A 57,671-nucleotide genomic window follows, 5' to 3' on the forward strand; every position below is an offset into this window, starting at 1 on the left:
TCGCGGCGTTCGCCGGGGTGGCGGCCCAGGCGACGAACGTGGTGAGAGCCGCGGCCGCCGAGACGGCGACAGCGGTGGCGAGCAGACGGCTACGCATATTCATGGCGCGCGTTCCTCCTGTACAGGGCAGCGTGCAACGAACCGGTCGGCGTCCGGTTTTGACGCAAGTCGATGGGGCTCAGTATTGGGTGACCTCGGCGACGGTGTCAAAGCTTTCGAAACCCCAGCTCAGCCCCGAGCTCTGGTACTGACGCCGGCCGGCCATTTCGATGACGGCGCGGGTGCCGGCGAGGGGTTACGCGGGCAACCGCTAGGGGTGGGCCGCCACATGGATGAGGGTTGTGATCGATATACGGCTATGGGACGGTGACCTTCTCAGGGGTAGGAGTCGGGAGGCGAGATGCATCGGGTCGGATTGGTGGGTGCGGCCGTCGTCATCGTTGCGCTTGTCGGCGCGTCGCCGGCTGCCGCGGCGCCACCGGGCGTTGATTCGTCGCGGCTGGAGCGGCTGGTGACGGTGGATGGCATCACCGATCATCAGCGGGCGCTGCAGCGCATCGCCGACCGCAACGGTGGCACCCGCGCCACGCGGACGCCGGGCTACACCGCGTCGGCGGCCTACGTGAGGGCCACGCTGGAGAAGGCCGGCTACAACGTCCACTACGAGATGTTCAACATGCCGGAGTGGCGTGAGAACGCGGCGCCCGTGCTGCGGCAGGTCTCGCCGACCGGCAGGACCTATGTCGCGGGCGCCGCCGGGGACGACGACTCGCCGTCGGTCGACTTCATCGCGTTCGAGCACACACCGACCAGGGCGCTGACGAACGTCAAGGTCGTGCCGACCGATGACGTCGTGATCCCGAGCCCCGGTGGATCGACTTCCGGCTGTGAGCTGTCGGATTTCCCAGCGGCCGCCATCGGCGCCGTCTCGCTGATCCAGCGGGGCACCTGCGCGTTCACGCAGAAGCTGGAGAACGCCGTGCAGGCGGGCGCCATCGGGGTAATCCTGTTCAACGAGGGTGACACGGCGGCCCGCAGCAACGCCGTGTTCCGCGCGGCCCCGTTCGACTACCCGCTGCCGGCGGTGGCGTCGAGCTTCGCCGTCGGTCAGGAGCTCTACAACGCGTACAGGGCGGGCCAGAACCCGACCGTCGACCTGACGACCAACGGCGTCGACGAGCAGAGGCTGTATCCGAACGTGGTGGCCGAGACCAGGCGCGGTGACCCGAACCATGTGGTGCTGCTCGGCGCCCATCTGGATTCGGTGACGTCGGGTCCGGGCATCAACGACGACGGGTCGGGCACGGCATTCCAGCTCGAGCTCGCCGAGCAGCTCGCCAAGGTGGGCCCACCGCGCAACAAGATTCGCTTCCTGTGGTTCGGTGGCGAGGAGGACGGCCTGGTCGGCTCGCAGTATTACGCGGCCCACCTGTCCGACCGCGAGGTCGCGCGCACGGACATGATGCTCGACACCGACATGATCGCGTCGCCGAACTTCGCGCGGCTCGTCTACGACGGCGACGGCTCGACGTTCGGCTCGGAGAACTCCGGGCCCGAGGGTTCCGGCACGATCGAGCGGGTGCTCACCGGCTACTGGGCCAAGCGCGGGATGGTCAGCGAGCCGATCCCGTTCGACGGCCGCTCGGACTACGTCGGCTTCATCAACCGTGGCATTCCGGCGGGCGGCGTGTTCGCCGGGGCCGAAGCGCCCAAGACCGCCGAGCAGGTCGCCAAGTACGGTGGCGTCCTGGGCGAGCAGCTCGACCCGTGTTACCACGAGGACTGCGACACGTACACCACCGTCACCAAGCAGCCGCCGGCCTCGACGATGGAGACGTACGCCACGAACCCGGCGCTCGCACAACAACAGGCCGACAGCCTCCGCGGCAACGCGCTGCGTTCGCTGCAACAGTTCAAGAACACGCTCGTGCACGCCGCCTGGTACTTCGCGTGCGCCAAGAACGCCTTCCCGCCGAAGGCGAACGCAGCGGACGCCAAGATGGACGCAACCAGCCACCGGTTCAAGCATCAGGGCCACGCGCGCCCGGGCGACCGCTGAGAGATTCGAAACGATCGCTGCCTCGGCCTGGACGCCGGGGCAGCGGCGCGCCCTGCCACAAAGCGAACACGGTTCAAACTTGTGGTGTTCACGGACGACGTTGCGGACGCTGCACCGGCTGGCGGGAGCAGCCGTTGCGGCCGGACAACGTCACGGACCGGTTCAACCAGCCAGCGGTCGCTGCGGGCCGTCGACGCAGATCCGTGCCGCAGCGTCGAGTCCGGCTCGGTGTTGCAGTGATGCGGCGGACAGGCTTTCGGCGAACAGGTCACCAATCACCGCGTTCTCGCCACGCTTGTCCGGGACCTGCCGGTTCACTGTCCCACGGGAGCGACCCGGCGACGTGCTCCAGAACGTTCTGCCAGGCCGCTGAGGTGGAACCGGGACACCGTCGTGGCCGGTGTCGTGGGCCCGTCCCCGGGGTAGTGTCGGTTCAGGCGACACATTGCCAGCTAGGAGGCCCGATCGTGACCGGACCGGCCTACCTCAGCGGATATCTCGCGCCGGTAGCCGACGAGATGGACGCGTACGATCTGCCCGTCACCGGGGCGCTGCCTCCTGAGCTGACCGGGCGGTACTTCCGCAACGGCCCGAATCCGCTGCCCGGCCAGGACCCCGGGCACTGGTTCCTGGGGCCGGGCATGATCCACGGGATCCGGCTGCGTGGCGGGCGGGCCGAGTGGTACCGCAACCGCTGGGTGCGCACCGCGGAGCTCGAGGGTGCGTCGTACGTCCGCCCGGACCTCTCCATCGACCGCACCGCCGTGCCGGCCAACACCCACGTCGTGCCGCACGGCGACCGGATTCTGGCGCTGGTCGAGAGCGGCCTGCCGTACGAGGTGACAGCGGAGCTGGACACCGTGGGGCCGTGCGACTTCGGCGGCCGGCTCACCACCGCGATGACGGCACACCCCAAGCAGGATCCGCAGACAGGGGAACTGCACTTCTTCGGATACGGTGCCCTGCCGCCGTACCTCACGTACCACGTCCTGGACGCGGCCGGCGAGTTGGTCCGCAGCCGCGAGATCGCCGTCACCGGGCCGACGATGATGCACGACTTCGCCATCACTGCCGGTCACGTCGTCTGGCTGGACCTGCCCGTGGTGTTCGACCCGGCGCTGATCGGCAGGGAACGCATCCCCTACCGATGGGACGACGCGCACGGCGCGCGGCTCGGGGTGATGCCCCGCGCCGAGCTCGCCACGGTGCGCTGGTTCGACGTCGATCCCTGTTTCGTCTTCCACGTCGGCAACGCGTACGAGGACGCCGCCGGCGCGGTGGTGCTCGACGCCGTCCGTTACGACGTCGCGGGCTTCGGGTCCGTGTGGTCGAGACTCGGCGGCGGAGCCAACCTGGACCGGTCCCGGGCCCAGCTGTACCGCTGGCGGCTCGACCCGGCGACAGGCACCCGGCGGGAGGAGTTGCTGGACGACCGCGGCGTCGAGTTCCCCACCCACGACAACGACCGCACCGGGCGACCCAACCGGCATCTGTACGCCGTGGGCGAGCACACGATCGTCAAGTACGACACCGGCACCGGCAGCGCCACCGTGTACCGCTTCGATGCCGAGCAGCGCCCCGGCGAGGCGGTCTTCGTGCCCACGGACGGCGCGCGTGCCGAGGACGAGGGCTGGCTGCTCAGCATCGTCACCGGTCCGGCCGGCTCCGTCCTGCTCGTCCTGGACGCCGCCGACCTTGCCCCGGTGGCCACGGTCGGCCTGCCACGTCGCGTACCGGCCGGGTTCCACGGGTCGTGGATCGCCGACCGCATATGACTCCCCGGCCTGGCCCGGGCGCCCATGAGACGGCGTAACACAACGCGCACCGGTCGCCGCCGCGTGAGATCGTGCCGGCAACGGACGATCTCACTGGTACCGAACTCGCTGACCTCCACCGATCCGCGCTCGGCGTGGCCGCCGAACTGGCCGGCGCGGTCGAGCGCGAGCGAGGTCCGGGAGCCGTCAAAGTCGCACAACGGGACCCGCACGCTGCTGCTCGACCCGGCGACCCCGACGACCCCGGCGATGCTGACATCTGTGAGGAGGACGCGGTGGGGCCGGTGGGGTTGGGGGAACATGTTCACCGGTCGTACCGGTCGGCCGTTGCGGCCGGACAACGTCACGGATCGGTTCAGCAAGCTTGTGGTCGGCGCGGGCGTGCGCCCGATCGGGCCGCATCAGGTCCGGCACCTGATCGCCTCGACGTTGCTCGACGACGGGTACGGCATCCATGAAGTGGCCGAACGTCTCGGTCATGACGCCGGCACGCTGATGCGCTGCTACGCCCCGCGTGATCGCCACCCGACGCCGTGAAGCCACCCAGCACCAGGCCGAACTCATTGCGTGCTGACCGGACCCATGCGGTCCGGGGCAGATGCGGCCCGGCGTCCGAGACCAATCCGTGGACCCCTTTACTCGGCCGGTTTATGCTTGTGGTGACCTGGGAGAACGTGCTTGAGCACGTCGCTGAGGCCTTCAACGACTGGGGGATAAGGGCTCCGCGAACCGGGCCAAGGCCCGGCTGAAGGTCGCCCGTGTGCACGCCCGGATCGCGGACCGGCGCAGGGATCACCTGCACAAGCTGAGCACTCGGCTCGTTCGTGAGAACCAAACGATCGTGATCGAGGACCTGACCGTCCGCAACATGGTCAAAAACCACAACCTGGCCCGCGCCGTCAGCGACGCGGCCTGGCGGCAGTTCCGCACCATGCTCGAATACAAGGCCGACTGGCACGGCCGAACTCTGGTCGTGGTGGACCGCTGGTTCCCGTCGTCCAAACTGTGCTCGACGTGCGGTGCGCTCGCTGAGCGGATGCCGCTGCACGTGCGGGAGTGGGCGTGCCGGTGCGGCGCCGTGCATGACCGGGATGTCAACGCGGCCCGCAACATTCTCGCGGAGGGGCTCTCCGTGATCGCCTGTGGAGGCGGTGTGAGACCCCAACGGACGAACGTTCGGACGGGGCAGTCGTCGGTGAAGCAGGAAAGCCCTGGGGTGACCCAGGCAATCCCCCGCCTCAGGCGTGGGGAGGATGTCAAGTGCTCAGCTCTACCCCCCGGGACCGCGGCGGGTCGTCGTCCGGTCGGGGTGAAGGCCGGCGGGTGCCGGCGGGGTGCGGGCCGGTCCGGGCCTCGTCGATGTGCTCGTCGATGTGCTCGTCGCCGAGTTCGAAGTCGTGCAGGACCGTGTCGGACATCGGCTGGGTGTACTCGCGGACGTCCCGCGGCGCGCCGCGCGCGATGAGCAGCCGCGACCGGATGATCCGGATCGCCTCCGCCTTGCGGTGCCGGGCGCGGCGGTCGTAGGGGAGGCCCGCCCCGATCCCGGTCGGCAGGTGTCTGATGTGGAGCGTCGACCTGGTTTCGCCGGCGCGGCTCGGACCGCGGACGCAGTACAGGTCGACGCGGAGGTCCTCGTCGGCGAGCTCGACCGGGTCGTCGTCCTGCGCGTGGGGGGACACCTCGACGACGGCGTGGCCGGTCCGCATCCGTCCGTGGTCGAACGGGTCGGCGGCGGTCATCGTGTGCCGGCCGTCCTCGCCGCGCAGCAGGCCGTACGCGTACGGCGCGGCGACCACCAGCGTCGCCTCCCGCAGCCCCGCGACGGACGCGTGGTGCTCCGTCACGACCTCGGTGCGCAGGCCGTGCCGGTCCGCCCACTGCCGGTACATCCGCAGCAGCGCCTCGGCGAGGGCGGTCGAGGCCGGGTCGTCGGGTGCCGCGGCGCGGACGAGCACGACGGCGCCGTGCGTGTCGTAGGCGCCGTCGAGCCGCATGCGGACCTGCACGGCGGCGACGGCATCCTCGAGGGTGGCCAGCTCGCCGGCGAGGTCCGCGAGCACCGCCGTGTCGTCCTCCGCCAGGGCCATCGCCAGCAGCGCGGCGGCGTCGGCGAGCCGGTCCCGCACGGCGGAGGCCCGCCGCAGCTCACCGGCGACGAACGCGAGCCGGGTCGTGACGCTCCGGCCCCGGCCGGGATCCCTTCACAGGTCGGGCGCGGCGGCCTCGTCCTGCAGGTCGCGCTCGAGCCGGCGGAGGCGGTCGAGGCCGGGCTCGGCCGAGGCGAGGGCCGCGTCGAGGCGGCGCACCTGCCCGGCCAGGTCATCGGCGGTCATGGCGTCCAGCGTACGGCGCGGCCGCACAATTCGGTTGCCGCCCGGCACCCGGCTTGTGATGTTGAGGCGTGACCACCGACCCGGAAGACGCCGGCCCAGATGCCGTCCCTGATGCCATCCCGATGCCGGACCGGCGGCTCGTCGACGCGGACCTCGTGCGGCGGCTGGTCGCCGCGCAGTTCCCGCAGTGGGCCGGCCTGCCCGTGCGGCCCGTCGCGGTCAGCGGCTGGGACAACCAGACGTTCCACCTCGGCGACCGCATGTCGGTGCGGCTGCCGACCGCGGCGGAGTACGCGCTGGCGGTACAGAAGGAACACCGCTGGCTGCGAAGGCTCGCTCCGCACCTGCCCCTGCCCGTCCCCGCGCCGCTGGCGATGGGCGCACCAGGCGAGGGGTTCCGCTTCCACTGGTCGGTGTACGAGTGGATCGACGGCGACCCGGTCAGCGCCGACAGCGTCGCCGACCTGACCGGGTTCGCGGCCGACCTGGGCGCCTTCCTGGTCGCGCTGCGGCACGCCGACCCGGCCGGAGGCCCCGAACCCGGGCTGCACAACTGGTTCCGCGGGGGTCCGCTGCGGGTGTACGACGCGCAGACCCGTCGCGCGGTCGAGACGCTCGGCGACCTGGTGCCCCGCGCCGCCGTCACCGCGATCTGGCAGGAGGCGCTGCGGGCCCGGTGGGACGGCGTCCCGGTGTGGTTCCACGGCGACATCGCCCCCGGCAACCTGCTGGTGCGCGATGGTGCGCTGGCCGCCGTCATCGACTTCGGCACCTGCGGCGTCGGCGACCCCGCCTGCGACACGGCGATCGCCTGGACGGTGCTGTCCGGCGCGAGCCGTTCGGCGTTCCGTGCGGCGCTCGGCATCGACGACGGCACGTGGGCCCGCGGCCGGGGCTGGGCGCTGTGGAAGGCGCTGATCGTCTACGCCGGCGCGCTCGACGCCGACCCGGCGACCGCCGCCGAGGCCGGTCGCGTCATCGGCGAGGTGGTCACCGAGCACGCGGAGTCCGGCCGCTGACCGTCGCGCCGAGACCTTAGTGATCTCCCTACCGGATCTGCCGGAGTGTTTCCGGTGATCTCCGGCGGCGCGCGGCGCACCGGCCGGCGCGCGGAAGGACGGGTCCGATGACGACGCACAGCATGCGCCTGCCCGACGGCAGGACGGTCTGGAGCCTCAACCGGAGCGAGACCGAGTACCTGTACCGGGAGATCTTCGTCGACCGGGTGTACCTACACCCGGACGGTCTCGACCTGCCGGACTCGCCGGTGATCGTGGACGCCGGCGCGAACATCGGGCTGTTCAGCCTGTTCGCCGCGGGGCGGTGGCCGGGTGCGACCGTGCACGCGTTCGAGCCGGTGCCGGAGGTGTTCGACGTGCTGTGCCGCAACGCGTCCGGGACCCCCGGCATCCAGGCCCACCAGCTCGCGCTCGGCGAGCACCCGCGGCACGCCAGGATCCGCCACTACCCGCAGTACACCATGATGTCCGGCATCGACGCCGAGCCCGAGGCCGACCGGGCCCTGGTCCGCGCCTACATCGAGAACACGGCCGCGGACCTGGACGAGGAGCTGCGCCAGGTGGTCCTGGGCCGCCTCGACGAGATGCTCGACGGCCGGTTCGAGCAGCGGCTCGTCGACTGCCGGGTCGACACGCTGCCCAACGTCGCCGCGCGGGCCGGCCTCACCCGCATCGACCTGCTGAAGATCGACGTGGAGGGCGCCGAGCTGGCCGTGCTGCGCGGCCTGGACGAGGCGACCTGGGACCTGGTGCGCCACGCCGTCGTCGAGGTCGCGTCGCCCGGCGGTGAGCTGGCGGAGGCGGAGAAGCTGTTCGCCGCGCACGGCCTGCGGACCAGCACGGTGCAGCTGCCCGAGTACCGGGGGACCGCGCTGTACTTCCTGTACGCGTGCCGCTGAGGTCAGCTCTTGCAGCCCGAGGAGCCGGTCGGCTCGCCGTACTTGACGACCTCCATGACGACCTGGGTGCCCTTCGCGGCGGCCGTGCCCGGCTTGGGGGACTGCGCCACGACCAGCCAGTTGCGGTCCAGGACCTGCCGCCGCCCCTCGGTGGTGTGGTCCTTGGAGGTGGTGCGGTAGCCGGCGTCGCGGAGCTTGTCCTGCGCCTCCTGGAGGTTCATGCACATGACGTCGGGCACGGCGCCGGCGGCGCCGGAGCCGCCCTCACCGTCGGAGGGCTTGCGCACGCGCAGGGTGAGCTCGGTGTTGGCGTGCACGGTCGTGCCCTCGGCCGGGGACTGCGCGGCGACCACCCAGTTCTTCGGGTCCAGCACCGTGCGGTCCTGGCCGGTGTCGTCGACGAGGTGGACGTTGCGCAGGCCGAGCTGGTTGAGCGTGCGCTGGGCGTCCGGCAGGCGGTCGCCCTTCAGCTTCGGCATCTTCGCGTCGAACGCCGAGGCCTTCGGCGCGGCCTTGTTGCCCCAGTCGTGCTCCAGCGGGTGCAGGGCGCAGGACGCGAACGTGCTCAGGGTCAGGCAGCCGTTCGAGTCGAACTTGACCACGCCCCAGGTGATCGCGGCGATCGCCGCCCACTCGAAGATCCCGCCGAGGAGCTGGGCGCCGACGAGCCGGCCGCCGGCGCCGAGCATGAAGGGCGGGTCGGCGACGACGGGGTACGCGACGCCGGCCGCCCGGTGCTCCACGACCAGGCGGACGGTGTTGCCGTGCACCTCGTAATGCGACGGCACCAGCTTGCCGTTGGCGTCGTACGCCCACGACGGGGGGATCGCGCCGACGGTCGCGTCCTTGGACTTCAGCACGACGCCGGCCCCGGCGGGCACCGGGGTGGCCCCCGACACGGCGGTGTCGAACGACACCGGCGCGGCGGCGCTCTTGACGACGTAGAAGATGCGGGCCGCCTCCGGGGCGAGCACCTGCTCGGCGACGTCGGTGCCGTCGACGGCGTCGCGGAAGACGACGACACCCTTGGCGGCGGAGCCGCCGCTGCCCTTGCCGGCGCTGCGCGCGGTGAGCTCGACGGCGCCGTCGCGCAGGACGATGCCCTGGCCGAGGTCATCGGTGACGCGCGAGGACGCGGCGCTGCGCGAGACGGACAGGCTGTGCTGGTCGGCCTTCACCGGCCGGTCGCCGGACTGGTCGAGCACGTCGGCGAAACTGCGAGGCGGCTTCGCGTAGGCGGGCACCGATTTCGCGCCGTCCCGGCCCTGCTCGGGTGTGCAGGCGCTGGTGGTGACGAGCGCCAGGCACACGGCGACGATCAGGAATCGACGTCGTTCGCTACGACCCATGGACGCAGTGTGCCTGACGCCCGCCACGCGAAGCTACCGCCCGCGCACGGACGGGTGTGAATGACTGGTGAATGCACCAGTCAGGGGAGGTCGACCACCAGCGCCGCGTAGGACAGACCGGCGCCGAACCCGGTCAGCAGCGCCGGTCCGCTCGGCGCCGGGCCGCCGCCGGTGAGCATGGTGTGCAGCGCGAGCGGGATCGACGCCGCCGACGTGTTGCCGGTGTCCACGACGTCCCGGGAGACCCGCACCGTGTCCGGCAGCCGCAGCGCCGCCGCGAGCTTGTCGATGATGCGCAGGTTCGCCTGGTGCGGCACGAACGCGGCCAGGTCGGCCACGTCGAGCCCGGCCGCGCCCACGGCGGCGAGGGCGGTCGGCGCGATCTGCTGGATCGCCCAGCGGAACACCTCCTGCCCGGCCATCCGCATGGTCGGCCAGAACTCGGGCTTGTCGCGGACCGCGAGCCAGGAGTCGCTGTGTGCGATGAGATCGCTGCGGGCGCCGTCGGAGCCCCACACCACCGGCCCGATCCCCGGCCGCGCCGCGGGGCCGACCAGCACGGCACCGGCGCCGTCACCGAACAGGAAGGCGGTGGAGCGGTCCTTGGGGTCGATGATGTCGGTCATCCGCTCGGCGCCGATGACCAGGGTGTACCCGGCGGTCCCGGCCCGCACGAGCGCGTCGGCGACGGCGAGGCCGTGGCAGAACCCGGAGCAGGCGGCGCCGACGTCCAGCGCCGCGGCGGACCCGGCGCCGGCACGGTGCGCGATCTCCGGCGCGATCGGCGGCGACTGCTGCAGGTTGGACATGGACGCGACGATCACCGTGTCGACCCGCTCGGCCGGCACCCCCGCGAACGCGAGCGCGTCGCGGGCGGCGGCGGCCGCCATGCTCGCGACGGTCTCGTCGGGCCGTGCGTGGCGGCGCGTCACGATTCCCGACCGTTGCCGGATCCACTCGTCGGAGGAGTCGATCGGCCCGCAGACCTCGTCGTTGGTCACGATCCGGTCGGGCCGGTACGCGCCGACGCCGAGGAGACGGGTGCCACCTGGCGGGCGGCTGGTCAGGACGGCAGGCATGTAGCTCCTCGGTCGAATGCGGCCGTCCGGGTGGCGGATCGGCCGACGGTCAGGCCCGCGCGGTCGCGCGGTTACCCGGCGTGCGGCGTCGCGGGCGCGCGGCGAGTGCGCCGTCCGGTGACGGTGGCGCCTCGTCGACGTCTGCAGGTGGGAATGGCAGCAGGTCGGTGTCGTGCACGCCCATCCCGTCCTCGATACGGTCGGCGATCTCCACGCACCAGTCGGCTTCACATTCGAACCAACGCAGGGCCCGCTCCAGCTGCCATTCTACGTGCTCCGGCCGATCGGCGGTGCGATCGTCGAGGTCCCGGCGTTGCTGCTCGGCGAAGGACCACAGAATGCCTGCTCGGGTGCGCAGCGCAGTCACCGCCTCGGCCCGTGACAGCGACGGCAGGAAGGACAGCGCGGACAGGAACGGGTCGCTCGGCAGCTGGTACTGCCACCAGTACCGCCGCAGCAGCACCCGGAACTCGCGGACGCCCGCGGGTGTGGTCCGGTAGGTGGTGCGCTCGGGCCGGGCGCCGCTGCGCTCCGTCTCCACCGGCTCCAGCAGGCCCTCGGCGGTGAGCTTGCGCAGCGCGTGGTAGACCGAACCAGCGGGGACGCTCATCGCCGGTCTTCCGTCGTACGCCAACAGACCGCGGCGGATGTCATGGCCGTGCACGGGCTGGAGCGACGATACCAGCCCGAGCACCATCAGTCGCATGGTTGACACCGGCGGAGCATAGCCAGCGCGGTGTGACGTGAGAGCAGATCACGAAAGGTGTGGCGTTACGCCAGACCCGATCATCGACTCGCCGCGGCCCGCAGCGGGGTGAGCAGCCCGGCGGCGACGATCGCCAGGAACGATACTCCTACCGCGATCAGCGGCCCGTGCACCCCCGCGTGCGCCACCGCCGACGTCAGCACCAGCGCGCCGACCGGCCCGAACGCGTGATGCACCATCCAGAACCCGGCCGTGACCCGGCCCAGCAGGTGGTCGGGGGTCACCGTCTGGCGCAGGGAGGCGGAGCTGATCCCCGCCATCGTCTCGCCGAACGCGAACACCACCGCCGCGACCAGCACCACCACCAGGTGGTACACCAGGCCGGCGGCGGCGATCGCCACCCCGCAGGCGAGGTACGCCGCCAGCCACGCCGGCCCGAACCCGATCCGGCGGCGGACCGCTGGGGTGATCACCGCGGCCACGATCGAGCCGACGCTGGCGGCGCCGAGCAGGGCGCCGACGACCCGGTCCCCCTGACCGAGGTCGTGCCGCACGTAGTAGATGAAGACGTCCACCAGGCCGAGGCTGAGGAACGTGACCGGGGTGTACAGCAGGGTGATCGCCCTCAGCACCGGCGTCCGCCACAGGAACCGGACCCCGACGGCGAGGTCCCGCCACACGGCCTTCGGCCGCCCGGCGATCGGGTCCGCGGCGGGCCCGCCGGTGGCCGGGCGGAGCCGGATCAGCAGCAGCCCCACCACCGAGACGCCGAACGTCACCGCGTCCACGGCGACCGCGGTCACCGGGCCGGCCAGCGCGGCGACCAACCCGGCGGCCATCGGCCCGAGCACGAACCCCGCGCCGTAGGTGGCCTGCAGCCGGCTGTTGGCGGCGGTGATCTGCTCCCGCGCGACGATGTTCGGCACGGCCGCGGAACAGGCGACGTCGAACACCATCTGGAACACGGCGGCGACACCGATGACCGGGTACAGCAGCCACACGTGCTCGCCGGCGGTCCACCAGACCGCCGGGACCGCGGCGTAGAGCAGCAGCCGGGCCAGGTCGCACCAGATCATCAGCAGCCGCCGGTCGGCCCGGTCGACGAGGACGCCGGCGAACAGCCCGCTCGCGACGGTGCCGGCCCCGGCGATGCCGGTGATGAGACCCATCTGCGCCACCGAACCGGTCGCGTGCAGCACCAGCAGCGGGATCGCGACGAGCGAGAACGAGCTGCCCAGCGTCGACAGCGCCTGCACGGCCCAGAAGATGCCGAAGTCGCGGTTGTGCCGCAACGGCACCGGCGTGTGCGTGTCGCTTCCAGACAGCGTCATCACCCCTGTTCCGTTCGGTGACCGTTCGGTGGCCGACGATACCGGCGCGGTGCGGCGGGCGGGCTAGCGATTCGCCCAGTGTTGCCGCCGGCGACTTGAGCGGGGTCGGCGGCTGGGGTCTGATGACGGCATCGCGACCCGCCGGGCCAGGGTGACGCCTCGGCGGGCGCGAGGTGCCAGGCCGGTCACCTGCCACGAGCGGTGGCCGGCCGAGCCAATCGCCCCTCCGCTGCGGAGGCCACCCACGGAGAGGTCCGGACACTGTGGACGATCGCCAGCCGCAGACGGCGCAGACCGACCCGGTCCTGCGGATGCTCGAGGTCCACTCGCGGGTGATGAGCCAGGCCCACGCGCTGCTCACCGGCGCCTACCCGGTGCCCGCTCCAGCGCATGTACCGCCGGCGCCAGCGCTTGTGCCGCCGGTGCCCCGGCCCGTGCCTGTACCGGTGCCGGCACCGCCCGTGCCCGCGCCGGCCGGCGGGCCGTATGCGCTCAGTGCGGCGCAGCGGGACATCTGGTTCCTCGACCAGATGGGCGCGGACCACTCGCGCGCCTACAACGAGTCCGTGATGATCGTGATGCGCGGCCCGCTGGACGTGGCCGCGCTGCGCCGCGCGCTCACCGACGTCGTCGCCCGCCACGACAGCCTCCGCACGGTCTTCGCCACCGACGGCGGCAGCCAGCGCGCCCTGCCGCCGGCCGGCACCGACCTGCCGCTGGTCGACCTCACCGCCGACCCGCAGGGCATCGACGCGTGGCTGCACGAGCGGGCCGGCGACGCCTACGACCTCGCCGCGGGCCCACTGCTGAGGGCGCACCTGCTGCGCCTCGCCCCGCAGCTGCACCACCTGCACCTCGCCGTGCACCACAGCGTCATCGACGGCTGGTCCTTCGGCGTGCTCATCGACGAGCTGCTCGCCCTGTACCGCGACGGCACCGGCGCCGCCCTGCCCGCCGCCCCCAGGTTCCGCGACTACGTCGAGCACCTGGAGCACCGCCCGGCCGACACCGCGTACTGGGACGAGCGGTTCGCCGGCGGGTTCCCGGTGCTGCGGCTGCCGTCCGACCGGCCCCGCACCGCGCGGACCGCCCGCGCCGGCGGCCGGGTCGAGCACACCGTGTCCGCGGAGGTGTCGCAGCTCGTCGCGACGGTCGGGCCGAAGCTCGGCTGCACCCCGTTCACCGTGCTCTTCGCCGCCTACGCCGGGCTGCTGCACCAGCTCAGCGGCCAGGACGCCCTCGTCGTCGGGGTCCCGCTGGCGCAGCGGGACCTGCCCGGCGGCACCCACCTCGTCGGCAACTGCAGCACCGTCCTGCCGGTGCTCAGCCGGGTGCCGCAGGACGGCACCGTGCAGGCGCACCTGCGGGCCGTGCAGCGGGCCCTCGCCGAGGACTACCAGCACCCGGGCTTCTCCGTGCAGGCCGTCCGGGACCGGCTGCCGGTCACCCTCGCGCCGGGGGAGCGGATCTTCGGCTCGTTCTTCAACCTGGACCGGCCGCTGCGGATCCCGACGGTCCCCGGCCTGGACCTGGCGCTGCTGCGCACCACCCGCCGGTTCGCCAAGGCGGACTTCGAGGTCGACATCCTCGCGATGCCCCGCTCGTACATCATCACCTGCGAATACGACGCGGAACTGTTCGACGAGGGGACGGTCCGCGACCACCTGCGGCGCTACGAGGACCTCCTCCGGGACCTGCTGCGGAACCCCGCGGCGCCGGTCCGCCCGCTGCTGATCCCCTGCGACAACGCCGCGCCCGCCGCCGAACCGGAGACGCTGCCCGGGCTGTTCGAGGCGCAGGCCCGCCGGACGCCGGACGCCATGGCGCTGATGTCCGGCGACGAGGTCCTCACCTACGCCGAGCTCGGCGCCCGCGCCGACCGGCTGGCCCGGCTGCTGCGCGACCTCGGCGCCGGCCCGGAACGCGTCGTCGCGCTCGCCGTGCCCCGCTCGACCGAGCTCGTCGTCGGCGCGCTCGCCGCCGGCAAGGCCGGTGCCGCGTTCCTGCCGGTGGACACCGAGCACGCCGCGGACCGGGTCGCCGCGCTGCTGGACGACGCCCGGCCGGTCGTGGTCCTGACCGTCGCCGCGGCCGCCGACGTCGTGCCGGCGGCCCCCGGGCGGCACGTCGTCGTGCTGGACGACCCGGCGGTCCGGGCCGGCCTCGACGCCGGCGCCGGACGCGTCGACGAGGCGGAGCGCGGCCTGCTGCCGGCGCACCCCGCCTACGTCATCTACACGTCCGGGTCCACCGGCCGGCCCAAGGGCGTCGTCGTGCCGCACGCCGGGATCGTCAACACCCTGCGGTGGTGGCAGGGCGAGCAGCCGCTCGACGGCCGCGACCGCACCATGCTGAAGACCCCGCTGACCTTCGACCCGTCGGTGCACGAGCTGTTCTGGCCGCTGTCGGTCGGCGCCGTCCTCGTCGTCGCCGCCGCCGACGGGCACCACGACCCGCGGTACCTGGTGTCGCTGATCCAGCGGGCCGGGGTCACCTCCGTCCAGTTCGTGCCCAGCACCCTGCGGGAGTTCCTCGACGAGCCCGGCGCCGGTGCGTGCGCGACGCTGCGGCACGTGCTGTGCGGCGGCGAGACCCTGCCGATCGGCCTCGTGCGGCGGTACTTCACGGTGCTGGACGCGCCGCTGTACAACCTGTACGGACCGACGGAGTCGTCGATCGAGTCGACGTTCTGGCCGTGCCGCCCCGACCCGGGCACCGCGACCGCCCCCATCGGCCGGCCGGTCACCGGCGCGCGCCTGTACGTCCTGGACCGCGACCTGCGCGACGTCGGCCCCGGCGCGGTCGGCGAGCTGTACATCGCCGGGGCCGGGCTCGCGCGCGGCTACCTGAACCGGCCCGACCTGACCGCCGCCGCGTTCGGGCCCGACCCGTTCGGCCCGCCCGGCACCCGCATGTACCGCACCGGCGACCTGGTGCGCCGCGACGCCGCCGGCGACCTCGAGTTCATCGGCCGCGCCGACTCGCAGGTGAAGGTCCGCGGTGTCCGCGTCGAGCTCGGCGAGGTCGAGGCGGCGCTGCGGACGCTGCCGGAGGTCACCGACGCGGCCGTGCTCATCCGCACCGTCGGCGCCGAAGAAGGCGGGGACCGGCAGCTGGTCGCCTACCTCGCCGCCGACCCGGCCGTCGCCGAGGACCCCGCGGCGCTGCTGCGGCGGCTCAGCGCCCTGCTGCCCCCGGCGATGCTGCCGGCCCGGTTCGTCGCGCTGCCCGGCCTGCCGCAGCTCACCAGCGGCAAGACCGACCGGCAGGCGCTCGCCGCCATGCCGCTGGAGGCGGGTGCCCGCAAGGTCGGGCGCGCTGCCGGTACACCGGCGGAACAGCGGATCCTGAACCTGTGGAGCGAACTGTTCGGCCGCGACGACATCGGCGTGGACGACGACTTCTTCGCCCTCGGCGGCCACTCGCTGCTCGCCACGCGGCTCGTCGGCCGGGTGCGGTCCGCGTTCGGCGTGGAGATGTCGGTGCGGGCGCTGTTCGAGGCCCCGACGGTCGCCGGCGTGGCCCGCACGGTCTCGGGCGTGGCGCACACAGCCGGTCCTGACGCCGCAGTGGCCGCCTCCGACCGGCCGCCGCTCGTCGCCGGCGAACGGCCGGCCGCGGTGCCGCTGTCCTACGGGCAGCAGCGGCTGTGGTTCCTGCACCGGCTGTTCGGCGCCAGCTCGACCTACAACATGGCCATGTCGCTGCGGCTCACCGGCCCGCTCGACGTCGCCGCGCTGCACCGCGCGTTCGGCGACCTCATGGCCCGCCACGAGACGCTGCGCACGACCGTCGAGGACGCCGACGGCGGCGCCCGGCAGCGGATCGCGCCGCCCGGCACGCACCCGGCCGAGGTGACCGTCGTCCCCGTCGCACCCGACGGCATCGCCGCGGCGGTCGCGGCCGCCGGCGAGTACGCCTTCGACCTCGCCGCCGAGGCGCCGATCAGGGTGTGGGTGTTCGCGGCCGCCGCCGACGAGCACGTCGTCACCGTGGTCGTGCACCACGTCGCCGGCGACGCCTGGTCGATGGAGCCCCTGGCCCGGGACCTCGCCGTCGCGTACACGGCCCGCCGCGACGGCCGCGAACCCGGCTGGGCGCCGCTGCCGGTGCAGTACGCCGACTTCGCCGTGTGGCAGCGCCGCCTGCTCGACAGCGAGGCGCCGCGACAGCTGGCGTTCTGGCGCAAGGCGCTCGCCGGGCTGCCCGGCGATCTGACCCTGCCCGCGGACCGCCCCCGCCCGCCGGAGCCCAGCTACGACGGCGCCGTCGTCACGTTCGAGGTCCCGGCCGTCCTGCACGCCCGCCTGGAGACGCTCGCCCGGACCGGCGACGCCAGCATGTTCATGCTGCTGCAGGCGGCGCTCGCGGCGCTGCTCACCCGGCTCGGCGCCGGCACCGACATCCCCGTCGGCAGCCCCGTCGCCGGGCGGATGGACCCCGCCCTCGACGACCTCGTCGGGTTCTTCGTCAACACCCTGGTGCTGCGCACCGACACGTCCGGCGACCCCACGTTCACGGAGCTGCTCGGCCGCGTCCGCGACTGGAACCTGGCCGCCTACGGCAACCAGGACCTGCCCTTCGAGCAGCTCGTCGAGGCGCTGAACCCGCCCCGGGTCGCGGCCCGGCACCCGCTGTTCCAGGTGATGATGTCGTTGGAGAACACCACGCCGGTCGACATCGCCCTGGACGGGCTGACCCTGCGCGAGGAGCCGCACCCGTCGACGACCGCGAAGTTCGACCTCACCTTCTCGATGCGGGAGCGCGGCCCGGCCGCCGGCATCGAGGGCGAACTGGAGTACAGCACCGACCTCTACGACGAGCGGACCGCCCGGCTGCTGGTCGAACGGTTCCAGGGCGTGCTCGCCGCCGTCGCCGCCGACCCGGCGCTGCGGGTCGCCGACGTGCCCGTCCTCGCCGCGGGCGAGGCCTCGCTCCTGCTGGCCGCCGGCCGCGGCGCCCGGGCCGGCGCCGACCGCGCCGGGTCCGTGCTGGCAGCCATCGCGGAGCAGGTGCGGCGGGCGCCCGACGCGCCGGCGGTCACCGACGGCGCCACGACCCTGAGCTACGCGCAGCTGTGGGAGCGCGCCGGCCGGGTCGCATCGGCGGTCCGGGCCGCCGGCGCCGGGCCCGACGACGTCGTGGCCGTGCTGCTGGACCGGTCCGCCGACACGGTCGCCGCCGTGCTCGGCGTGTGGCGCGCCGGTGCCGCGTTCACGGCCCTCGACGTCGACTGGCCCGCGACGCGGCGGGCCGACGTCGTCGCCGCCGCCGCGCCCGTCGCCGTGCTGACGTCCCGGGCCCGGCTCGCCGACGTCCCGCCGACCGCGGCGACCCTGCTCTGCCTCGACGACGCCGACTGGTCCACAGTGGACGACGCCGCCGACTTGTCCACAGTGGACGCCACTGCCACGGTGCCGGTGGACGCCCTCGCCTACGTGCTGTTCACCTCGGGCTCCTCCGGCCGGCCGAAGGGCGTCATGGTGCACCACCGCGGCCTGCGGGCCGTGTTCGACGGCTGGGTGGCGGCGTACCGGCTGCCGGAGCGGGTCACGTCGGTGCTGCAGATGGCGGCGTTCGGGTTCGACGTGTTCGCCGGGGACCTCGTGCGGGCCCTCGGCACCGGCGCGCGGCTGGTGCTGTGCCCGCGCGAGACCCTGCTCGACCCGCCGGCGCTGCTGTCGCTGATCCGCCGCGAACGCGTCGACTTCGCCGAGTTCGTGCCCGCGGTCGCCCGGGCGCTCGCCGCGCACGCCGAGGCCGTCGGCGCCCGCCTCGACGGGCTGCGCCTCATGGTGGTCGGCTCCGACACCGTCTACCGCAACGAGCTGGCCGCGATGCGCGACCTGCTCGGCCCCGACGCCGACGTGGTCAACTCCTACGGCCTCACCGAGGCGACGATCGACTCCACCTGGATGACGGTCGACGCCGCCGGGACCGGCGACCACCGCGCCCTCATCGGCGCCCCCTACCCCAACGCCACGGTGGTCGTGCTGGACGAGCGGCAGCGGCTCGTGCCGCCGGGCGTCCCCGGCGAGCTGCACGTCGGCGGCGCCGCCGTCGCCCGCGGCTACCTCGGCGCCGCCGGTCTTACCGCCGACCGGTTCGTGCCCGACCCGTTCGAGCCGGGGCAGCGGCTGTACCGCACCGGCGACGTCGTGCGGTGGCGGCGGGTCGGCGACGGGCCCGTCCTGGAGTACCTCGGACGCGCCGACAACCAGGTCAAGCTCCGCGGCTACCGGATCGAGACCGGCGAGGTCGCCGCCGCCGTCCGCGAGGTCGCGGGCGTCGACGCGGTGGCCGTCCTGGCCCGCCCGGGCCCCGGCGGCGGGGACCGGCTCGTGGTGTACCTGGCCTCCGGTCACACGCCCGCCGACGCGCCGGTGGCGCACTGGCACGCCGCGCTCGGCCGGCGGCTGCCGCGGTACATGGTCCCCGACGGCTTCGTCGTGCTGCCCCGACTCCCGCTGAGCGCCAACGGCAAGGTCGACGAGCAGGCGCTGCGGGCCCGGCCCGACGACGAGATCACCGTCGCCGCCGGCCCGTACGCCGCCCCGCGGACCCCGCTGGAGCAGCAGCTCGCCGACGTGTGGGCCGAGGTCCTCGGCGTCGAGCGGGTCGGCGCCGACGACGACTTCTTCGCCCTCGGTGGGCACTCGCTGCTGGCGATGCGCCTCGTCGCCCGCACCACCGAGAAGCTCGGCCTCGACCTGCCGCTCGCCACGCTCTTCCGCCACCCGACGATCGCCGCCCTCGCCGGTGAGCTGGCCGCCCCGTCGGCGCCGATGTCGGCGTTCGCCACCGCCGGGATCACCCCCGTGGCGCGCCACCGGGTCCCCGACGGCACCCGCCCGTGACCGCGACCGTGCCGGCGGCGGACGCCGGTGCGGCCTTCGCGTGCCGGGCGTCGCTCGCGCAGGACCGCATCTGGTTCTTCGAGCAGCTCGTGCCGGGGACCGCGACGTACAACCTGGGCGGCGCGGTCGACATCGACGGCACGCTGCACGTCGGTCACCTCACCGAGGCGCTGCGCGTCTGCGTGCGGCGGCACGAGGCGCTGCGGACCTGCTTCGAGGGCACCGACGCCGGCGCGCGGCAGATCGTCCACGAGACCGCCGAACCCGACCTGCGCCACGCCGACCTCACCGGCCTCGACCCCGCCGCCGCCGAGGCCGAGGCGGCCCGGATCGTCGCCGCCGAGGTCGCCCGCCCGTTCGACCTCGAACGGCTGCCGCTCGCGCGGTTCGTGCTGCTGCGGCTCGGCCCCCGCCGGCACGTGCTGACGCTCACCTTCCACCACATCGTCACCGACGACTGGTCGCTGGGCATCTTCACCCGGGAGCTCGGCACCGTGTACACCGCGCTCAGCGCGACCGTCCCGCACCGGCTGCCGGCGCTGCCCCTGCAGTACGCGGACTACGCCGCCTGGCAGCGGGAGCTCGTCGAGCAGGGCGCCGTGCGGGAGCAGCTGCGGTACTGGCAGGAGCGGCTCGACGGGGCGCCTACCCTCGCCCTGCCCACCGACCGGCGCCGCCCGGCGGAGGAGTCCCACCGCGGCGCCGGGGTGCGGCTGGAGCTCGACCCGGCCCTCGCCGACCGGCTGCGGGGGCTGAGCCGCGGCGAGGGCGTCACCCTGTTCATGACGCTGCTCGCCGGCTTCACCGTCATGCTCGGCCGCTGGGCCGGGCAGACCGACGTCGTCGTCGGCACCCCGATCGCCAACCGGCCCCGCCGGGAGCTGCACGACATCGTCGGCCTGTTCGTCAACATGCTGGCCCTGCGCACCGACCTCGGCGGCGCGCCGACGCTGCGGGAGGTGCTGCGCCGCACCGCCGCCACGTGCACCGCCGCCTTCGAGCACCAGGACGCCCCGTTCGACCACGTCGTCGCCGCCGTCGCCGGGGACCGGGCCGCCGGCCGGCACCCGCTGTTCCAGGTGCTGTTCCAGGTCCTCGAGGACGACCTGCGCGGCTTCAGCCTGCCCGGCGCGACCGTCCGCGCCCGCGACGGCGCCGGGCGGACCGTGAAGTTCGACCTGTCGTGCACCGTCGTGGACACGGGCCGCACGCTCGTCGCCGAGCTGCAGTACGCCACCGACCTGTGGGACGAGCAGTCGGTCCAGCGGATGCTGGACGCCTGGGTGCGCGTCCTGCGGGCGATGGCGGCCCGCCCCGACATCGGCGCCGACGAGGTGCCGCTCATGTCGGCGGCCGACCTCACCGACGCCGTCCAGCGGTGGAACCCGCCGGGGCGCACCGTCGAGGCGACCCTCGACGCCGGGTTCGCCGAGCAGGTCGCGCGGCGCCCGGACGCGGTCGCGCTCAGCGGCCCGGATCGTCGGTGGACCTACCGCGACCTCGACGCCGACTCGGACCGGGTCGCGGCGGCCCTGCACGCCGCCGGGGTCGGCGCCGACGACCGGGTCGGCCTGCACCTGGACCGGTCGCCGGAGCTCGTCGTGGCGATGCTCGGCGTCCTCAAGGCCGGCGCCGGCTACCTCGTGCTCGACCCCGCCCTGCCACCGGGCCGGCTGCGGCTCCTGGCCGCCGACGCCGGGATCCGCGCGGTGCTGGGCGCGCCCCTCTCGGAAGACGTCCCGCTGGTGACGCCGTCCGCCGCGCCGTGGCGGTCCCGCGGCGCCGGGCATCCGGACGGTCTCGCGAACGTCGTCCACACCTCCGGGTCGACCGGCGAGCCGAAGGGCGTCGCCGTCACCCACCGCGGGATCGTCAACCTGGTGTCCGGCGACCACGCCCCCGTCACCGCCGGCGACGTGGTGCTGCTGACCGCGAACCCGTCGTTCGACACCACCACGTTCATGGTGTGGGGGGCGCTGCTCAACGGCGCCCACCTCGCCGTCGTCCCCGCCGGCCGCCCCCTGGACGCCGGCACGCTCCGGGCCGCGATCGCCGAGCACGGCGCGAGCGTGGTGCGGCTGACCCCGGCGCTGTTCCACCTGGTCGCCGACGCCGACCCGGCCGCGTTCGGCGGTGTCAGGTGCCTGGTCGTCGGCGGCGACGTGCCCGACCCCGCCCGCATCCGCCGGGTGCTCGCTGCGGGTCCGCCGGGGTCGCTGGTCAACGCCTACGGACCCACCGAGATCACGGTCACCGCCACCGCCCACGTCGTCGGCGTCGACGACCTCGACGGCGACGTGCCGATGGGGCTGCCCGTCGCCGGGGCCACCGCGTACGTCGTGGACCGGCACCTGCGGCCCGTCCCCGCCGGCGTCGTCGGGGAGCTGCTCGTCGGCGGCGCCGGCGTCGCCAGGGGATACCTCGGCCGGCCCGACGCCACCGCCGACCGGTTCGTGCCCGACCCGTTCGGGGCCGAACCGGGCGGCAGGCTGTACCGCACGGGCGACCTCGTCCGCCGCCGCGCCGACGGCCGGCTGGTCTTCGTCGGCCGCGCCGACCGGCAGGTGAAGCTGCGCGGCCACCGCGTCGAGCCGGGCGAGGTCGAGGCCGCGCTGCGCCGCCTCGACGGGGTCGCCGAGTGCGCGGTCAGCCTCGTCGAGGTCGCCGCCGACCCGCGGCTCGTCGCCCACGTCGCCGGCTCCGCCGGTCTGGACGGTGCCGCGCTCCGGGAGGCGCTCGCCGGGCAGCTGCCGCCGTACCTGGTGCCCGCGCACATCATGGTGCTCGACCGGCTGCCGCTGACCCGTACCGGCAAGCTCGACCGCGCCGCCCTGACCGCCGTCACGCCGGCCGGCACCCCGCGGCGGCTCCCGCGCGACGACCGCGAACAGGTCCTGCTCGGCATCTGGACCGAGCTGCTCGGCGTCGCCGGCCTCGGCATCGACGACGACTTCTTCGCCAACGGCGGGCATTCGCTGCTCGCGGCCACCGCCGCCGCCGCGGTCCGGCGCGCGCTCGGCGTCGAGCTGAGCCTGCGGGAGCTGTTCCAGCACCCGACCGTCGCCGCCCTCGCCGCGCTCCTCGACGGGCGGCCGAACACCACCGTCGACACGCTGCCACAGGACGCCACCACCCGGCCGCCGCACGAGCGCGCCGAGCTGCGCCTGCGGGCCTGGCGGCGCGGCATCGCCGACCTCGGCGACCCGCCCGCCGACCCGGCGCCCGCGTCCGGCAGCCAGCGGGCCATGCTGTTCCTGGACCGTTTGGCCCCGAACGGCACCGCGTACCTGACGACCGCGCACACCCGCCTCACCGGCCCCCTCGACGTGACAAGGCTGCACGCCGCGCTCACGGCGGTGGTGCACCGCCACGAGGTGCTGCGGACCGTCCTGCGGCTGCACGACGGCCACCCCGTCCAGATCGTCCTGCCGCCGGGGCCGGTGCCGCTGCCGGTGTACGACCTGACCGCCCTCGACCCCGCCGCCGCCGAGGCGGAGCTGCACCGGCTCGCCGCCGCCGAGGACCCGTTCGACCTCGCCGCCGGCTCCCTCGTGCGGGCGCGTCTGGTCCGGCTCGGCGACGACGACGCGGCGCTGCTGCTGACGTTCCACCACGCCGTCGTCGACGGCTGGTCCATCGGCGTGTTCGCGGCCGAGGTCGCCGAGCACTACCGGACCGGCGCCGCCCCGCCACCGCCGGTGCCGCAGCACGGCGAGTACGCCCGCTGGCAGCACGAGTGGCTGCAGGGACCCGCCGCCCGGGAGAGCCTCGCCCACTGGCGGCGGGAGCTCGCCGGCGTGCCGGACGCCCCACTGCCCTACGACCGGCCCTACGACCGGCACAGCCCGGCCCCGCTGCCGCTGCGCGCCGGCACGCACCGGTTCACCATCCCCGCCGGGTGCCTCGACAACCACGACGCGACCCCGTTCATGGTGCTGGCGGCGGCGCTGCACGTGCTGCTCGCCGGCTGGACCGGCCGCTCCGATGTGTGCTTCGGCACGCAGGTCGCCAACCGGCCGCACGACGAGGTCCGGGACCTCATCGGCTTCCTCGCCAACGTCGTCGTGCTCCGCGGCGAGGTGACGCCGGACGAGACGTTCACGAGCCTCCTGGCGCGCACCGTTTCGCGGTCCCTGCAGGCGTACGAGCACCAGCAGGTGCCCTTCGACGCGGTCGTGCGCCACCTCGCCCCGGACCGGCCCCCGGGCGGCAACCCGCTCTTCCGGGTCGCGATGACGCTGCACAACACCCCGCCGCCGGTGCGGGAGGCGGGCCCGCTGCGGCTGGACCCGCTCGACGCCGGTGCGCCGGCGCAGGCCCGGCACGAGCTGGAGCTCGACATCCGGGCCGACGGCGGCGGGCTGCGCTGCGACGTCACCTACGCCGCGGACCTGTTCACGCCGGCCAGCATCGAGCGGCTCGCCGGCACGTACCAGCGGATCCTGCGAACCGTCGCGGCCGACGCCGCCGTGCGGGTCCGGGACCTCCTGCCCGCCGATCCCGTCCGCGAGACCGCGCGGCAGGTCGTCGCCGAGGTCCTCGGCCGGCCGGTGGACGAGACCGCGGACTTCTTCGCCCTCGGCGGCGACTCGCTCGGCGCGGTGCGGGTCCTCGACCTGCTCCGCGCCCGCTGCGGCGCCGACGTGCCCCTCGCCGCCTGGCTCACCGGCGGGCCGGCGAGCGTGCTGCGCCTGGCCCGGCTGGCTTAGCAATTTCCCAAGCTCAAAGCCGGTCCAATGGTCAGGGTCGGCGGTGCCGCACGCCAGGCGCACCACCCAACGACACGCACCGAGCGGCACGGCACAGGAGGCCTACGTGATCACAGCCGGGCTCAAATTCACGCAGAGCGGCGGCATCGCCCTGATCGACGGCGACCGTCTCGAGTTCCACATCGAGATGCAGAAGCTGGACAACAACTCCCGGTACAGCAACTTCGACGACCTGCAGCTGGTGCCGCGCATCCTCGCCGACCACGGCTACCAGGTGTCCGATGTGGACCACTGGGTCGTCGACGGCTGGGACGGTGCCCGCAACGGCCACATCAAGGTGCAGACGATCGCCGGCGCCGTCGACCTGACCGTCGCGCCCTACCGGGAGACGCCCGCCGTGCCCGACCCGGGCCGCCCCGCCCACCGCGGCGAGCTGAACATCGACGGCACCGTCCGGCCGTTCACCAGCTTCGTGCACGTCGCCAGCCACCTGTCCGTCGCCTACAGCACCAGCCCGTTCGCGGTCCGGCAGGAGCCGTCGATGGTGCTCGTCTGGGACGGCGGCTGCTTCCCGCGTCTGTACTGTGTGGACGGACGCGGCCGGATCGAGCCCGGCGGTGAGGTCTTCCCGCTGATCGGTCACACGTACTCGATGGCGTCGCAGCACTGGGGCCCGTACGCGCGGCGGGACAAGTCCCGCAACGTCGACGACCTGTCGGTGGCCGGCAAGCTGATGGCGTACATCGCCTACGGCAAGCCGAGCGACGCGGTGAAGGGCGTCCTCGCCGAGCGGTTCCACGAGCACTTCGAGGCCGACACCGACCGGGTCCGCAAGTACCGCGCGGCCATCATCGGCTGCGGCAGCAACGGCGAGCCGTCGCACGGCTACGTCCACGCGTTCCTCGACGACGTCGCCACCGACGTCGCCCGGCTCGGCGTCAGCGACGACGACGTCCTCGCCACCGTCCACGAGTTCCTCGAGGAACTGCTGATGGACCGGGTCACCGCGAAGATCCGGGCGTGGAAGGGCGACGAGCCCTGGAACCTGTGCTTCGCCGGCGGATGCGCCCTGAACATCAAGTGGAACAGCGCGCTGCGCGGCCACCCGATGATCAAGGCGATGTGGGTGCCGCCGTTCCCCGACGACTCGGGCTCGGCGATCGGGACCGCCTGCGCGCACCTCGGCGTCACCGGCGGCCTGCGCGCCATCGACTGGCACGTCCGCTCCGGCCCGCGCCTGCAGCCGACGCCGCAGATCCCGGCCGGCTGGTCCGCCGCCCCGTGCAGCCCGGCGGAGCTCGGCCGGCTGCTGCACACCACCGGCGAGCCGGTCGTCGTGCTCAACGGCCGGGCCGAGCTCGGCCCGCGGGCCCTCGGCGGCCGCAGCATCCTCGCCGCGCCCGTCGAGGCGGCGATGAAGGACCGGCTCAACGAGATCAAGCGGCGCGAGCCGTTCCGCCCGGTGGCCCCGATCTGCCTGGAGGAGCACGCTCCGGAGATCTTCTCGCCGGGCACCCCCGACCCGTACATGCTGTTCGAGCACGACGTGCGCCCGGCGTGGGTCGAGCGCATCCCGGCCGTACTGCACCTGGACGGCACCGCCCGGCTGCAGACCGTGAGCCCGGCGCAGGACCCCGACCTGACCGAGATCCTCCGGGCGTACCACGAGGTCAGCGGCGTCCCAGTGCTGTGCAACACGAGCGCGAACTTCAACGGCAGCGGCTTCTTCCCCGACGCCGCCACCGCGATCGGCTGGGACAAGGTCGACCTGGTGTGGGAAGAGGGCACGCTCTACCGGCGAGCCACGTGACCGCGCCGCCCACACTGCCGCCGGCGCTGCTGCCTTCGCTCGACGACGCCGCGCTGCGGCACGTCACGCAGCTGCTGGACGAGCTGCGGGGGACCGTCCAGGTCGCCCGGTGCACCGGCACCGCCGGGCGGGTCGACCGGATCGAGGACGCCCTCGCCCAGGCGCGGGCCGTGTCCGCGACGCTGCGCACCGCTTTGATCAGCGCCCGGGATCGGTCCGCCACCCCCTCGGACTGACCCCACCGGCGCACAGCAACGGGCCGGCACCCCGACTCCTCCCGTCGGTGGTGCCGGCCCGTTGGCCGTTCTACGGTGCGGTGCGGGCCGCGACTGACTCGCGCAGGCTGCGCGGCCGCAGGTCGGTCCACACCTCGCCGATGCGGGCGAGGCAGGCGGCGCGGGTGCCGGCGGTGCCCTCGTCCCGCCACCCGGGCGGGTTCGTCATGTCCGACGGCATGACGGAGTACTGCTCCTCGTCGTTGCGCACCACGCGGAAGGCGTCGTTCATCGGGCGGCTCCTGTTCTCGGAGGGCTTTCGGAGGGCTTCTCAGAGCGCTTCTCAGAGGGTGGCGGTTCTCAGAGGGTGGCTGGGGACAGCTCGGCGATCAGCGCCGCCTCGACGACCGCGGCGAACGCGCCCGCCGTCTGGTGGTCCAGGACCGCACGGACCGGCACGTCGATCTCCAGGGTCGCCTTCAACCGGGCGATGAGCTGGGTGATGAGCAGCGAGTGCCCACCGAGGTCGAAGAAGTTGTCGTCGAGGCCGACCTGGTCGACGCCGAGCAGCTCCGCCCACGTCGCGGCGATCGCCTTCTCCGCGGCCGTCGACGGCGCCACGTACGGCGGGCGAGCCGGCCCGTCGTCGCCGGGCTCCGGCAGTGCGCGGCGGTCCAGCTTGCCGTTGGCGGTCACCGGCAGCTCGTCCAGGGTCATGACGTGCGCCGGCACCATGTACGCGGGCAGCAGCGTGGCGACGTGCTCGCGGATGTCGCGCGGGTCCGGGTAGACGCCGGGCTCCGGCACGACGTAGGCGACGAGCTGCGCGTCCGCGCGGGCGCCGTGGACCGCGGCGACGGCGGTGGCGATCCCGGGCAGCGTCGCCAGGGCCGCCTCGACCTCGCCGAGCTCGATGCGGAAGCCGCGGACCTTCACCTGCTGGTCCTGCCGGCCGAGGAACTCGATGGTGCCGTCCGCCCAGTACCGGGCCCGGTCGCCGGTGCGGTACAGCCGCGCGCCCGGCCGGCCCGACAGGTGGTCGGGGACGAACTTCGCCGCGGTGAGCTCGGCGTCGCCGTGGTAGCCCAGGGCCAGGCAGTCGCCGCCGATGAACAGGTCGCCGGGGGCGCCGACCGGGGCCGGGCGCAGCGCGGCGTCCAGCACGTAGTAGTGCGCGTTGGCGATCGGGCGGCCGTACGGCACGCTCGTCCACGCCGGGTCGACGGCGCCGACGGGGAACGAGTTGGACCAGATCGCCGCCTCCGTGGCGCCGCCGAGCGCGACGACCTCGCAGCCGGGGAACGCGCCGCGCACGGCGTCCGGCAGCGTCAGCGGCACCCAGTCGCCGCTGAGGAACACCAGCCGCAGCCGGCTGGCGGTGGTCGCGGCGCGCAGCGCGAACAGCGGCTCCAGCTGCTGCAGCGCCGCGGGGGCGGAGTCCCAGAAGGTGATCGGCTCGCTGTCCAGGACGGTCAGCAGCCGCTGCGGGTCGCGGACCTCCGCGTCGGAGGCGACGCGGATGCTGCCGCCGGCGGCGAGGACGCCGAAGACGTCGTACACCGACAGGTCGAAGCCGAGCGAGGTGACGAACAGGACCCTGTCGGCGGGACCGACCGCGTGCGTCTCGTTGACCCAGTCGATGAGGTTGACCACTGGGGCGTGGGTCAGCACGACCCCCTTCGGCGTGCCGGTCGAGCCGGACGTGAAGATGACGTATGCGACGTCGGTGTCGACCGCCCGGCGCGGTGCCGGGGCGTCGGCGGTGGGCTCGGCGAGGGCCCAGGTGTCGTCGGGGCCGAGGCCGGGCGCGCCGAGCCACAGCACCTCCCGGACCGTCGGCACCGCCTCGGTGACGGCGTGCACGGTCGGCAGCGCCGCCGGGTCGGTGAGCACCACCGGCACCCGCAGCGTCCGCAGCAGCCCACGGATGCGCTCGACCGGCTGCGCCGCGTCGACGGGGGCGTAGGCGGCGCCGGCCTTGAGCACGCCGAGCAGCGCCACCACGGTCTGCACCGTCCGGGACAGGTGCAGCGCGACGAAGTCGCCGGGGCCGACCCCGGCCGCGGCGAGGCGGCGCGCGAGGCGGCCGGCGGCGGCGTCGAGCTGCGCGTAGGTCAGCCGGTCCGCGCCCTGCAGCACGGCGACCGCGTCGGGGGTCAGGGCGGCCTGCCGCTCGAACAGCTCGTGGATGCAGCGGCCGGGCTCCCGGCCGGTGATGGTCGCGTTCCACTGCCGCACCGCGCGGTGCCGCTCGAACCCGGACTGCGGGCCGACGTCGCGCAGCCGCGCGGTGACCGGCGCGGCGGCGACGGCGGCGAGGAGCTGGCTGGCGTGCACCAGCAGCAGCCGCACGTCGGCCTCGGTGAGCAGGTCGGCCGGCGCGCTCAGCCGCAGCCGCCCGCCCGGCCCCGCCAGGTCGGCCTGGAACAGCACCAGGTCCGCCGGGTCCGGCACCGGGCGGCCGCAGCGCACGAGCGACGTGCTGTGCGGCAGCTGCGAGGCGGGCACGCCGGCGTGCCGGACGTTGGCCGCGTACTGCTCGGCGGCGTCGCGCAGGTGCGCCGACAGCAGCCGCGCCGGCACGGGACGGACGCGGACCGGCACGGGCTCGGTGGTGTCGCCGTCGACGAGCGCGCCGTGCACGACGTCCTCGGCGCCGGCCTGGACGGCCAGCAGCAGCCCCCACGCGGCCACGACGAGGTCCTCGGCGCGCAGCCCGAGGCGCCCGGCGGCGGCGGTGAGCGCCGCGGTCTGCGCGGGATCCCATGCCACCGACGCCGCGTGCACGGTGCCGGGCCGCCGGACCTGCCGCTGCGGCGTGAGTGTCGTCGGCTCCTCGAAGCCGTGCAGGAGATCCCGCCAGTACTGCTGAGCGGTGGGTAACATCAGTCAGTCTCCTCGTCCGTGAGTTTCCTCAGGCCGGTGGCGATGCCGAGCAGAGGGTCGAGGACGACCGGACCCCCACCGTGCGCCCGCCGCCAGCGGGTGACCAGATGCATCTCGGTGCAGCCGGCGATGACGCCCTGGCAGTCGAAGCGGTCCGCGAGGCGCTCGAAGCGCTCGACCAGCTCCGCGCCGACCGGTTCGCGTTTCAGCCGGTAGAGCAGGTAGTGGATCTCGTCCTGGGCGTCCGGCGGCGGGACCACGACCCGGTGCGCGACCGCCGGCCAGTGGACCGACCGTTCGAACGTGCGGGCCTTGCGGGTGCCGGTCGTCGCGAGCATGAGGAAACGCCCCTCGCCCGCCACGTCCAGCTCGGCGAAGACCGCGTCGACGACGGAGATCAGCCTGGCCCGCAGGCCGGGGTCGAGCCGGTCGATCAGGTGGTGCGCGGTGACACACGTCATCACCACCCGGGTCGCGCCGAGCCGCACCAGCGCCTCGATGCGGTCGGAGACGAGCCGGGTCAGCTCCTCGGTGCGTCCGGACAGGATCGCCTCGGTGCGGTCCGGCATCGCCGGGTCGGAGTCGAGCAGGCAGCGGGGCAGCTGCTGCTCCGCCGCCGGCGCGACCTGCTCGACGGCGACCTCGTAGACGGTCTGCAGGAACGCCGCCGAGGCGAGCGGGCCCATGCCCCCGAGGACGCCGAGGACCGGTGCGGCTGTCACCACAGGGTGTGCAGGCACGCGAGGAGGCTGCGGGCCTCGACGTTGAGGCAGTTGCCGAAGCGCAGCAGCGTCATCAGCTGGTGCACGGTGAGCCACATGAAGTTCGGCGGCGGCGTCACCGGGAACGTGTCCTCGACCTCGATGACCTGGTAGCGGTTGAGGGCGTGCAGGAAGCGGCCGCCCTCCTCCGACAGCCACGTGTCGAAGCGGATCTGCCGCTGCGGCGCGTCCAGCACGTAGTCGAGGAACTGCGGCCGGTGCGCCGTCGGCAGCGTCCGGAAGGTCTGCGGCGTGCAGTGCAGCGTCGGCGCGGCCTCCACGATGTCCAGCGCGCCCGCGGCCGGCCGGGCCTGCAGCAGGACGTGCAGCACGCCGTCGATGCGCCGGACCAGGAACGCCAGCCGGCCCGGCGCCGCCGGTCGCAGCAGCGGCTGCATCCAGGCGCCGACCTCGCGGTCCTTGGCGCGCACGTCGACGCCGACGATGCTGAAGTACCCGCCGGACAGGTGGGCGATCTCGTCGGCGCCGCGGTGCCAGCCGGCGGTGTCCAGCAGCGGGATGCGGCGCTGGGTGAGCTCGAAGCGGGCCTTGTTCTCCGTCAGCCAGCTGATCGCGTCGGTCACCGTGTGCACCGCGGACGCCTCCGGGTCCAGCGACCGGATCAGCGCGGACCGGAACGGGTCGGCGCCGCCGGTGTCGGACTCCGGCCGGGCGAACGGCATGATGGACAGCACCGTGCGGGCGTCCATGTTGACGACGTCGTCGAGCGCCAGCAGCTGCTGCACCTGCCCGACGGTCATCCAGCAGAAGCCGGGCAGCACCTCGATGTCGTCGTCGGCGTCGGCCTCGACGACGATGTTGCGGTTGCGCTTGTGCAGGAACCAGCCGCCCTGCTCCGACTGCAGCGAGTCGGCGACGACCCGGCCGCGCCGGGGCGCGACGAAGTGCTCCAGGTAGGGGATCGCCCGGCCCTGGTGCACCCGCGTGTAGTTGCTGCGGGTCGCCTGCACCGTCGGGGACAGCTGCACCAGGTTCCGGTTGCCCGGCTCCATCTTGGCCTGCATCAGGCAGTGCAGGACGCCGTCGAACTCCTTGACGAGGATGCCGAGGATCCCGATCTCGCGCTGCACGATGATCGGCTGCGTCCACGACGGCACCCGGAACGGCTGCAGTCCGACGTGCAGCCCCTCGATGGTGAAGAACCGTCCACTGTGGTGCACCAGGTTGCCGGAGTCCTCGGTGAACCGCCAACCCTGCAGCTTGTCGAACGGGACGCGCTCCACGGCGTACGCCTGCAGCTCCCGCTGCTCGCCGAGCCAGCGCAGGCACTCGTCGGTGGACCGGAACCGGCCCTGCGCCGTCGCCGACGCGGTGAACCGCTCGGCGAGCGACCCGCGGCCGTCACCGGCTCCGGGCTGGTCTCGGCGCAGATCCAGCAGTGAAGATGCTCGAGTCACGTGCCACCTCCTCGGTGCTGCCGTCGCACGGCTGCAGGGCACGGCGTGGCGACGATCTCCACCACGCCGACCGCACGCTACGACGGCGCCGCGCGCGTGGCAGCGGATGCACAGCACGACTGGTCGTCTTCACAGTCTTGGCCGCCCGCGGCGGCCCGATCCGGGCCTGCTCTAAGGAATCCACCAGGACCGGCGCTGTTAGAAACGGACCCATGAGCGTTCGGGGCCGTGCCTCCAGGAAACCGGTGTCGGCCAGCGACCGCTGGTGGCTCGCGCACCCGGACACCATCTCGCCGGTCATCCAGACCGTCGTGGAGGGCACCGGGTCGATCGACGCCGACGCGCTGCGCGCCGCCGTCACCACGGTGGCCGCGGCCTGCCCCGACACGGCCCTGCGGTACACCCGCAAGGCCTGGCTCGCCGGCGGCACCCCGCCGCGGGTCCGGGCGGTCGGCGGCGCCGCCGACGGGGTCGCCGTCGCCGACGTGGCCGCCCTGCACGACCCGCTGCCGACGCCGGACGGCGCCTGGTGCGAGGTGCTGTACTGCCCGGGCGACCCGGCCGCCGTCGTGTTCCGCGCGTCCCACGCCGTCATGGACTGGCCGGGGATGGCGCTGTGGATCGCCGACGTGTTCCGGGCGCTGCGCGGCGAGAAGCCGCTCGGCGCCGCCGACGACCTCACCGAGGACGACGTCTTCGCCCGCTTCCCGGCGCCGGAGGAGAAGCCGCCGAACCCGAAGATCGAGTGGACGTCGCCGCTCGGCCAGCCCGCGGGCGAGCGGCGCACCGCCTGGGCCCGGCGGACCGTCGACGGCTACCACCGCGGCCTCGTCGCGCAGGTCGCCGCGGCGCTCACCGCCGCCTACGACCTGCCTTCCGCGCGGTTCGCGGTCGCGTTCGACCTGCGCCGGCACGTCCCCGGCGTCCGCAGCACCGGCAGCCTGTCGCAGGTGGAGCTGTTCGACTGCGCCGCCGGCGAGCCGTGGGAGGCGTTCCACGAGCGGGTCCTGACCGCGATGGCCGAGGGCCGCGAGGTCAGCGGCCGCATCGAGTCGGGCCTGCTGAAGCTGCCCCGGCCGATCCTGCGCACCCTGGTGAAGGCCATGGAGAAGAGCCCACTGGAGAAGCGCCGCTACGCCTCCGCCACGGTTCTGGCGCACCTCGGCCGGATCGAGCCCGAGCAGCTCTGCACGGACGGGTTCGAGGCCCGCACCCTGTACCCGGTGCCGCTGCTCACCGCGGCGAGCCCGCCCGACCTGAACCTCGTCGAGTGCGGCGGCCGCACCGAGCTGACCCTGACCTGGCGCGACGGCCCAGGCAGCACGGAGCGGATGCGGGCCGTCCTCGACGCCGTCGCCGAGGCCCTGTCACCGCAACAGGTCCGGCACTGGGACGGCAACGCGACGGACACGTCCGCCGACCCGGCGACCGTGGTCCAGCGGCTGCGTCAGGTCGTCGCGAGCAGGCCCGACGCCGAGGCGCTGCGCTGGCCCGGCGGCTGCCTCACCTTCGCCGAGCTGGACGCCCGCTCCGAGGTCGTCGCGGCCCGGCTGCTGGAGCTGGGAGTGCGGCGCGACGCGGTCGTCGGCCTGCTCGCCGACCGGTCGATGTGGGCGATCGTCGGCATGTGGGGCGTGCTGAAGGCCGGCGCCGCCTACCTGCCGCTGGACGTGCAGCACCCCGACGCCCGCCTGGCCGGCCTGCTCGCCGATGCCGGCGCGCGGGTCTGCCTGGTCCAGGTCGAGTACGCCGACCGGCCCGTCGCCGGCCCCGGCTGCACCGTCGTGCGGCTGGACGAGCTGGCCACCGGCGGGGTGCCGCCCGTCGACGTCACGCCGGCCCCCGGCGACCTCGCGTACGTCATCTACACGTCCGGCTCGACCGGCCGGCCGAAGGGCGTGGAGATCGAGCACGCCGCCCTCGCCAACTACGTCGACTGGACCACCGCCCGCTTCGGCTGCGGCCCCGGCACCGCGTTCGCCGTGTTCACGTCGCTCGCCTTCGACCTGTCCAACACGGCGCTGTTCACCCCGATGCTCGCCGGCGGCACGCTCGTGCTGGTCCCGGACGAGCCCAACCACCTCACGCTGCGGCACCTGCTGGAGCACTCGGGCGCCGACACGCTGTCGCTGACCCCGTCGCACCTGGACCTGATCGGCCAGCTCGACGTACGTCCGGCCGGTTTCAAGGTGCTCGTCGTCGTCGGTGAGCAGCTGCGCTCGGCGGTCGCCGCCCGGGCCCGGTCGATGTTCGGCCCCGGCTGCCGCGTCCTCAACATGTACGGGCCGACGGAGGCGACCGTCGGGCTGACGCTGCACGAGTGCGGCGAGGCCGACGACGCGGGCCCGGCGGTGCCGATCGGGCTGCCGATGGACAACTGCACCGTGCACCTGCTCGACCCGCAGCGGCGCTTCGTGGCGGCGGGGGAGACCGGGGAGATGTACCTCGGCGGCGCCCAGCTGGCCCGCGGCTACCGCAACCGGCCCGACCTCACCCGCGAACGGTTCGTGCACCTCGCCGACGGCACCCGCGTGTACCGCACCGGCGACCTGGCCCGGGTGCGCCCCGACGGCGAGCTGGAGTTCATCGGCCGCTCGGACGACCAGGTCAAGGTCAACGGCTACCGGATCGAGCCGGCCGAGATCGCCGAGGTGCTGCAGCGCCACCCGGCGGTGCGGGCCGCGGTCGTCGTCGCCCGGACCCGCCCCGGCGCCGAGCACAAGCAGCTGTACGGGTACGTGGTCCTCGAACCCGGCGCGGAGGCCGCCGACTGGGACGCGTTCCTCGGCGAGCACCTGCCGCGGTACATGGTGCCGACCGCGACGACCGTCATCGACGCCGTGCCGCACAACGCCAACGGCAAGGTCGACGTCGCCGCGCTGCCGGATCCGCTCCGTCAGGAGGCGGCGCGGGTGGCCGCGACGGACGACGAGGTGCAGTCGGCGGTCGCCCGCATCTGGGCCACGACGCTGAGCCTCGGCGACACCAGCCTCGACCCCGCGGCCGACTTCCACCACCTCGGCGGCAACTCGGTGCAGCTGCTCGCCATGCTCGCCGGGGTGTCCCGCGACGTCGTCGGCGCCGCCGCCGAGCGGGCGTTCATGGCCGAGCTCGGCCGCATCATCCGCGAACCCACGCTGGAGCGGGTCAGCGACATCGCCCGCCAGGCCCGCGACGGGGCACTGGTGCCCGCGGCCGGCTGACCGATCCACCCACCAGCACGACCGGGGAGGCACCATGACCGCACTGACACTCAGCCGTGACAACGCCAGGGGTGCCTACATACTCACCGGGCCCGACGGGACCGTGCTCGGCTCGCTCGCCGCCGACCGCCGCTTCCGCCACGGCGAGACCGTCTCCGCCGCGGGCAACCTCACGGTGCACAGCGGCGGGCTGCGCCGCCGCTCGGCGTGCGCCGGCGACGAGGACGCGCCCGTGCTGCGGCTCGACCCGGACGGCAGCGTCGTCCCCGGCCTGCCCGGGGCGCGCTGGGAGGTGACCCGCGACCGCAGCCGGTTCACCGGCACGCTGAGCGCCGCCGGGGCGAGTGTCGTGGTCACCGTCCCCGCCGGCGGCAACGGACCGCTGGACGCCGACGTGCGGGGCGAGGTCCCAGGCTGGGACCTGGTCGTGCTCACCGCGGCGTTCGCGCTGCTGGCCCGCCGCCGCGCCGACACCATGCTCACCGCCGCGCTGGTCAGCGTCGCCACCGGCGGAGCCGGCCGATGACCGCGGACCTCCGGGACGCGGTGACGGCGCCCGCGGACACCGGCTACCGGCGGGCCGTGTCCGCGACCGACTGGTGGTTCGTCGCGCACCCGCGCCGGATCCCGCCGGTCATCCAGACCGTCGTCGAGGGCACGGGCACCGTCGACGTCGCGGCGCTCACCGCCGCCGTGGCGGCCGCCGGCGTCGCGAACCCCGGCAGCCGGCTGCGGCGGCAGGGACAGTGGTGGGTCGACTCCGGCCGCGCGCCTGGGGTACGGGTGATCGACGGCGGCGCCGGCCCGATCGCCGGTGCCGCCGCCCTGCACGACCCGCTGCCGACGCCGGACGGCGCCTGGTGCGAGGTGCTGTGGTGCCCCGGCGACCGCCCGGCGCTGGTGTTCCGCGCCTCCCACGCCGTGATGGACGGCCGGGGCAAGGCGATGTGGATCGCCGACGTGTTCCGGGCCCTGCGCGGCGAGCCCCTCGCCGGCGCCACCGGCACCGTCACCGACGGCGACGTCTTCGACCGGCTCGGCATCACCAACGCCGAGAGCAAGCCCGACGTGTGGTTCCCGTCGCCGTTCGGGCGTCCGGGTCGCGGCCGGCGCACCGTGTGGGCCAGGCGCACCGTCGACGGCTACCACCCGGCGCTGACGGCGAAGGTCGCGGCCGCGCTGCGGGACGCCTACGGCCTGGACACCGCGCGCTTCGCGGTCGCCTTCGACCTGCGCCGGCACGCGCCGGAGACCCGCACCACCGGCAACCTGCTGCAGACCGAGCTGTTCGACCTCGCGGCCGGCGAGCCGTGGGAGGCGCTGCACGAGCGGCTCCTCGCCGCGATGGCGCAGCGCCGCGAGGTCACCTGGCGGCTGGACCCCAACCTGTTGAAGATGCCCGTCCCGGCGCTGCGGACCCTGATCCGGTTCATGGAGTCCGGCCGCAAGGACCGGCACGCGTCCGCGACCGTGCTGTCGCACCTGGGCCGCGCCGACCTCGCCGAGCACTCCACCGCGACGTTCGAGGCGCGGACCACGTACCTGCTGCCGCTGCTCGCCGCGGTCAGCGCGCCGGAGGTCAACACCGTCGAGTGCGGCGGCCGCACCGAGCTGACCCTCACCTGGCGGGACGGCCCGGGCGTCAAGGAACGCATGGAAGCGGTCCTGGACGCCGTCGCCTCATCGCTGGCACCACCCGCGCCGCGCCCCGCCGTCGTGGACGCCGCGCCCGGTTGGACCGTGGTCGACCGGTTCGCCGAGGTGGTCGCCGCGCATCCGGACGCCGTGGCGCTGCGCTGGCCCGGCGGCTCGATGACGTTCGCCGAGCTCGACACCCGCTCCGACGTCGTCGCGGCCCGGCTGGCGGCCGGTGGCGTCGGCCGCGGGGCGGTCGTCGGGCTGCTCGCCGACCGTTCCATGTGGACGATCGCCGGGCTGTGGGGCGTGCTGAAGGCCGGTGCGGCGTACCTGCCGCTGGACGCCGGGCACCCCGACGCCCGCCTCGCCGCGCTCCTCGCCGACGCGGGCGCCTCCGTGTGCCTGGTGCGCGCGGCGGACGCGGCCCGGGCCCCGGCCGGCTGCACCACGGTCGTCCTCGACGACCTGCCCGCGGACGGTGCCGGCCCGGTCGCGGTGAAGCCGTCCGGCGGCGACCTGGCGTACGTGATCTACACGTCCGGCTCGACCGGCGCGCCGAAGGGCGTCGAGATCGAGCACCGCGCCCTCGCCAACTACGCCGACTGGGCCGGCCGGGTGTTCGCCGTCGACGAGGACACGCACTTCGCGCTCTTCACCTCGCCGGCCTTCGACCTGCCCAACACGGCGCTGTTCCTGTCGACGCTCGCCGGCGGCACCCTCGTGCTGGTCCCCGGCGAGCCCAGCCACGTGACCCTGCGGCACCTGCTGGAGGAGTCCGGGGCCAACGCGCTGAAGCTCACCCCGTCGCACCTGGACCTCATCGGCCGCCTCGACGTCGCCCCCGCGGGCTTCCGCCTGCTGGTCGTCGGCGGGGAGCCGCTGCGCCCGGCCGTCGCCGCCCGGGCCAAGGCCCAGTTCGGGTCCGGGACCCGCCTGTTCAACCACTACGGGCCGACCGAGGCCACCGTCGGCTGCGTCGTGCACGCCCACCACGCCGGGCGCTACGACACCGCCACGGTGCCGATCGGCCGGCCCGCCGCGAACTGCGCCGTCCACGTCCTGGACGCCGACCGGCGGCCGGTCGCCGAGGGCGGGACCGGTGAGCTGCACATCGGCGGCGCCCAGCTGGCCCGCGGCTACCGGGGGCGGCCCGACCTCACCCGCGAACGGTTCGTGCGCCTCGCCGACGGCACCCGCGTCTACCGCACCGGCGACCTCGCCCGGGTCCTGCCCAACGGCGAGATCGAGTGCCTCGGCCGGGCCGACGACCAGGTGAAGATCGCCGGCCACCGGGTCGAGCCCGCCGAGGTCGCCGCGGCCCTGGAGGCGCACCCCGAGGTGCAGCGGGCGGTCGTCGTGGCCCGCCCCGCACCCACCGGCACCGGCAAGGTCCTCTGCGCCTACGTCGCCGCATACCCGGGCACCGACCTGGAGGAGCTGCGGGCGTTCCTGGCCGGGTCGTTGCCGCGGTACCTGCTGCCGGCCTCCCTGCACCGGGTCGACGGGTTCCCGCAGACCCCCAACGGCAAGATCGACCTGTCGGCGCTGCCGGCGCCGTTCGCCGGGGCCGCGCCCGTGGACGAGGACGCCGACGACGTCCGCGACGCCGTGGCGAAGGTGTGGGCGAAGGTCCTGGACGTCGACCCCGGACGGATCGACGGCGGCACCGACTTCCACCAGCTGGGCGGCGACTCGGTACTGCTGCTGGCCATGCTCGCCGGGGTCTGCGACGAGGTCGTCGGCGCCGCCGGGGAGGCCGCGTTCATGGCCGAGCTCGGCCGCATCATCCGCCGGCCGACCCTCGACGGGGTCAGCGCCGTTGCCCGCGAAACGCTGCAAACCACAGATGAGGGGGCGCCGTGAGGCCGCTCGGACGAAGCCCGGCGATCGAGGTGCGCGGGCTGCGCAAGCTGTACGGCGAAACGGTCGCGCTGCACGACATCGACTTCGAGGTCCACCGCGGCGAGATCTTCGCCGTCCTCGGGCCCAACGGCGCCGGCAAGACCACCACCGTGGAGATCCTGGAAGGGTTCCGCCCGCGCGACGGCGGCACCGTCGAGGTCCTCGGCCAGGACCCGTTCCGGGCCGGCGAGGAGTGGCGGGCCCGCATCGGCGTGGTCCTGCAGACCACCGGCGAGTTCGAGGACCTCAACGTCGGCGAGGTGGTGCGGCACTTCGCCCGCTACTACCCCGACGCGCAGGACCCCAACGAGCTCATCGACCGGGTCGGGCTGACCGAGAAACGCGACGCCCGCGCCTCCAAGCTCTCCGGCGGCCAGCAGCGCCGCCTCGACGTCGCGCTCGGCATCATCGGCCGGCCCGAGGTGCTGTTCCTCGACGAGCCGACGACCGGCTTCGACCCGCAGAGTCGCCGCGACTTCTGGCAGCTGATCCGCGACCTGGCCGCCGGCGGCACCACGATCGTGCTGACCACGCACTACCTGGAGGAGGCCGAGCAGCTCGCCGACCGGGTCGCGGTCATCGCCGGCGGCCGCATCGTGGACATCGGCGTGCCGCAGACCCTCGGCGGCCGCGACACCGAGGCCACCGTGGTGTCGTGGATGGGCCCCGACGGGCCCGAGACCGTGCACACCACCACGCCCACGAAGTTCGCCGCGGACCTGCACGCCAGGCTCGGCGGGGAGGCGCCCGGGCTCACCGTGCACCGGCCCAGCCTCGAGGACGTCTACCTGCAGATGATCGGCGCCGCCGGTACCCCGGCCGCTGTGACAACGGAGGACCGATGACCGCCCTGACCGCCGCACCGGCCCGGCGCCTGCCCCGCGCCCGGCTGCGGCGCATCGTCTCGCTCGGCCTCTACCGCGGCCAGCTGGAGCTGCTGCAGTTCTTCCGCGGCACCGAGACCGTGGTGTTCTCCCTGCTGTTCCCGGTCTTCGCGCTGGTCATCTTCAGCTCGATGTTCGACGGCGAGATCGCCCCCGGCGTCACCTACAGCGACTACCTGGTGCCCGGCATCATCGCGACGGGTCTCATGGTCACCGGCTTCCAGACCCTGGCCATCTCGATCGCGATCGAGCGGGACCGCGGCGGGCTGAAGCGGATCGCGGCCACCCCGATGCCCCGCTCCGCGTACTTCATCGGCAAGGTCATCATGGTGCTCGTCACCAGCGTCGTGGAGACCGCGGTGCTGATCGCGGTGTCGGTGCTGCTGTACGGGACACACCTGCCCGGCACCGCCGACGCGTGGTTCACCTTCGGCTGGGTCAGCATCCTCGGCGTCACCGCCTGCGCCCTGTGCGGCATCGCGCTGTCGTCGCTGCCCCGCAACAGCCGCTCCGCGCCCGCCGTCGTCGCGCCGTTCGCGTTCGTGCTGCAGTTCATCTCCGGCGCCGCGCTCGTCTTCACCGACCTGCCGGCGTGGCTGCAGTGGGTCGCGTCGGTGTTCCCGCTCAAGTGGATGTGCCAGGGCCTGCGCTCGGTGTTCCTGCCCGACAGCTACGCCGCCCACGAGGCCGCGCACAGCTGGCAGCTCGGCTGGGTCGCGGTGTCCCTCGGCGGCTGGGTCGTCCTCGGCACGATCCTGTGCCTGGTCACGTTCCGGTGGACGAAGACCCGGGACGGTGGCTGATGGCGCACATCGCCTTCTTCACCCCGCCGTCGGCGGGCCACCTCAACCCGACCCTCGGCCTCGCCGCCGAGCTGCTGCGCCGCGGCCACCGCGTCACCTACGCCACCACCGCCGAATACGCGGCCCGCGCCGGCGAGGTCAGCTCCGACGTCGTCGAGTACGAAGAGCGCTTCGCCGGCGACTTCCGCAACTTCCAGTTCTCCGGCCGCAGCCTCGTCGACGCCATGGCCGCCAGCCTCGCCGAGACCGAGGCGCTGCTGCCGGTGCTGCGCGACGCGTTCCCCGACCCGCCCGACGCCGTCGTCTACGACAACGCCGCCTGGTGGGGCCGGCTGCTCGCCGCCGAGTGGAAGACCCCGGCCGTGCAGGTCTCGCCGATGCTCGTCTCCAACGACCAATGGTCGATGAGCGAGCGGTACACCAAGCTCAGCGCCCTGCAGCCGCGCCTGTGGCTGTTCCTGGCCCGCCTCGGCGGCTTCCTGCGCAAGCTCGGCACCGACGTCACCCCGAAGCAGCTGCTGACCGGCGACGGCGCGCCCCGGCGGGTGGTGTTCATCCCGCGGGAGTTCCAGTTCCGCGGCGAGACGTTCGACGACACCTACCGGTTCGTCGGACCCTGCCTGTTCGAGCGCAGGTTCCTCGGCACCTGGGAGCGCACCGACGACCGCCGGCCGCTGATCCTCGTCACCCTCGGCACCATCTACAACCAGAACCCGCAGTTCTTCCGCACCTGCATGGACGCGTGCGCGGAACTCGGCGGGCACGTCGTCATCGCCGTCGGCGACGGCGTCGACCTCGACGCGCTCGGCACCCCGCCGTCCAATGTGGAGCTGCGGCGGTTCGTCGCCCAGCTGCACGTGCTGGAGCACGCCGACCTGTTCATCACCCACGCCGGGATGGGCAGCACCATGGAGGCGCTGTACCACGGCGTGCCGATGCTCGCCGTGCCGCAGATGGCCGAGGAGCGGGCGAACGCCGACCGGATCGCCGAGGTCGGCGCCGGCCGGGTCCTCGCCACCGACGGGCTCACCGCGCCGGTGCTGCGCGCCGAGATCGAGCGGATGCTCGCCGACACCGCGATCCGGCGCCGGGCACTGGAGCTGCGCGACGCCACCAGGGCCGCCGGCGGTGCCGCCGCGGCCGCCGACTGCGTCGAGGCCTCGCTGCAGACGGCCACGGCTATCCACTGAACCCCCGAGAGGACTGGGCCACCATGACCGCAGCACCGCCGGAGCCGCAGCGCGTCGCGCTGCCGGACGACGGCCGCCTCGTCGCCGTCACCAACCCGCAGGACGTCCTGGTCTGGCCCAGCCTGAGCGAGGACTCGCCCTACGCCGACGGCATCGCCGGCCTCGGCGCCGGTGACGTCGTGATCGACGTCGGCGCGCACATCGGGCTCACCGCCCTGTACTTCACCGACAAGATCCCAGGCGTGCGGGTCCTCGCCTTCGAGCCGGCCCGCCGCACCAACGCGTGCCTGGCCGACAACGCCGCCCGGCTGATGCCCGGCGTCCGCGTCTTCGACGTGGCGCTCGGCGCCGAGCCGGGCACCGCCGAGCTGACGTTCCTGCCCAACCACACGATGATGGCGACGATCGTCAGCGACGACGCCGACGACGACCGCAACATGACCGCGGTGCTGCGCAACTTCGGCGTCGACGGCGAGGCGAGCGAGCAGTTCTGGCGGGAGTTCCGCGAGGGCACCGAACGGTACGAGGTCCGCGTCAGCACCCTCGCCGAGGTCCTGGACGAGGAGGGCATCACCGAGGTCGGCCTGCTCAAGATCGACGTCGAGCGCGGGGAGCTGCCGGTGCTGCGCGGGCTGCGGGCCGAGCAGTGGGCCGGGGTCCGCCGGGTCGTCGCCGAGGTGCACGCCGTCGACGGCAACCTCGACGCCGTCGTGGAGCTGCTGCACGCGCAGGGCTTCAGCACCAAGGTGTTCCAGGAGGACGTCTTCGTCGGGGGCAGCGTCCACATCGTCGCCGCGGCAAGGCCGGGCGCATGACGGTCCGGTTCGGCATCCTGGGCTGCTCATCGGTCGCGCGGCGGCGCAGCATCCCGGCCCTCGTCGCGCACCCCGGCGCCACCCTCACCGCGGTCGCCAGCCGCGACCCGGAGAAGGCCAAGGCGTTCGCCGCCGAGTTCGGCTGCGACGCCACCGGCTACGACGAGCTGTTGGCCCGCGACGACGTCGACGCGGTGTACCTGCCGCTGCCGACCGCGCTGCACGTGCCGTGGGGCCTGAAGGTCCTCGCCGCCGGCAAGCACCTGCTGCTGGAGAAGCCGTCGGCGACGTCCGCCGACGGTGCCCGCGAGCTCGTCCGCGCCGCCACCGAACGCGACCTGGTGCTGCGGGAGAACTTCACGTTCCCGCACCACGCCCAGCACGCCACGGTCGCGCGCCTGCTCGCCGAGGGCAGGCTCGGGCAGCTACGGTCCTTCAGCGGCGCGTTCTGCTTCCCGCCGCTGCCCGCCACCGACATCCGCTACGACGCCGGCCTCGGCGGCGGCAGCCTCCTGGACGCCGGGGTCTACCCGATCCGCGCCGCGCAGCTGCTGCTCGGCGACGACCTGACGGTGGCCGGCAGCAGCCTGCGCGTCGACGGCCGCACCGGCGTCGACGTGGCCGGGCACGCGCTGCTGGTCTCCGCCACCGGGGTCCTCGCCGACGTCAAGTTCGGCTTCGAGCACACCTACGGCGCCTCGTACACCCTGTGGGGCAGCGCCGCCAGGCTCACCGTGGACAAGGCGTTCACGCCCGTGGCGACCTGGCAGCCGGTGCTGCGCATCGAGGAGCAGGACCACAGCGAGGAGCTCGTCCTGCCCGCCGGCGACCAGTGGTCCGCCGCGATCGCCTCGTTCACGGCGGCCGTCACGGCCGGCCACGGCGCCGGCCACCCGGCCGAGGCGGCCGGGCTGCGGTCCATGGTGCGCACCATGGAACTGGTCGAGGACGTCATCCGCGGCGCGAAACGCGTTGCGGCTTAAGGGTTCTCCTAGAGATCGTCGTCGGCGCCGCTGCGACCTGTGACGGCGCACCATACTTCGTCTGCAGAAGTCGACGCCGCCGCACGGACGTGCCGCAGCGGCGGCCGGGACGCGACTGGTGTCGCTCGCCGGCGCGGCGAAAGGGAGGCTGACTTGCCGTCCACCGATCAGAGCCCCACGTTCCGCCGGGCGGTGTCGCCCGTCGAATGGTGGATCGCGGCGCACCCGCGCGGGACCGTGCCGGTGCTGCAGGTCGCGGTCGAGGGCACCGGTGCGCTCGACCCCGGCCGGCTCGCCGAGGCGGTCGCCGCCGCGTCGGACGCCTGCCCCGGCACCCGCCTGGCACGCAAGGGCCGGGAGTGGGTCGACACCGGCCGCCCGCCCGCGGTCCGCACCGCGAAGACCGGCGGGGTGCCCGTACACCGGCTGCCGGAGCTGCAGGAGCCGCTGCTGCACCGGGGCGGCCCCACCTGCGAGGTGCTGCACGTCGAGGGCCCCACTCCGGCGGTCGTCTTCCGCGCCTCCCACGCCGTCATGGACGCCGGTGGGGTGCTGCTGTGGGCGGGCGACGTGTTCCGGGCCCTGCGCGGCGAGCCGCTCGTCGGCGCCACCGACACCGTCACCGAGGTCGACCTGCTGCCGCCGCTGACGCAGAAGCCGACCCCGCCGGGCCTGCAGTACCCGGCGCTGCTCGGCGGGCGCGCCCCCGGCAAGGACCGCCGCACCCTGTGGCTGCGCCGCAGCGTCGACGGCTACCACCCCGGGCTCATCGCCCGCCTGGCCACCACGATCGCCCCGCTGTGCGGCGACGGCGACGCCCAGTTCGCGGTGCCGGTGAACCTGCGCCGGTACGCCCCGCAGACCCGCTCGACCGCCAGCCTCTCCCACAGCCTGCCCTTCACCGTGCCGGCCGGGCAGGACTGGGAGGCGACCCACGAACGCCTCCTCACGATGCTCGCCGAGGAGCGCGACGCGCAGGCCCGCCTCGACCCGGCGGTGCTGAAGATCCCGCAGCCGGTGCTGCGGCTCATCAACGGCGCCTTGGAGAGCAAGGCCACCAAGCAGAACCGGTACCCGTCGCACGCGTCCCTCGCCCACCTCGGCCGGGTCGACGTGGAGGAGTTCAGCACCGCCTCGTTCGCCGCGACCGCCCTGTACTCGCTGTCCAGCAGCCCCGCCGGCGGCCCCGTCGAGCTCGACGTCGTCGAGTGCGCCGGGCACACCGAGATCACGCTCAGCTGGCACGACGGGCCCGGCATCGAGGAGAAGGCCGCCGCGCTGCTGGACCGGATCGAGGAGGCCCTGTCCCCGGCGGCGCTGCGGGCAACGACCGCCGCTGTGCCTTCGACGCCCGGCACCGTGCCGCCGGCGTTCGCCGCGCCTTCGACGCTCGGCACCGTCCTGCCGGCGTTCGCCGCGCAGTGTGCCGCCACCCCCGACGCGCTCGCCGTCAGCGGCCCCGACGGCGACCTCACCTACGCCGAGCTCGACCGGCGCTCCCGCGTCGTCGCCGCCGCCCTGCGTGACCTCGGCATCGGCCGGGAGGACGTCGTCGGGGTGCTCGCCGACCGCACCGCCGCCGCCGTCGCCGCGATCTGGGGCGTCGTGCGGTCCGGCGCCGCGTACCTGCCCCTCGATGTGCAGCACCCCGACGCCCGCCTCAACGACATCCTCACCGACGCGGGCGCGCCGGTCTGCCTCGTGCAGCGCCCGCACGACACGCGCGCCGTGGTTCCGGACGGCTGCCGCACGGTGCTGCTCGACGAGCTGACCGGCGAGCCGCCGGCCGGCTGGACCGAGCCCGCCACCGAGCCCGGCGACCTCGCCTACGTCATCTACACGTCCGGCTCGACCGGCCGGCCCAAGGGCGTCGAGATCGAGCACGGATCCCTCGCCAACTACGCCGCCTGGGCGACCCGCTCGCTCGGGGTCGACGCGTCCACCCGGATGCCGCTGCTCACCTCATTCGCCTTCGACGTCTCGTGTACGTCACTGTTCCTGCCGCTGCTGGCGGGCGGGTCCGTGCTGCTCCCGCACGGCGAGCTCAACCACGCGACGCTGCGCACGCTGCTCACCGACGGCGCGCCGACGGTGCTGACGATGACGCCGTCGCTGCTGGAGCTCATCTGCGAGCTCGACGTGCGCCCCGCGACCGTGCGGGTCGTCGCCGCCGCCGGCGAGGTACTGCGCCGCAGCGTCGCCCTGCAGGCCCTCGACATGTTCGGACCCGAATGCCGGGTGATGAACCTGTACGGCCCGACCGAGGCCACCATCGAGTGCCTCGCCCACACCTTCGACCCCGCCACCGACACCGCGGCCGGGGTGCCGATCGGACTGCCGCCGGACAACTGCACCGCCCACGTCCTGGACGCCCAGCACCGCTTCGTCGCCCCCGGCGAGGCCGGCGAGCTGTACGTCGGCGGCGCGCAGCTGGCCCGCGGCTACCGCGGCCGGCCCGACCTGACCCGGACCCGGTTCGTGCGCCTCGCCGACGGCACCCGCGTCTACCGCACCGGCGACATCGTCCGGGTCACCGACGTCGGCGTGGTCGAGTTCCTCACCCGCGCCGACGACCAGGTCAAGGTCCTCGGCAACCGGATCGAGCCGGCGGAGATCGCGCAGACCCTCGAGGACCACCCGTCGGTCAGCCGGGCGACGGTCCTCGCCCGCAGCCGCTCCGGCGGCGACCACAAGCTGCTGTGCGCCTACGTCGTCGGCACCGCGCCCGACCCGGCCGAGCTGCAGGCGTTCGTGGCCGAACGGCTGCCCCGCTACATGGTGCCCGCCACCGTGACCGTGGTCGCGGAGCTGCCCCGGACCGTCAACGGCAAGATCGACGTGCGGGCCCTCCCGGACCCGTTCGCGGGCGCCGACGAGCCCCCGGCCGACCACTCCGACCGCGACGACGTCACCCGCGCCGTCGCCGCGATCTGGGCCGCGACGCTCGGCGCCGACCCCGACCGGCTCGCCGACGACACCGACTTCCACCAGCTCGGCGGCGACTCGCTGCTGATGCTGTCGATGGTCGCCGCCGTCTGCCGCGACGTCGTCGGCGCCGCCGCCGAGCCGTTGTTCATGGCCCGGCTCGGCGAGATCGTGCGGGAGCCGACGATCGCCAGGGTCGCCGCCATCGCCCGCGCCGCTCTCTCGCCGACCCCCGCTCTCTCGCCGACCCCCGCTCTCTCGCCGACCCCCGCTCTTTCGACGGCCCCCGCCGGAAGGTCGCAGGAATCGGCGACGCGGCCCGGCGCGGAGCAGCCGGCCGAGGCCGTCACCGCCTGACGCCGGACCGCGGCGACCAGACCGACCACCCAGCGCCGACCAATCACCGTGTGCCGCCCGGCCGCCGGGCGTCCGCACGCTGTCATGAGGAGCCGAGCGAGATGGCGAACGAGGACAAGCTCCGCGACTACCTCAAGCGCGTGACGGCCGACCTGCGCCAGGCCAACCGGCGCATCCGCGAGTTCGAGGAGCGCGACCGGGAGCCGATCGCCGTCGTCGGCATCGGCTGCCGGTTCCCCGGCGGCGTCACCGGCCCCGACGCGCTGTGGGACCTCGTCGCCGGCGAGCGCGACGCCGTCGGCGGCGTTCCGCTCAACCGGGGCTGGGACTTCGAGCGCATCTACGACCCGGTCCCGGGCCGGCCCGGCCGCACGTACGCCCGCGACGGCGGGTTCCTGCACGACGCGGACGCGTTCGACGCCGGCTTCTTCGGCATCTCCCCGCGCGAGGCCCTCGCCATGGACCCGCAGCAGCGGCTCCTGCTGGAGACCACGTGGGAGGCCCTGGAGGACGCCAGCCTCGACCCGTCCGGCATCCGCGACACCGAGACCGGGGTGTTCGTCGGCGCCAGCCACCAAGGCTACGGCGCCGCCCCCGACGGCGCCCCCGACGGCGTCGAAGGGCACCTGCTCACCGGCGGCGCCGCCGCCGTCCTGTCCGGGCGGCTCGCCTACACGTTCGGCACCCGCGGCCCCGCCGTCACCGTCGACACCATGTGCTCGTCGTCGCTCGTCGCGCTGCACCTCGCCGTCCGCTCGCTGCGGGCGGGGGAGTGCGGCATGGCCGTCGTCGGCGGCGCCACCGTCATGGCGGTCCCGCAGTCGTTCGTCGAGTTCTCCCGCCAGCGCGGCCTGGCCCCCGACGGGCGCTGCAAGGCGTTCTCCGACGACGCCGACGGCACCGGCTGGGGCGAGGGTGTCGGCGTCCTGCTCCTGGAGCGGCTCTCCGACGCCGTCGAGCGCGGCCGCCGGGTCCTCGCCGTCGTGCGCGGCTCCGCGGTCAACCAGGACGGCGCCTCCAACGGGCTCACCGCCCCGAACGGCCCGGCGCAGCAGCGGGTCATCCGGGCCGCCCTCGCCGACGCCGGCCTGGAGGCGTCCGACGTCGACGCGGTCGAGGCGCACGGCACCGGCACCACCCTCGGCGACCCGATCGAGGCCGAGGCGCTGCTCGCCACGTACGGACAGGGCCGCGACCCGCGGCGGCCGCTGTGGCTCGGCACCCTGAAGTCCAACCTCGGCCACACCCAGGCCGCCGCCGGGGTCGCCGGGGTCATCAAGGCCGTCCTCGCGATGCGGCACGGCGTCCTGCCCCGCACCCTGCACGTCAACGCCCCATCGTCGAAGGTCGACTGGTCCGCGGGTGCCGTGCGGCTGCTGACCGCCGCGCGGCCGTGGCCCGCCGTCGACCGGCCCCGTCGCGCCGGCGTGTCGGCGTTCGGCGCCAGCGGCACCAACGCCCACGTCGTGCTGGAGCAGGCTCCCGCACCCGTGGACGCTCAGCCTGTGGTGCCGTCGCTTCCGGTGCTGCCGTGGACCCTGTCGGCAGACACCGCCGAGGCGCTGCCGGCGCAGGCGGCCGCTCTCGCCGAGCACCTCGCCGACCGGCCCGACCTCGACGCCGCCGACGTCGCCCGGACCCGGGCCACGGCCAGGGCGCACCTGGAGCACCGGGCCGTCGTCCTCGGCGCCGACCGGGCCGCCCTGACCCGAGCCCTGGACGCGCTCGCCGCCGGGCTCCGCGACCCGGACGTCATCACCGGCACCGCCGACCTCGAGGCCGCTTCGGCCATGCTGTTCACGGGTCAGGGCGCGCAGTGGTCGGGGATGGGTCGCGGCCTCTACGAGGCGTTCCCGGTGTTCGCTGCGGCGTATGACGAGGTGCGCGCCCACGTCGAGGTGGACGACGCACGGCTCGATGAGACGCAGTGGACGCAGCCGGCGTTGTTCGCGGTCGAGGTCGCGGTGTACCGGTTGCTGGAGTCCTGGGGTCTGCGGCCCGACTTCCTCCTGGGTCATTCGATCGGTGAGCTGGCGGCGGCGCACGTTGCCGGGGTGTGGTCCCTTGAGGATGCGTGCAAGGTGGTCGAGGCTCGCGGTCGCCTCATGCAGGCGCTGCCATCTGGTGGCGCGATGGTGGCGATCCAGGCTTCCGAGGAGCAGGTCCGCGCGGCGCTGGTCGACGGTGTTTCGCTGGCCGCGGTCAACGGTCCCGACGCGGTCGTCATCTCCGGCGACGAAGAAGCCGTCTCAGCTGTGGCGGCGGGGTTTGCCAAGACGCGGCGGTTGAAGGTGAGTCACGCGTTCCATTCGGCGCGGATGGACGGGATGCTCGACGCGTTCCGCGCGGTCCTGAACACGGTCACGTTCAACTCGCCGCAGATCCCGATCGCGACGACGTCGATCGGCGACGTCACCGACCCCGACTATTGGGTGGCGCAGGTCCGGGGGACTGTCCGGTTCGCTGACGCCGTCGAGAGTCTGAAGGCGAAGGGTGTCACGAGGTTCCTTGAGGTCGGGCCCGACGGGGTGCTGTCGGCGCTGGTCGGCGGCATCCCCGCGATGCGCAAGGGGCGCGACGAGCCCGCCACCCTCATGGCCGCCGTCGCCGCCGCGCACGTCGCCGGCTGGTCCCCGGACTGGGCCGCGTTCCTCCCGGGCCGGCGGGTCGAGCTGCCCACCTACGCGTTCCAGCGGGACCGGTTCTGGCTCACCCAGACCCGCCGCGACTCCACAGTGGATGGCTGGCTCTACCGGGAGACCTGGAAGCGCCTCCCCGCGACCGGAGCGGCGCTCGACGGCACCTGGCTGCTCGTCACCCACACCGGCGACCAGGCGCTGCACGACGCCCTGACCCGCGCCGGCGCCACCGTCCGGACACTCACCGTCGCCGAGCACACCGACCGGGCGGCGATGACCGGGCTCCTCGCCGCCGCCGCGACCGGCGTCACCGGCGTCGTGTCGACCCTCGCCGCGTCCGCGACCCCGGCGCCCGGCCCGGCGCCCGTCACCGCCGGCGTCGCCGACACCCTCACCCTCGTGCAGGCCCTCGGCGACGCCGGCATCGGCGCGCCCCTGTGGTGCGTCACCGGTGGCGCCGTCAGCACCGGCCCCGGCGACCACGTCCGCGACCCCATGCAGGCCGCCGTCTGGGGCCTCGGCCGGGTCGCCGCCCTCGAACACCCTGACCGCTGGGGCGGCCTCATCGACGTCACCGGCGACCTGTCGCCGGTGCCCGGCCTCCTCCTGGGCCCCGAGGACCAGGTCGCGGTCCGTGACGGCACCGTCCACGCGCGCAGGATCACCAGAGGCGCCGGCGGGGCACCGGCCGGCTGGCGGCCCCGCGGCGCCGCGCTCGTCACCGGCGGCACCACCGGCCTCGGTGCCCAGACCGCCCGCTGGCTCGCCGGGCACGGCGCCACCCACCTCGTCCTGCTCAGCCGCCGCGGCGACGAGGCGCCCGGCGCCGCCGCGCTGCGCGACGAGCTCACCGCCCTCGGCGCCGGGGTCACCGTCGCCGCCTGCGACGTCGCCGACCGGGACGCCCTCGCCGCCGTCGTCGAGGCGGTCGAGGCCGAGCACGGCCCGATCCGCACCGTCGTGCACGCCGCCGGCGTCGGCGTCCTCGGCCGGCTCCGCGACACCACCGCCGCCGACCTGGCGGCCGCGACCGCGGCGAAGCTCGGCGGCGCCGCGAACCTCGACGCCGTCTTCGACCGCGACACCGTCGACCGGTTCGTCACGTACGCGTCCGTCGCCGGGGTCTGGGGCAGCGGCGACCACGGCGCCTACGCCGCCGCGAACGCCTACCTCGACGGGCTCGTCCAGGCCCGCCGCGCCCGCGGCCGGGCCGGCACGTCGATCGCCTGGGGCATCTGGAGCCCGCAGAGCGGCGGCATGGCCCGCGCCGACGTCCGCGCGTCGGCGAACTGGCACGGCATCGAGTTCATGGACCCCGCCGGCGCCCTCGACGCCCTGCACCACGTCCTGGACCGCGACCCGGCCACCGCCGTCGTCGCCGACGTCGACTGGGCCCAGTTCGCGCCGCTGTTCACCGCCGCCCGGCACCGCCCGCTCATCGCCGACCTGCCCGAGGTCGCGTCGCTGCTCGCCCCGCCCGCCGCGCCCGCCACCGGCGGGGTGGACGCCCGGCAGCTCGGGCTCGGCGCGCTGGAGGACCTCGTCCGGGCCGGCGCCGCCGAAGCACTCGGCCACCGGGGCATCGACGCCGTCAACGGCACCCGCTCGTTCCGGGACCTCGGCTTCGACTCCCTGACCGCCCTCGAACTGCGCGACTCCCTGGCCCGGTCCACGGGCCTGCGGCTGCCGACGACCGTCATCTTCGACTACCCCAACGTCGACGCCCTCGCCGCGCACCTGCACCGGGAGCTCGGCGGCGCGACCACCGCCGCGCCGGCCGCCGCCGCCCAGGCCGCCACCGACGAGCCGATCGCGATCGTCGGCATGAGCTGCCGGTTCGCCGGCGGCGTCGAGTCACCCGAGGACCTGTGGGCGCTGCTGAGCGACGGCGGCGACGCGATCGGCCCGATGCCCACCGACCGCGGCTGGGACGTCGACGGCCTGTATGACCCGGACCCGGACCGGCCCGGCCGCAGCTACGTCCGCGACGGTGGCTTCCTGCGTGACGCCGTCCGCTTCGACCCGCAGCTGTTCGGGATCTCGCCGCGGGAGGCCGTCGCCATGGACCCGCAGCAGCGGCTGCTGCTCGAGGTCGCGTGGGAGGTGTTCGAGGCCGCCGGCATCGACCACACCACGCTGCGCGGCACCCCCACCGGGGTGTTCGTCGGCGCCGCCGGCGGCGACTACGGCAGCCGCCTGCAGCAGGTCCCCGACGGCGCCGAGGGCCACCTCATCATCGGCACCGAGAGCAGCGTCGCGTCTGGCCGCATCGCCTACACGTTCGGGCTCGAAGGACCGGCCGTCACCGTCGACACCGCCTGCTCCTCGGGGATGGTCGCCACCCACCTGGCCGCCCAGGCGCTGCGCCGCGGCGAGTGCGACCTGGCCCTCGCCGGCGGCGTCGCGGTCATGTCGTCACCGGCGGCGTTCGTCGGGTTCAGCCGGCAGCGCGGCCTCGCCGCCGACGGCCGCTGCAAGGCGTTCTCCGACGACGCCGACGGCATGGGCCTCGCCGAGGGCGCCGGCATGCTCGTGCTGGAGCGGCTCAGCGACGCCCGGGCCCGCGGCCACCGCGTCCTGGCGGTCGTGCGCGGCTCGGCCCTCAACCAGGACGGCGCCTCCAACGGCCTCACCGCCCCCAACGGCCCGGCGCAGCAGCGGGTGATCCGGGCCGCCCTGCGCGCCGCCGGCCTGGAGGCGTCCGATGTGGACGCGGTCGAGGCGCACGGCACCGGCACCGCCCTCGGCGACCCGATCGAGGCGCAGGCGCTCCTCGCCACCTACGGCGCGGATCGGCAGACCGCGCTGTGGCTCGGGTCGCTGAAGTCCAACGTCGGGCACACCCAGGCCGCCGCCGGGATCGGCGGGATCATCAAGATGGTCCTCGCGATGCGGCACGGCACCCTGCCCCGGACGCTGCACGTGGGGCGGCCGTCGACCCACGTCGACTGGACCGCCGGCGCCGTGGAGCTGCTCGCCGAGGCCCGCGACTGGCCCGAGACCGGCCGCCCGCGCCGCGCCGGGGTGTCGTCGTTCGGGGTGTCCGGCACCAACGCCCACCTCATCCTGGAGGCCGCCGAGGAGCCGGAGGCCGCTCCCGCCGCGGCCGCGGGACCCGCCGCGGTGCCGGTCCTGCTGTCCGCGCACAGCGACGAGGCGCTGCGCGCCCAGGCCGCCCGGCTCGCGGCGCACCTGGCGGCGACCGGCGGCGACCTCGCCGACGCCGCTTGGACGCTGTTCAGCGCACGGGCCGCCCTGGCGCACCGCGCGGTCGTCGCCGGCACCGACCGGGACGGCATCGTGCGGCAGCTGGACGGGCTCGCCACCGGTACACCATCCGCCGCCACCGTCACAGGAGTCATCCGGGCCGGCGGGAAGGTCGCGTTCGTGTTCCCCGGACAGGGGTCGCAATGGCTCGGCATGGGCGTGGAGCTCCTCGACGCCGAGCCCGTGTTCCGGGAGCAGATCGAGGCGTGCGAGGCGGCCCTCGCGCCGTTCGTCGACTGGTCCCTCACCGCGGTCCTGCGCGGCGACACCGGCGCGCACGGCCTCGACCGGGTCGACGTCGTGCAGCCGGTCCTGTGGGCCGTCATGGTGTCCCTCGCCGCGTGGTGGGCGTCCCGCGGCGTCACCCCCGACGTCGTCGTCGGCCACTCGCAGGGCGAGATCGCGGCGGCCTGCGTCGCCGGGATCCTCACCCTCGACGACGCCGCCCGGGTCGTCGCGCTGCGCAGCCAGGCGCTGTCGGTCCTCGCCGGCCGCGGCGGCATGCTCTCCGTCGCGCTCCCGCCGGAGCAGGCGACCGAGCGGCTCGCCCCGTGGGCCGACCGGCTCAGCGTCGCCGCCGTCAACGGCGTCGGCTCCGTCGTCGTCTCCGGCGACGTCGACGCGCTCGCCTCGCTCGCCGACGCGTGCGCGGCGGACGGGGTCCGGACCCGCCGCGTCGAGGTCGACTACGCCTCGCACTGCGCGCACGTCGAGGCGATCCACGACCGGCTCCTGGAGGTCCTCGCGCCCGTCGCGCCGCGGCCGGCGCGGGTCGAGTTCCACTCCACCGTCGGCGCCGACATCACCGGCATCGACGTCGGCGGCGCCGAGTACTGGTACCGCAACCTGCGCCACAGCGTCCAGTTCGCGCCGGCCGTGCGCGCGCTCGCCGACGCCGGCGTCACCGTCTTCGTCGAGGTCAGCGCCCACCCGGTGGTGACACCCGGCATCCAGGAGACCGTCGACGCCGCCGGGGTCGACGCGGTGGTCACCGGCACGCTGCGCCGCGACGACGGCGGACCCGTCCGGCTGCTCACCGCGCTGGGCACCCTGCACGCGCACGGCACCGCCGTGGACTGGACGACCGCGTTCGGTGCGGGGCGACGGATCGTCGACCTGCCCACGTATCCGTTCCAGCGGCAGCGGTACTGGCTGGACGCCCCACCACCCATGAGCGCCGGGAACGGCGTCGACGCCCTGTTCTGGCAGCTCGTCGAGCAGCAGGACCTTCAGGAGCTGGCCGCGACCCTCGCGGTGGCGCCCGACGCCGTCGAAGGGCTCCTGCCGGCGCTGTCGCGCTGGCGGCGGGAGCAGGCCGGCCGGGCGGCGCTGGACGGGTGGCGGTACCGCATCCGCTGGCAGCCCGTCGACGTGCCGGCCACCCCCGCCGGGCGGTGGCTGGTCGTGCTGCCCGCCGCCGACCGGGTCGGCGCCTGGACCGAGCACCTCGTCGCCCAGCTGCTCGCCGCCGGGGTGCGCGCGGACGTGCTGACGCTGCCCGCGCAGGCGGACCGGGCGACGACCGCCGCGCACCTGCGCACCGCCCTGGACGGCAACCCCACCCCCGACCGGGTCCTGTCGCTGCTCGCCCTCGACGAACACCCGTGCCACGTCGGCACCGCGCTGCCGTCGGGGCTCACCGCGACCGTCGCGCTGCTGCAGGCGCTCGGGGACGTGGCCTGCCCAGCTCCACTGTGGACGGTGACCCGGGGCGCCGTGCAGGTCGGCGCCGCCGACGCCGTCACCGCGCCGCTGCAGGCGATGACGTGGGGCCTGGGCCGCATCGCCGCCCTCGAACACCCCGACCGCTGGGGCGGCCTCGTCGACCTGCCCGCGGAGGTCACCGCCGCGACCGCCGCCAGGCTCGCATCGGTCGTCACGGGCCACGACGGCGAGGACCAGGTCGCCGTCCGCGGCGCCGCGACCTACGCCCGCCGCCTCGTGCGCGCCGGCAGCGGCACCCAGGCAGCCGGCCGGTGGCGACCCGACGGCACCGTGCTGGTCACCGGCGGCACCGGCGGGATCGGGGCGCACCTGGCCCGGTGGCTGGCCGCCGAGGGCGCCGGGCACCTGCTGCTCACCAGCCGGCGCGGACCGGACGCCCCCGGCGCCACCGAACTCGCCCAGCAGCTGCGGGACGCCGGCTGCGACGTCACCCTCGCCGCCGTCGACGTCGCCGACCGCGCCGCCCTCGCCGCGCTCCTCGCGGCCGTGCCCGAGGACCGGCCGCTGCGGGCGGTGTTCCACGCCGCCGCGATCCTCGACGACGGCGTCATCGACAGCATCACCGCCGAGCGGGCCGCCGCCGTCGCCGCGCCGAAGGCGGACGCCGCCCTGCACCTGGACGAGCTCACCCGCGAGCTGGACCTGACCGCGTTCGTGCTGTTCTCGTCGCTCGGCGGCACCCTCGGCGGCCCCGGGCAGGGCAGCTACGCCGCCGCCAACAGCCTCCTGGACGCCCTCGCGCAGCAGCGGCACGCCGCAGGGCTGCCCGCCACCGCCGTGGCCTGGGGCGTATGGGCCGGCGGCGGCCTCGCCGGCGGTGCGGTCGGCGAGTCCGCCCGCCGCCAGGGCATGCTGCCGATGGACCCGGGCAAGGCGATCAGCGTCCTGCACCGCGCCCTCGACGACGGCGACACCTGCGTCGTCGTCGCCGACGTCGACTGGCCCAGGTACGCGCCCGCGTTCACCGCGTCCCGGCCCAGCCCCGCGCTGCGCGACCTGCCCGAGGCGGCACCGGCCGAGGACGCCGCCGGCGTCCCGCTCGGCCGCGAGCTCGCCGGGCTCCCCGCCGCCGAACGGGAGGCGCGGCTGCTGCAACTGGTCCGCCGGCACGCCGGCGCCGTCCTCGGCTTCCCCGACGACACCGCCGTCGACCCCGGCCGGGCGTTCCGCGACCTCGGCTTCGACTCCCTCACCGCCGTCGAGCTGCGCAACCGGCTCGGCGCCGCGACCGGGCTCCGGCTGCCGGTGACGCTCGTCTTCGACCACCCGACCGCGACGGCCCTCACCCGGCACCTGCTGGGGGAGCTCGTCGGCGGCGAGACCCCGGCACCCGAGACCGCCGCCGTGCGGGCGGCCGATGACGACGACCCGATCGCGATCGTCGCGATGACCTGCCGGCTGCCCGGCGGCGTCGCCGGCCCCGAGGACCTGTGGCGGGTCCTCATCGACGAGGTCGACGCCGTCGGCCCGTTCCCCACCGACCGCGGCTGGGACCTCGACGGGCTCTACGACCCGGACCCCGAGCGGTCCGGCACCTTCTACACCCGCGAAGGCGGTTTCCTGCACGACGCCGCCGCCTTCGACCCCGCGTTCTTCGGCATCTCCCCGCGCGAGGCCCTCGCCATGGACCCGCAGCAGCGGCTGCTGCTGGAGACGGCGTGGGAGGCGTTCGAACGCGCCGGGATCGACCCCGCCGCCGCCCGCGGCAGCCGCACCGGCGTCTTCGTCGGCTCCAACTACCACGACTACGTCTGCCGGCTGCACGTCGCGCCCGAAGGCTTCGAGGGGCAGCTCGCCCTCGGCAGCGCGGGCAGCGTCGCGTCCGGCCGGATCGCGTACCTGTTCGGGCTCGAAGGACCGGCGCTGACCGTCGACACTGCCTGCTCGTCGTCGCTGGTCGCGCTGCACCTCGCCATGCAGGCGCTGCGCCGCGGCGACTGCACCCTCGCCCTCGCCGGCGGGGTCACTGTCATCTCCTCGACCGACACGTTCGTCGAGTTCAGCCGGCAGCGGGCCCTGTCGCCCGACGGGCGGTGCAAGGCGTTCTCCGCGTCCGCGGACGGCGCCGGGTGGGCCGAGGGCGTCGGCCTGCTCCTGGTCGAGCGGCTCTCCGACGCGGTCGCCAACGGCCACCCGGTCCTGGCCGTCATCCGCGGCAGTGCGGTCAACCAGGACGGCGCCTCCAACGGCCTTACGGCTCCGAACGGTCCGGCGCAGCAGCGGGTCATCCGGGCCGCGCTCGCCGACGCCGGGCTGCGCCCCGGCGACGTCGACGTGGTGGAGGCGCACGGCACCGGCACCAGCCTCGGCGACCCGATCGAGGCGCACGCCATCCTGGCCACCTACGGGCAGGACCGCGACGAGCCGCTGTGGCTCGGGTCGGTGAAGTCGAACCTCGGCCACACCCAGGCCGCGTCCGGCGTCGCCGGGCTGATGAAGATGGTCCTGGCGCTGCGCCACGGGACGCTGCCGCGCACCCTGCACGTCGACGCGCCCTCCCCGCACATCGACTGGTCGTCCGGCGCCGTCGAGCTCGTCACCGAGGCGCGGCCGTGGCCGGCCAGCGACCGGCCGCGCCGGGCCGGGATCTCGTCGTTCGGGATCTCCGGGACCAACGCCCACGTGATCGTGGAGGAGCCGCCCGCGGTGATCGCCGCGGCGGGCTCGCGCGCCGTGTTGCCGCTGGTGCCGTGGCCGGTGTCGGCCCGCACCGCGGATGCCCTCGACGGCCAGGTGTCCAGGCTGCGTGAGGTTACCGAAAATCCGATGGACGTTGGATTTTCCCTGGCGACTGGCAGGTCGATGTTCGAGCACCGGGCGGTGCTGCTCGGTGACGCGCAGGTCCGGGGACGGGTCCGCGACGGCGGAAACGCGATGCTGTTCACGGGTCAGGGTGCGCAGTGGTCGGGGATGGGTCGCGGTCTCTACGAGACGTTCCCGGTGTTCGCTGCGGCGTATGACGAGGTGTGTGCGCACATCGAGGGTCTGCGGGACGTCGAGGGTGACCTGCTGGATGAGACACGGTGGACGCAGCCTGCGCTGTTTGCGGTTGAGGTGGCGGTGTACCGGTTGCTGGAGTCCTGGGGCCTGCGCCCCGACTACCTGCTCGGTCACTCGATCGGTGAGTTGGCCGCCGCCCATGTTGCGGGGGTGTGGTCGCTGGAGGACGCCTGCAAGGTGGTCGAGGCCCGCGGAAGGCTGATGGGTGCGCTGCCGAAGGGCGGTGCGATGGTCGCGATCCAGGCGTCCGAGCAGGACGTCCTCGACAAGCTGGTCCACGGTGTCGAGATCGCCGCGGTCAACGGCCCGGACGCGGTCGTGGTCTCCGGCGACGAGGACGCCGTCACAACGGTCGCGGCGGGGTTCGCCAAGACGCGCCGGCTCAAGGTGAGTCACGCGTTCCATTCGGCGCGGATGGACGGGATGCTCGATGCGTTCCGTGAGGTTCTGGCCGCTGTGAAATTCAACGAGCCGGGGATTTCGATCGCGACGACGTCCGCCGGCGAGGTGACCGACCCGGAGTATTGGGTGGGGCAGGTCCGCGGGACGGTCCGGTTCGCCGACGCCTTCGAATGCCTGATGGCGAAGGGTGTCACGAGGTTCCTGGAGGTCGGTCCGGACGGGGTGCTGTCGGCGATGGTCGACGGGGTCCCCGCGATGCGCAAGGGCCGCGACGAGCCGCTCACGCTGATGACCGCCGTCGCCCAGATGCACGTCACCGGCTGGTCGCCGGACTGGACCCGGCTGCTAGCCGGGGGCCGCCGCGTCGACCTGCCCACGTACCCGTTCCAGCGGCAGCGGTACTGGCTCGACGCCCCCGCCGACGCCGCGGACCCCGCCGCGCTCGGCCTCGACACGGTCAGGCACCCGCTGCTCGGCGCCGGCGTCCCCCTCGCCGACACCGGCGGGCACCTCTTCACCAACCGGCTGTCGATCGCCGACCAGCCGTGGCTCGCCGACCACCGGGTCATGGACACCGTCCTGCTGCCCGGCACCGCCCTCGTCGAGCTCGCCCTGTCCGCCGGCGACGCCGTCGGCTGCGACCGGATCGAGGAGCTCACCCTGCAGGCGCCGCTGGTCCTGCCGGAGCCCGGCGCGCTGCAGCTGCAGGTGACCGTCGGTCCCGCCGAC

At 74.5% G+C, this 57,671-nt stretch carries 30 protein-coding genes and 1 pseudogene (1 of these 31 running past the window's edge); 20 read left to right on the plus strand and 11 right to left on the minus strand.

All coding sequences use genetic code 11. The annotated features are described in order from the left end of the window. Positions 1 to 511 precede the first annotated feature (511 nt). Complete coding sequence (locus tag AB0J72_RS49595) at positions 512 to 2,059, plus strand: M28 family metallopeptidase (RefSeq protein WP_363413109.1); 1,548 nt, start codon at positions 512 to 514, stop codon at positions 2,057 to 2,059. A 162-nt stretch (positions 2,060 to 2,221) separates the two neighbouring features. Here AB0J72_RS49595 and AB0J72_RS49600 read toward each other — a convergent pair whose 3' ends face one another. Then, positions 2,222 to 2,377: a hypothetical protein gene (locus AB0J72_RS49600; RefSeq protein ID WP_363413110.1), complete on the minus strand. Its 156-nt coding sequence runs from the start codon at positions 2,375 to 2,377 to the stop codon at positions 2,222 to 2,224. Positions 2,378 to 2,526: 149 nt separating this feature from the next. Between AB0J72_RS49600 and AB0J72_RS49605 the strand changes: the two genes are divergently transcribed. The 3 genes from AB0J72_RS49605 (at position 2,527) to AB0J72_RS49615 (ending at position 5,299) form a co-directional block, all read left to right on the plus strand. Further along, positions 2,527 to 3,834: a carotenoid oxygenase family protein gene (locus AB0J72_RS49605; protein WP_363413112.1), complete on the plus strand. Its 1,308-nt coding sequence runs from the start codon at positions 2,527 to 2,529 to the stop codon at positions 3,832 to 3,834. A gap of 300 nt (positions 3,835 to 4,134) precedes the next feature. Beyond that, complete coding sequence (locus AB0J72_RS49610; RefSeq protein WP_363413114.1) at positions 4,135 to 4,371, plus strand: tyrosine-type recombinase/integrase; 237 nt, start codon at positions 4,135 to 4,137, stop codon at positions 4,369 to 4,371. Positions 4,372 to 4,540: 169 nt separating this feature from the next. Next, positions 4,541 to 5,299 (plus strand): RNA-guided endonuclease TnpB family protein, encoded by a 759-nt coding sequence (locus AB0J72_RS49615; protein ID WP_363413160.1) that lies wholly within the window; start codon positions 4,541 to 4,543, stop codon positions 5,297 to 5,299. A gap of 232 nt (positions 5,300 to 5,531) precedes the next feature. Here the strand turns inward: AB0J72_RS49615 and AB0J72_RS49620 are convergent. Together AB0J72_RS49620 and AB0J72_RS49625 are read right to left on the minus strand one after the other, a co-directional pair. Further along, positions 5,532 to 5,999, minus strand: a pseudogene (locus tag AB0J72_RS49620) (PCRF domain-containing protein); the annotation flags it as partial. 39 nt (positions 6,000 to 6,038) lie between these two features. Further along, a complete protein-coding gene (locus AB0J72_RS49625; RefSeq protein WP_344506659.1) occupies positions 6,039 to 6,170 on the minus strand; it encodes a hypothetical protein in 132 nt (43 codons plus the stop codon). A 68-nt stretch (positions 6,171 to 6,238) separates the two neighbouring features. Here AB0J72_RS49625 and AB0J72_RS49630 point away from each other — a divergent pair, with 68 nt between their 5' ends. After that, the gene (locus tag AB0J72_RS49630) at positions 6,239 to 7,189 is read left to right on the plus strand and encodes an aminoglycoside phosphotransferase family protein (RefSeq protein ID WP_363413116.1); all 951 of its coding nucleotides are present in this window, start codon (positions 6,239 to 6,241) and stop codon (positions 7,187 to 7,189) included. Positions 7,190 to 7,296: 107 nt separating this feature from the next. Beyond that, positions 7,297 to 8,088 (plus strand): FkbM family methyltransferase, encoded by a 792-nt coding sequence (locus tag AB0J72_RS49635; protein ID WP_363413118.1) that lies wholly within the window; start codon positions 7,297 to 7,299, stop codon positions 8,086 to 8,088. Positions 8,089 to 8,090: 2 nt separating this feature from the next. Here AB0J72_RS49635 and AB0J72_RS49640 read toward each other — a convergent pair whose 3' ends face one another. From AB0J72_RS49640 to AB0J72_RS49655, 4 genes are all read right to left on the minus strand, one after another. Then, positions 8,091 to 9,437, minus strand: a complete 1,347-nt coding sequence (locus AB0J72_RS49640) for a PASTA domain-containing protein (protein ID WP_363413120.1) — start codon at positions 9,435 to 9,437, stop codon at positions 8,091 to 8,093. An 80-nt stretch (positions 9,438 to 9,517) separates the two neighbouring features. Next, positions 9,518 to 10,516, minus strand: coding sequence for a beta-ketoacyl-ACP synthase 3 (locus AB0J72_RS49645; RefSeq protein WP_363413122.1), 999 nt, complete (start codon positions 10,514 to 10,516; stop codon positions 9,518 to 9,520). 49 nt (positions 10,517 to 10,565) lie between these two features. Beyond that, positions 10,566 to 11,222, minus strand: coding sequence for a PadR family transcriptional regulator (locus AB0J72_RS49650; protein WP_363413162.1), 657 nt, complete (start codon positions 11,220 to 11,222; stop codon positions 10,566 to 10,568). An 80-nt stretch (positions 11,223 to 11,302) separates the two neighbouring features. After that, positions 11,303 to 12,553 (minus strand): MFS transporter, encoded by a 1,251-nt coding sequence (locus tag AB0J72_RS49655; protein ID WP_363413124.1) that lies wholly within the window; start codon positions 12,551 to 12,553, stop codon positions 11,303 to 11,305. A 263-nt stretch (positions 12,554 to 12,816) separates the two neighbouring features. Between AB0J72_RS49655 and AB0J72_RS49660 the strand changes: the two genes are divergently transcribed. From AB0J72_RS49660 to AB0J72_RS49675, 4 genes are all read left to right on the plus strand, one after another. Further along, the gene (locus tag AB0J72_RS49660) at positions 12,817 to 19,410 is read left to right on the plus strand and encodes an amino acid adenylation domain-containing protein (RefSeq protein WP_363413126.1); all 6,594 of its coding nucleotides are present in this window, start codon (positions 12,817 to 12,819) and stop codon (positions 19,408 to 19,410) included. Further along, on the plus strand, positions 19,407 to 24,119 hold the full coding sequence (locus AB0J72_RS49665) for an amino acid adenylation domain-containing protein (RefSeq protein WP_363413128.1): 4,713 nt from the start codon (positions 19,407 to 19,409) through the stop codon (positions 24,117 to 24,119). Before AB0J72_RS49660 ends, AB0J72_RS49665 begins: the two co-directional genes overlap by 4 nt. Before the next feature lie 106 nt (positions 24,120 to 24,225). Further along, positions 24,226 to 25,929, plus strand: coding sequence for a carbamoyltransferase N-terminal domain-containing protein (locus AB0J72_RS49670; RefSeq protein WP_363413130.1), 1,704 nt, complete (start codon positions 24,226 to 24,228; stop codon positions 25,927 to 25,929). Continuing rightward, positions 25,926 to 26,165, plus strand: coding sequence for a hypothetical protein (locus AB0J72_RS49675; protein WP_363413132.1), 240 nt, complete (start codon positions 25,926 to 25,928; stop codon positions 26,163 to 26,165). The genes AB0J72_RS49670 and AB0J72_RS49675 overlap by 4 nt, the downstream gene beginning before the upstream one ends. Before the next feature lie 70 nt (positions 26,166 to 26,235). Here the strand turns inward: AB0J72_RS49675 and AB0J72_RS49680 are convergent, their stop codons facing one another. The 4 genes from AB0J72_RS49680 to AB0J72_RS49695 form a co-directional block, all read right to left on the minus strand. Further along, complete coding sequence (locus tag AB0J72_RS49680) at positions 26,236 to 26,436, minus strand: MbtH family NRPS accessory protein (protein ID WP_363413134.1); 201 nt, start codon at positions 26,434 to 26,436, stop codon at positions 26,236 to 26,238. Positions 26,437 to 26,504: 68 nt separating this feature from the next. Beyond that, positions 26,505 to 29,030, minus strand: coding sequence for an amino acid adenylation domain-containing protein (locus tag AB0J72_RS49685; protein WP_363413136.1), 2,526 nt, complete (start codon positions 29,028 to 29,030; stop codon positions 26,505 to 26,507). Then, on the minus strand, positions 29,030 to 29,770 hold the full coding sequence (locus AB0J72_RS49690; RefSeq protein WP_363413138.1) for an amino acid racemase: 741 nt from the start codon (positions 29,768 to 29,770) through the stop codon (positions 29,030 to 29,032). The genes AB0J72_RS49685 and AB0J72_RS49690 overlap by 1 nt, the downstream gene beginning before the upstream one ends. Further along, positions 29,749 to 31,209 (minus strand): NDP-hexose 2,3-dehydratase family protein, encoded by a 1,461-nt coding sequence (locus AB0J72_RS49695; RefSeq protein WP_363413140.1) that lies wholly within the window; start codon positions 31,207 to 31,209, stop codon positions 29,749 to 29,751. The genes AB0J72_RS49690 and AB0J72_RS49695 overlap by 22 nt, the downstream gene beginning before the upstream one ends. 212 nt (positions 31,210 to 31,421) lie before the next feature. Here AB0J72_RS49695 and AB0J72_RS49700 point away from each other — a divergent pair, with 212 nt between their 5' ends. The 10 genes from AB0J72_RS49700 to AB0J72_RS49745 form a co-directional block, all read left to right on the plus strand. Further along, positions 31,422 to 34,412 (plus strand): amino acid adenylation domain-containing protein, encoded by a 2,991-nt coding sequence (locus AB0J72_RS49700; protein ID WP_363413141.1) that lies wholly within the window; start codon positions 31,422 to 31,424, stop codon positions 34,410 to 34,412. 34 nt (positions 34,413 to 34,446) lie between these two features. Beyond that, the gene (locus AB0J72_RS49705) at positions 34,447 to 34,938 is read left to right on the plus strand and encodes a hypothetical protein (protein WP_363413143.1); all 492 of its coding nucleotides are present in this window, start codon (positions 34,447 to 34,449) and stop codon (positions 34,936 to 34,938) included. Continuing rightward, entirely contained in the window at positions 34,935 to 37,913 is a 2,979-nt protein-coding gene (locus AB0J72_RS49710; protein ID WP_363413144.1) for a non-ribosomal peptide synthetase, read from the plus strand. Before AB0J72_RS49705 ends, AB0J72_RS49710 begins: the two co-directional genes overlap by 4 nt. Continuing rightward, positions 37,910 to 38,797, plus strand: coding sequence for an ABC transporter ATP-binding protein (locus tag AB0J72_RS49715; protein WP_363413146.1), 888 nt, complete (start codon positions 37,910 to 37,912; stop codon positions 38,795 to 38,797). Before AB0J72_RS49710 ends, AB0J72_RS49715 begins: the two co-directional genes overlap by 4 nt. Beyond that, positions 38,794 to 39,639 carry an ABC transporter permease gene (locus AB0J72_RS49720; protein ID WP_344506624.1) on the plus strand — a complete coding sequence of 282 codons (846 nt, stop codon included), beginning with the start codon at positions 38,794 to 38,796 and terminating at the stop codon, positions 39,637 to 39,639. The genes AB0J72_RS49715 and AB0J72_RS49720 overlap by 4 nt, the downstream gene beginning before the upstream one ends. Continuing rightward, positions 39,639 to 40,829 carry a macrolide family glycosyltransferase gene (locus tag AB0J72_RS49725; RefSeq protein WP_363413148.1) on the plus strand — a complete coding sequence of 397 codons (1,191 nt, stop codon included), beginning with the start codon at positions 39,639 to 39,641 and terminating at the stop codon, positions 40,827 to 40,829. The genes AB0J72_RS49720 and AB0J72_RS49725 overlap by 1 nt, the downstream gene beginning before the upstream one ends. Positions 40,830 to 40,852: 23 nt before the next feature. Further along, positions 40,853 to 41,644, plus strand: a complete 792-nt coding sequence (locus AB0J72_RS49730; RefSeq protein ID WP_363413150.1) for an FkbM family methyltransferase — start codon at positions 40,853 to 40,855, stop codon at positions 41,642 to 41,644. Continuing rightward, positions 41,641 to 42,627 carry a Gfo/Idh/MocA family oxidoreductase gene (locus AB0J72_RS49735; RefSeq protein WP_363413152.1) on the plus strand — a complete coding sequence of 329 codons (987 nt, stop codon included), beginning with the start codon at positions 41,641 to 41,643 and terminating at the stop codon, positions 42,625 to 42,627. The genes AB0J72_RS49730 and AB0J72_RS49735 overlap by 4 nt, the downstream gene beginning before the upstream one ends. A 153-nt stretch (positions 42,628 to 42,780) precedes the next feature. Further along, positions 42,781 to 45,909: a non-ribosomal peptide synthetase gene (locus AB0J72_RS49740; RefSeq protein WP_363413154.1), complete on the plus strand. Its 3,129-nt coding sequence runs from the start codon at positions 42,781 to 42,783 to the stop codon at positions 45,907 to 45,909. Positions 45,910 to 46,010: 101 nt separating this feature from the next. Continuing rightward, on the plus strand, positions 46,011 to 57,671 hold the 5' portion of the coding sequence (locus tag AB0J72_RS49745) for a type I polyketide synthase (protein ID WP_363413156.1). 2,487 nt of this gene lie beyond the right edge of the window; 11,661 of the gene's 14,148 nt are visible here — the first part of the coding sequence; its start codon is at positions 46,011 to 46,013; its stop codon lies beyond the right edge, outside the window.

Origin of the sequence: Dactylosporangium sp. NPDC049742, from assembly GCF_040674675.1 — a bacterium.
GTDB classification, from domain to species: Bacteria; Actinomycetota; Actinomycetes; order Mycobacteriales; family Micromonosporaceae; genus Dactylosporangium; species Dactylosporangium maewongense.

Coding starts and splice junctions, on each gene's coding strand:
- AB0J72_RS49635 (WP_363413118.1), top strand. CDS start 7,297: ATGACGACGCACAGCATGCGCCTGCCCGACGGCAGGACGGTCTGGAGC.
- AB0J72_RS49700 (WP_363413141.1), top strand. CDS start 31,422: ATGAGCGTTCGGGGCCGTGCCTCCAGGAAACCGGTGTCGGCCAGCGAC.
- AB0J72_RS49640 (WP_363413120.1), bottom strand. CDS start 9,437: ATGGGTCGTAGCGAACGACGTCGATTCCTGATCGTCGCCGTGTGCCTG.
- AB0J72_RS49610 (WP_363413114.1), top strand. CDS start 4,135: ATGTTCACCGGTCGTACCGGTCGGCCGTTGCGGCCGGACAACGTCACG.
- AB0J72_RS49730 (WP_363413150.1), top strand. CDS start 40,853: ATGACCGCAGCACCGCCGGAGCCGCAGCGCGTCGCGCTGCCGGACGAC.
- AB0J72_RS49725 (WP_363413148.1), top strand. CDS start 39,639: ATGGCGCACATCGCCTTCTTCACCCCGCCGTCGGCGGGCCACCTCAAC.
- AB0J72_RS49655 (WP_363413124.1), bottom strand. CDS start 12,553: ATGACGCTGTCTGGAAGCGACACGCACACGCCGGTGCCGTTGCGGCAC.
- AB0J72_RS49685 (WP_363413136.1), bottom strand. CDS start 29,030: ATGTTACCCACCGCTCAGCAGTACTGGCGGGATCTCCTGCACGGCTTC.
- AB0J72_RS49650 (WP_363413162.1), bottom strand. CDS start 11,222: ATGCGACTGATGGTGCTCGGGCTGGTATCGTCGCTCCAGCCCGTGCAC.
- AB0J72_RS49645 (WP_363413122.1), bottom strand. CDS start 10,516: ATGCCTGCCGTCCTGACCAGCCGCCCGCCAGGTGGCACCCGTCTCCTC.
- AB0J72_RS49735 (WP_363413152.1), top strand. CDS start 41,641: ATGACGGTCCGGTTCGGCATCCTGGGCTGCTCATCGGTCGCGCGGCGG.
- AB0J72_RS49680 (WP_363413134.1), bottom strand. CDS start 26,436: ATGAACGACGCCTTCCGCGTGGTGCGCAACGACGAGGAGCAGTACTCC.
- AB0J72_RS49720 (WP_344506624.1), top strand. CDS start 38,794: ATGACCGCCCTGACCGCCGCACCGGCCCGGCGCCTGCCCCGCGCCCGG.
- AB0J72_RS49625 (WP_344506659.1), bottom strand. CDS start 6,170: ATGACCGCCGATGACCTGGCCGGGCAGGTGCGCCGCCTCGACGCGGCC.
- AB0J72_RS49710 (WP_363413144.1), top strand. CDS start 34,935: ATGACCGCGGACCTCCGGGACGCGGTGACGGCGCCCGCGGACACCGGC.
- AB0J72_RS49705 (WP_363413143.1), top strand. CDS start 34,447: ATGACCGCACTGACACTCAGCCGTGACAACGCCAGGGGTGCCTACATA.